The 55,668-nt window shown below is 70.4% G+C and carries 55 protein-coding genes, 1 pseudogene and 1 riboswitch (1 of these 57 only partly in view); of the genes and pseudogenes, 22 read left to right on the top strand and 34 right to left on the bottom strand.

The window, feature by feature from the left end; all coding sequences use genetic code 11:
- Positions 1-85 precede the first annotated feature (85 nt).
- From IE069_RS10775 to IE069_RS10790, 4 genes and pseudogenes are all read right to left on the bottom strand, one after another.
- Entirely contained in the window at positions 86-400 is a 315-nt protein-coding gene (locus tag IE069_RS10775) for a hypothetical protein (RefSeq protein WP_189350390.1), read from the bottom strand.
- The gene (locus IE069_RS10780; protein ID WP_189350392.1) at positions 384-683 is read right to left on the bottom strand and encodes a hypothetical protein; all 300 of its coding nucleotides are present in this window, start codon (positions 681-683) and stop codon (positions 384-386) included. The genes IE069_RS10775 and IE069_RS10780 overlap by 17 nt, the downstream gene beginning before the upstream one ends.
- Positions 684-1,094: a hypothetical protein gene (locus tag IE069_RS10785; protein WP_189350394.1), complete on the bottom strand. Its 411-nt coding sequence runs from the start codon at positions 1,092-1,094 to the stop codon at positions 684-686.
- A gap of 176 nt (positions 1,095-1,270) precedes the next feature.
- Positions 1,271-1,438: pseudogene (locus tag IE069_RS10790) on the bottom strand (integrase core domain-containing protein); the annotation flags it as partial.
- Between IE069_RS10790 and IE069_RS10795 the strand changes: the two are divergent.
- Positions 1,411-2,751, top strand: a complete 1,341-nt coding sequence (locus IE069_RS10795) for an IS30 family transposase (RefSeq protein WP_229791108.1) — start codon at positions 1,411-1,413, stop codon at positions 2,749-2,751. The pseudogene IE069_RS10790 and the gene IE069_RS10795 overlap by 28 nt on opposite strands.
- 142 nt (positions 2,752-2,893) lie before the next feature.
- Here the strand turns inward: IE069_RS10795 and IE069_RS10800 are convergent, their stop codons facing one another.
- The 3 genes from IE069_RS10800 to IE069_RS10810 all read right to left on the bottom strand — a co-directional run bounded on the left by IE069_RS10800 (position 2,894) and on the right by IE069_RS10810 (position 5,647).
- Positions 2,894-3,574 carry a FadR/GntR family transcriptional regulator gene (locus IE069_RS10800; RefSeq protein WP_189350400.1) on the bottom strand — a complete coding sequence of 227 codons (681 nt, stop codon included), beginning with the start codon at positions 3,572-3,574 and terminating at the stop codon, positions 2,894-2,896.
- Positions 3,571-4,905, bottom strand: coding sequence for an MFS transporter (locus IE069_RS10805; RefSeq protein WP_189350402.1), 1,335 nt, complete (start codon positions 4,903-4,905; stop codon positions 3,571-3,573). The genes IE069_RS10800 and IE069_RS10805 overlap by 4 nt, the downstream gene beginning before the upstream one ends.
- A gap of 70 nt (positions 4,906-4,975) precedes the next feature.
- The gene (locus IE069_RS10810; protein ID WP_189350404.1) at positions 4,976-5,647 is read right to left on the bottom strand and encodes a DNA alkylation repair protein; all 672 of its coding nucleotides are present in this window, start codon (positions 5,645-5,647) and stop codon (positions 4,976-4,978) included.
- A gap of 174 nt (positions 5,648-5,821) precedes the next feature.
- On the opposite strand from IE069_RS10810, the gene IE069_RS10815 reads away from it, so the two are divergent.
- Genes IE069_RS10815 through IE069_RS10825 form a run of 3 tightly spaced genes read left to right on the top strand, consistent with a single transcriptional unit; the run spans position 5,822 to position 7,343 of the window.
- Positions 5,822-6,097, top strand: coding sequence for a DUF7218 family protein (locus IE069_RS10815; protein ID WP_189350406.1), 276 nt, complete (start codon positions 5,822-5,824; stop codon positions 6,095-6,097).
- A 39-nt stretch (positions 6,098-6,136) separates the two neighbouring features.
- Entirely contained in the window at positions 6,137-6,454 is a 318-nt protein-coding gene (locus IE069_RS10820) for a hypothetical protein (RefSeq protein ID WP_189350408.1), read from the top strand.
- Complete coding sequence (locus IE069_RS10825; protein WP_189350411.1) at positions 6,444-7,343, top strand: SDR family oxidoreductase; 900 nt, start codon at positions 6,444-6,446, stop codon at positions 7,341-7,343. The genes IE069_RS10820 and IE069_RS10825 overlap by 11 nt, the downstream gene beginning before the upstream one ends.
- Before the next feature lie 9 nt (positions 7,344-7,352).
- Here IE069_RS10825 and IE069_RS10830 read toward each other — a convergent pair whose 3' ends face one another.
- The 4 genes from IE069_RS10830 to IE069_RS10845 form a co-directional block, all read right to left on the bottom strand.
- On the bottom strand, positions 7,353-7,757 hold the full coding sequence (locus IE069_RS10830) for a VOC family protein (protein WP_189350413.1): 405 nt from the start codon (positions 7,755-7,757) through the stop codon (positions 7,353-7,355).
- 10 nt (positions 7,758-7,767) lie between these two features.
- A complete protein-coding gene (locus IE069_RS10835) occupies positions 7,768-8,214 on the bottom strand; it encodes a helix-turn-helix transcriptional regulator (protein WP_189350415.1) in 447 nt (148 codons plus the stop codon).
- Positions 8,215-8,296: 82 nt separating this feature from the next.
- Positions 8,297-8,491 (bottom strand): CsbD family protein, encoded by a 195-nt coding sequence (locus IE069_RS10840; protein WP_189350416.1) that lies wholly within the window; start codon positions 8,489-8,491, stop codon positions 8,297-8,299.
- Between the two features lie 36 nt (positions 8,492-8,527).
- Positions 8,528-9,040, bottom strand: a complete 513-nt coding sequence (locus IE069_RS10845) for a Dps family protein (RefSeq protein WP_189350419.1) — start codon at positions 9,038-9,040, stop codon at positions 8,528-8,530.
- A gap of 139 nt (positions 9,041-9,179) precedes the next feature.
- Between IE069_RS10845 and IE069_RS10850 the strand changes: the two genes are divergently transcribed.
- The 4 genes from IE069_RS10850 to IE069_RS10865 all read left to right on the top strand — a co-directional run bounded on the left by IE069_RS10850 (position 9,180) and on the right by IE069_RS10865 (position 12,444).
- Positions 9,180-9,680: a DUF6328 family protein gene (locus IE069_RS10850; RefSeq protein WP_229791093.1), complete on the top strand. Its 501-nt coding sequence runs from the start codon at positions 9,180-9,182 to the stop codon at positions 9,678-9,680.
- 133 nt (positions 9,681-9,813) lie between these two features.
- On the top strand, positions 9,814-10,659 hold the full coding sequence (locus tag IE069_RS10855; RefSeq protein ID WP_189350421.1) for a CE1759 family FMN reductase: 846 nt from the start codon (positions 9,814-9,816) through the stop codon (positions 10,657-10,659).
- Positions 10,660-10,855: 196 nt separating this feature from the next.
- Positions 10,856-11,641 carry a 2-oxo-hept-4-ene-1,7-dioate hydratase gene (gene hpaH, locus IE069_RS10860; protein WP_189350423.1) on the top strand — a complete coding sequence of 262 codons (786 nt, stop codon included), beginning with the start codon at positions 10,856-10,858 and terminating at the stop codon, positions 11,639-11,641.
- Positions 11,626-12,444: an HpcH/HpaI aldolase family protein gene (locus IE069_RS10865; RefSeq protein WP_189350425.1), complete on the top strand. Its 819-nt coding sequence runs from the start codon at positions 11,626-11,628 to the stop codon at positions 12,442-12,444. The genes hpaH and IE069_RS10865 overlap by 16 nt, the downstream gene beginning before the upstream one ends.
- Positions 12,445-12,503: 59 nt before the next feature.
- Here the strand turns inward: IE069_RS10865 and IE069_RS10870 are convergent, their stop codons facing one another.
- The 6 genes from IE069_RS10870 to IE069_RS10895 all read right to left on the bottom strand — a co-directional run bounded on the left by IE069_RS10870 (position 12,504) and on the right by IE069_RS10895 (position 19,966).
- Positions 12,504-13,991 carry a glycoside hydrolase family 32 protein gene (locus tag IE069_RS10870; protein ID WP_189350427.1) on the bottom strand — a complete coding sequence of 496 codons (1,488 nt, stop codon included), beginning with the start codon at positions 13,989-13,991 and terminating at the stop codon, positions 12,504-12,506.
- Between the two features lie 35 nt (positions 13,992-14,026).
- A complete protein-coding gene (locus IE069_RS10875) occupies positions 14,027-15,643 on the bottom strand; it encodes an ABC transporter substrate-binding protein (RefSeq protein WP_189350429.1) in 1,617 nt (538 codons plus the stop codon).
- A 39-nt stretch (positions 15,644-15,682) separates the two neighbouring features.
- On the bottom strand, positions 15,683-16,651 hold the full coding sequence (locus IE069_RS10880) for a carbohydrate ABC transporter permease (protein WP_189350431.1): 969 nt from the start codon (positions 16,649-16,651) through the stop codon (positions 15,683-15,685).
- Positions 16,652-16,662: 11 nt separating this feature from the next.
- Positions 16,663-17,472 carry an ABC transporter permease gene (locus tag IE069_RS10885; RefSeq protein WP_229791094.1) on the bottom strand — a complete coding sequence of 270 codons (810 nt, stop codon included), beginning with the start codon at positions 17,470-17,472 and terminating at the stop codon, positions 16,663-16,665.
- Positions 17,473-17,627: 155 nt separating this feature from the next.
- Positions 17,628-18,677, bottom strand: a complete 1,050-nt coding sequence (locus IE069_RS10890; RefSeq protein WP_189350435.1) for a LacI family DNA-binding transcriptional regulator — start codon at positions 18,675-18,677, stop codon at positions 17,628-17,630.
- A gap of 140 nt (positions 18,678-18,817) precedes the next feature.
- Positions 18,818-19,966 carry a glycosyltransferase family 4 protein gene (locus IE069_RS10895; RefSeq protein WP_189350437.1) on the bottom strand — a complete coding sequence of 383 codons (1,149 nt, stop codon included), beginning with the start codon at positions 19,964-19,966 and terminating at the stop codon, positions 18,818-18,820.
- 116 nt (positions 19,967-20,082) lie between these two features.
- Here IE069_RS10895 and IE069_RS10900 point away from each other — a divergent pair, with 116 nt between their 5' ends.
- The 3 genes from IE069_RS10900 (at position 20,083) to IE069_RS10910 (ending at position 23,484) form a co-directional block, all read left to right on the top strand.
- Positions 20,083-20,832 carry a sulfite exporter TauE/SafE family protein gene (locus IE069_RS10900; protein ID WP_189350439.1) on the top strand — a complete coding sequence of 250 codons (750 nt, stop codon included), beginning with the start codon at positions 20,083-20,085 and terminating at the stop codon, positions 20,830-20,832.
- Between the two features lie 81 nt (positions 20,833-20,913).
- Positions 20,914-22,233, top strand: coding sequence for a cell division protein PerM (locus tag IE069_RS10905; RefSeq protein WP_189350441.1), 1,320 nt, complete (start codon positions 20,914-20,916; stop codon positions 22,231-22,233).
- Between the two features lie 66 nt (positions 22,234-22,299).
- Entirely contained in the window at positions 22,300-23,484 is a 1,185-nt protein-coding gene (locus tag IE069_RS10910; protein ID WP_189350443.1) for a hypothetical protein, read from the top strand.
- A 3-nt stretch (positions 23,485-23,487) separates the two neighbouring features.
- On the opposite strand, the gene IE069_RS10915 is transcribed toward IE069_RS10910, so the two are convergent.
- Positions 23,488-24,057 carry a DinB family protein gene (locus tag IE069_RS10915; protein ID WP_229791095.1) on the bottom strand — a complete coding sequence of 190 codons (570 nt, stop codon included), beginning with the start codon at positions 24,055-24,057 and terminating at the stop codon, positions 23,488-23,490.
- 31 nt (positions 24,058-24,088) lie between these two features.
- Between IE069_RS10915 and purN the strand changes: the two genes are divergently transcribed.
- Positions 24,089-24,658, top strand: a complete 570-nt coding sequence (gene purN, locus IE069_RS10920) for a phosphoribosylglycinamide formyltransferase (RefSeq protein ID WP_189350447.1) — start codon at positions 24,089-24,091, stop codon at positions 24,656-24,658.
- A 62-nt stretch (positions 24,659-24,720) separates the two neighbouring features.
- Here purN and IE069_RS10925 read toward each other — a convergent pair whose 3' ends face one another.
- Complete coding sequence (locus tag IE069_RS10925; protein ID WP_189350449.1) at positions 24,721-25,275, bottom strand: GNAT family N-acetyltransferase; 555 nt, start codon at positions 25,273-25,275, stop codon at positions 24,721-24,723.
- Between the two features lie 128 nt (positions 25,276-25,403).
- Here IE069_RS10925 and IE069_RS10930 point away from each other — a divergent pair, with 128 nt between their 5' ends.
- On the top strand, positions 25,404-25,850 hold the full coding sequence (locus tag IE069_RS10930) for a DUF1801 domain-containing protein (protein ID WP_189350688.1): 447 nt from the start codon (positions 25,404-25,406) through the stop codon (positions 25,848-25,850).
- A 5-nt stretch (positions 25,851-25,855) separates the two neighbouring features.
- Here the strand turns inward: IE069_RS10930 and IE069_RS10935 are convergent, their stop codons facing one another.
- The 6 genes from IE069_RS10935 to IE069_RS10960 all read right to left on the bottom strand — a co-directional run bounded on the left by IE069_RS10935 (position 25,856) and on the right by IE069_RS10960 (position 32,222).
- Positions 25,856-26,668, bottom strand: a complete 813-nt coding sequence (locus IE069_RS10935; protein ID WP_189350451.1) for an SDR family NAD(P)-dependent oxidoreductase — start codon at positions 26,666-26,668, stop codon at positions 25,856-25,858.
- Positions 26,669-26,718: 50 nt separating this feature from the next.
- Positions 26,719-26,994: a ketohydroxyglutarate aldolase gene (locus tag IE069_RS10940; protein WP_189350453.1), complete on the bottom strand. Its 276-nt coding sequence runs from the start codon at positions 26,992-26,994 to the stop codon at positions 26,719-26,721.
- Between the two features lie 48 nt (positions 26,995-27,042).
- Positions 27,043-28,077, bottom strand: a complete 1,035-nt coding sequence (locus IE069_RS10945; protein ID WP_189350455.1) for a CNNM domain-containing protein — start codon at positions 28,075-28,077, stop codon at positions 27,043-27,045.
- Positions 28,074-29,501 carry a hemolysin family protein gene (locus IE069_RS10950; protein ID WP_189350457.1) on the bottom strand — a complete coding sequence of 476 codons (1,428 nt, stop codon included), beginning with the start codon at positions 29,499-29,501 and terminating at the stop codon, positions 28,074-28,076. Before IE069_RS10950 ends, IE069_RS10945 begins: the two co-directional genes overlap by 4 nt.
- 165 nt (positions 29,502-29,666) lie before the next feature.
- Positions 29,667-30,830 (bottom strand): S8 family serine peptidase, encoded by a 1,164-nt coding sequence (locus tag IE069_RS10955; RefSeq protein ID WP_189350459.1) that lies wholly within the window; start codon positions 30,828-30,830, stop codon positions 29,667-29,669.
- Positions 30,831-30,869: 39 nt separating this feature from the next.
- Positions 30,870-32,222, bottom strand: coding sequence for an MFS transporter (locus tag IE069_RS10960; protein WP_229791096.1), 1,353 nt, complete (start codon positions 32,220-32,222; stop codon positions 30,870-30,872).
- Between the two features lie 246 nt (positions 32,223-32,468).
- Between IE069_RS10960 and IE069_RS10965 the strand changes: the two genes are divergently transcribed.
- The 4 genes from IE069_RS10965 (at position 32,469) to purH (ending at position 37,373) form a co-directional block, all read left to right on the top strand.
- Complete coding sequence (locus IE069_RS10965; protein ID WP_229791097.1) at positions 32,469-33,794, top strand: Nramp family divalent metal transporter; 1,326 nt, start codon at positions 32,469-32,471, stop codon at positions 33,792-33,794.
- 253 nt (positions 33,795-34,047) lie between these two features.
- Positions 34,048-34,929 carry a hypothetical protein gene (locus IE069_RS10970; protein WP_189350463.1) on the top strand — a complete coding sequence of 294 codons (882 nt, stop codon included), beginning with the start codon at positions 34,048-34,050 and terminating at the stop codon, positions 34,927-34,929.
- 116 nt (positions 34,930-35,045) lie between these two features.
- Entirely contained in the window at positions 35,046-35,591 is a 546-nt protein-coding gene (locus IE069_RS10975; RefSeq protein ID WP_189350465.1) for a COG4315 family predicted lipoprotein, read from the top strand.
- Positions 35,592-35,699: 108 nt separating this feature from the next.
- Complete coding sequence (gene purH, locus IE069_RS10980) at positions 35,700-37,373, top strand: bifunctional phosphoribosylaminoimidazolecarboxamide formyltransferase/IMP cyclohydrolase (protein WP_189350466.1); 1,674 nt, start codon at positions 35,700-35,702, stop codon at positions 37,371-37,373.
- A 198-nt stretch (positions 37,374-37,571) separates the two neighbouring features.
- On the opposite strand, the gene IE069_RS10985 is transcribed toward purH, so the two are convergent.
- The gene (locus IE069_RS10985) at positions 37,572-38,507 is read right to left on the bottom strand and encodes an N-acetylglucosamine kinase (protein WP_189350468.1); all 936 of its coding nucleotides are present in this window, start codon (positions 38,505-38,507) and stop codon (positions 37,572-37,574) included.
- A 243-nt stretch (positions 38,508-38,750) separates the two neighbouring features.
- Here IE069_RS10985 and IE069_RS10990 point away from each other — a divergent pair, with 243 nt between their 5' ends.
- The gene (locus IE069_RS10990) at positions 38,751-40,985 is read left to right on the top strand and encodes an NADP-dependent isocitrate dehydrogenase (RefSeq protein ID WP_189350470.1); all 2,235 of its coding nucleotides are present in this window, start codon (positions 38,751-38,753) and stop codon (positions 40,983-40,985) included.
- A gap of 140 nt (positions 40,986-41,125) precedes the next feature.
- Here IE069_RS10990 and IE069_RS10995 read toward each other — a convergent pair whose 3' ends face one another.
- From IE069_RS10995 to IE069_RS11010, 4 genes are read right to left on the bottom strand one after another with little or no spacing between them, the layout of a single operon-like run.
- Complete coding sequence (locus tag IE069_RS10995; protein WP_189350472.1) at positions 41,126-42,913, bottom strand: dipeptide ABC transporter ATP-binding protein; 1,788 nt, start codon at positions 42,911-42,913, stop codon at positions 41,126-41,128.
- Positions 42,910-43,812: an ABC transporter permease gene (locus IE069_RS11000; RefSeq protein ID WP_189350474.1), complete on the bottom strand. Its 903-nt coding sequence runs from the start codon at positions 43,810-43,812 to the stop codon at positions 42,910-42,912. The genes IE069_RS10995 and IE069_RS11000 overlap by 4 nt, the downstream gene beginning before the upstream one ends.
- On the bottom strand, positions 43,809-44,807 hold the full coding sequence (locus tag IE069_RS11005; RefSeq protein WP_189350476.1) for an ABC transporter permease: 999 nt from the start codon (positions 44,805-44,807) through the stop codon (positions 43,809-43,811). Before IE069_RS11005 ends, IE069_RS11000 begins: the two co-directional genes overlap by 4 nt.
- A gap of 47 nt (positions 44,808-44,854) precedes the next feature.
- Positions 44,855-46,513 (bottom strand): ABC transporter substrate-binding protein, encoded by a 1,659-nt coding sequence (locus tag IE069_RS11010; protein ID WP_189350478.1) that lies wholly within the window; start codon positions 46,511-46,513, stop codon positions 44,855-44,857.
- A 164-nt stretch (positions 46,514-46,677) separates the two neighbouring features.
- Here IE069_RS11010 and IE069_RS11015 point away from each other — a divergent pair, with 164 nt between their 5' ends.
- Positions 46,678-47,640, top strand: coding sequence for a bile acid:sodium symporter family protein (locus IE069_RS11015; protein WP_189350480.1), 963 nt, complete (start codon positions 46,678-46,680; stop codon positions 47,638-47,640).
- A 33-nt stretch (positions 47,641-47,673) separates the two neighbouring features.
- On the opposite strand, the gene IE069_RS11020 is transcribed toward IE069_RS11015, so the two are convergent.
- Both IE069_RS11020 and IE069_RS11025 read right to left on the bottom strand, forming a co-directional pair.
- Positions 47,674-48,945, bottom strand: a complete 1,272-nt coding sequence (locus IE069_RS11020) for an MFS transporter (RefSeq protein ID WP_189350481.1) — start codon at positions 48,943-48,945, stop codon at positions 47,674-47,676.
- The gene (locus IE069_RS11025; protein ID WP_189350484.1) at positions 48,942-51,800 is read right to left on the bottom strand and encodes an FAD-binding and (Fe-S)-binding domain-containing protein; all 2,859 of its coding nucleotides are present in this window, start codon (positions 51,798-51,800) and stop codon (positions 48,942-48,944) included. Before IE069_RS11025 ends, IE069_RS11020 begins: the two co-directional genes overlap by 4 nt.
- Before the next feature lie 280 nt (positions 51,801-52,080).
- On the opposite strand from IE069_RS11025, the gene IE069_RS11030 reads away from it, so the two are divergent.
- Complete coding sequence (locus IE069_RS11030) at positions 52,081-52,746, top strand: GntR family transcriptional regulator (RefSeq protein WP_189350486.1); 666 nt, start codon at positions 52,081-52,083, stop codon at positions 52,744-52,746.
- Positions 52,747-52,757: 11 nt separating this feature from the next.
- Here the strand turns inward: IE069_RS11030 and IE069_RS11035 are convergent, their stop codons facing one another.
- Positions 52,758-53,276 carry a gamma carbonic anhydrase family protein gene (locus IE069_RS11035; RefSeq protein WP_189350487.1) on the bottom strand — a complete coding sequence of 173 codons (519 nt, stop codon included), beginning with the start codon at positions 53,274-53,276 and terminating at the stop codon, positions 52,758-52,760.
- A 141-nt stretch (positions 53,277-53,417) separates the two neighbouring features.
- Here IE069_RS11035 and IE069_RS11040 point away from each other — a divergent pair, with 141 nt between their 5' ends.
- Positions 53,418-53,909: a hypothetical protein gene (locus IE069_RS11040; protein ID WP_189350489.1), complete on the top strand. Its 492-nt coding sequence runs from the start codon at positions 53,418-53,420 to the stop codon at positions 53,907-53,909.
- On the opposite strand, the gene purU is transcribed toward IE069_RS11040, so the two are convergent.
- A complete protein-coding gene (gene purU / locus IE069_RS11045; RefSeq protein ID WP_308425386.1) occupies positions 53,910-54,797 on the bottom strand; it encodes a formyltetrahydrofolate deformylase in 888 nt (295 codons plus the stop codon).
- Between the two features lie 171 nt (positions 54,798-54,968).
- Positions 54,969-55,055: riboswitch (ZMP/ZTP riboswitch) on the top strand.
- A 91-nt stretch (positions 55,056-55,146) separates the two neighbouring features.
- Between purU and glyA the strand changes: the two genes are divergently transcribed.
- Positions 55,147-55,668 carry the 5' portion of a serine hydroxymethyltransferase gene (gene glyA, locus IE069_RS11050; RefSeq protein WP_189350491.1) on the top strand. The gene runs 768 nt beyond the window's last position, so 522 of the gene's 1,290 nt are visible here — the first part of the coding sequence; its start codon is at positions 55,147-55,149; its stop codon lies off the right edge, out of view.

Below are 55,668 nucleotides of genomic sequence, written 5' to 3' on the forward strand. Positions count from 1 at the left end.
ACGAAGACCCTTTGAACGCGAGGTTCCAGTCCTACGAAATGGACCGGCCCTACTACATACCGTCTAGATTGTTATAGGGCAGGCTTTACTTTTGGATCGAGACGCCGATATTTTGCACCGAGACCATGTGGCGAGCCAGGCCATTGGCGTCGTTCTCCGTTCTCAGATGGCCGGAGAACACGAAGGTGACACTTGGCGCCTGCGAGTAGATCCTGAGGGTTTCCGTCGCCAGTTGGCCACTTATGTGTAAGTCGTAGGTGCGGCTGCACTCAAAGTCGTCTTGCGGGTGCGTCTCTACTGTCGCTACGACGTTCTTTCCGGTGTCTACCCCTGGCCGGGCGCCCGGTGGGTCAAGCTCCACTAGGTGACGAATGACTCCACCATCATTCAGGTACGCCATGATCCTCCCTCGGAAAATTGGGTAGATCCAGGACATCGACGCCGACCGATTGCGCGTGAACGCGTGGGTGGCCACCGTTGCGGTCGTCGCGAAGCGGGCCAGAGAAAATGATTTTGACGCCGGCGGGATCTTCATGGAGTTTTTTGAGCGCCGCCAAACTGTCGTCTGTAATCAGAATCGAGTAGATGCTTGTTGGCGCCTGGACCACAAGTGCTGGCATTGAGCCCGAGGTTCTTGGGGTGACGGTGAGAACTTCACCTGCCCCATGAATGTACTCGACCACTTAGCAGCTCAACGCGGACGGTTCGTCCTGTGAGCGAAGGAGCTCCTCCTTGGCGGGGGAGGCGAAGTATGCCGCCCTCACCACGACAAGCCAGTAGCGCCTCGGCGGGCACGTGGATGTTACATAGTCCCAGCAATCAGAATTTGATGCAGTGATGTCTGGGTCGTTGGCGATCAGCCACTGACGGCGGTTTTCACACTTGGCAGCGGTCGAAATCTTGGCCCCGTCCCACGGAACCCAGACCGCCATGGACTGAGCCTCGGGCGCCAGCGTTGCTTCGGCCTGGACTGTTGGTGCGGTCGCGAGTTGTCCTGCGGAAGCCGTCGCAGCGGGAGGACCGACAAGCGTGATGGCAAGGAACAAGGCGGCAATCAGAGCAAAGGGCTTCTTGCCCCGGAATACCTCAAACATGTTCTTCCAATCTAGTAGCGGATGCTTAGTTCAAGCTATGTGTGTTTTTTGTCTCAGTCAACGGGGTGGCGTAAGGGGCCACACCTGGTGCTCCCCTCACCGCCGGCAGGCCGGACAGTGCTATCGACCCCATCGAAGGCTCATCGGCGGCCTGAATCGGCTCAGGTTCTCTGCCGCTACTTTGTGGGTGCGGGCTCTCGGGTGAGGGCCTCGTAGTGGAGCGTCTCAAACTCTATCGGGGTGAGCATCCCGAGCGAGCCGTGGAGGCGCCGGTTGTTGTACCAATCGACCCAGCCGGCCGTCGCGAACTCGACGCCTGCGAGGGTCCGGAAGGGCCCGGCGTGAGGACCGGGTACGGTTCTGGCAGGCCATCGCAGTTGGGGCAAAGACGCGGGAAGCCGGTCAGGCGGCCGGGGTCTCTGAACCTGTAGCTCACCGCTGGTTCCGGCATGCTGGCGGAGTGAATCCTCAATTGCCTTCCACTGTATCCGGGCGATATATCTGCTCTGCGGAGCGGGAGAACATCGCCTTATGGCGTGCCCAGAAAGTGGGAGTCCGTGAGATCGCCCGCCGGCTGAACCGCAGTCCGTCGACGATCTCGAGGGAGCTGCGCCGCAACGCCTCGACGAGGACGTATCAGCTGGAGTACAAAGCTTCGACCGCACAATGGCATGCCGAGCGACGTTCGGCCCGGCCGAAGGCTGCGAAACTGGTCACCAGGGAACGGCTTCGTCAGTACGTTCAGGAGAAGCTCAGCGGCGAAATCGTCACCGCCGAGGGCGAGGTCGTCGGCCCCACGGGGCCGGTCTGGGATGGGAAGAATAAGCCACATCGCGGCGATCGTGAGTGGGTGACGGCGTGGAGTCCCCAGCAGATCGCCAAACGGCTGCCGTTGGAATTCCCGGATGATTCGACGATGAGGATCTCCCATGAGGCCATCTACCAGTCGCTCTACGTCGAGTCCCGAGGCGGCCTCGAACGTAGACAGTCATGGCACCTGCGCAGAGGCCGCACGAAACGGATGCCCCGAGCACGCACTCGCCAGCAGACGTGGGCCCACGTTACCGAGGACACCGTGCTCGACAAGCGCCCCAAGGAAGTTGAGGACCGCAAGATCGCCGGCCACTGGGAAGGCGATCTGATCATCGGGCTCAAGCGCTCCGCCATAGCAACCCTCATCGAGCGCACGACCCGCTACGCGATACTGGTGCACCTGCCCAGACAACCCGGCTATGGGGTTCTCGCGCCCAAGAAGAACGGGCCCGCACTGGCTGGCTACGGGGCACTGACGATGAAGGATGCCCTGATCAAGTCGATGAGTTCACTTCCCGCAGCGTTGCGTCGTTCATTGACGTGGGACCGGGGCAAGGAACTCTCAGCTCACGCGCTCTTCACCGAGGAAACCACAGTCCCGGTGTACTTCGCGGACGCCAAGAGCCCCTGGCAGCGCGGCAGCAACGAGCACCTCAACGGATTGATACGCCAGTACTTCCCGAAAGGCACCAATCTCTCACGATGGAGTGCTGTCGAGATCGCGGCGATTGCCACCGCCATCAACAACCGGCCTCGCGGAATCCTCGGATGGAAATCACCAGCAGAGGCCTTCGAAGATCAGCTACGATCAGTCCGACAGCCAACTGTTGCGACGACCAGTTGAATACGGCCTACACGGAGTTCGACGCCGACGTCGCCAGTAAGTACTTACTGAACCTCAACAGCTACATCAAGAACTAGATTTGTGAAGCAAGGGCATCAACCCCTCCTGCGCGTCCTGGCCCCCGGTCGGCACGCGGGAGGGCCTACCGGCCCGGGACCCAGCCCATGCAGTAGTCGAGGTTCGCGATGACCGTGCGGACGGCGGCGTCGCCGTCGCCGGCCTCGATCGCGTCGGCCAGTTCGTCGTGGCCCTCTCTGAGGCAGCCGTCGAACCCGGCCTCGAGCCGCTGGACCATCTTGGTGCCGTGGAAGACGTCCCCGAAGCTGTCGTAGAGCTCGAAGAGCAGCTGGTTGCCGGAGGCCTCCGCGATCTTCAGGTGGAAGGCCCAGTCCGCGGCCGACCACGCCTCGTAGTCCGCGGCGGACCACGCGGCGCGGCGCTGCGCGAGCAGGCCGCGCACGTCGGCGACGACGGCGGCGTCGGCGGCTCGGGCTGCGAGCCGGGCCGTCTGGGTATCGAGCGCGAACCGAGCCTGGAGCACGTCCTCGTCCGCGTGCTCGCGGTAGACCCGCTGGGCCGTGCCGCTGATCTCGCTCGTCGCCCGGACGTAGGTGCCGTCGCCGCGCAGCACCTCGAGGACGCCGGTGTGGGCCAGAGCCTTCACGGCCTCCCGCAGGGTGCCGCGGGAGACGCCGAACTCGGTCACGAGTTCGTGTTCCGGGGGGATCCGGTCGCCGACCCTCCAGCGGCCGGAGGCGACGGCGTCGCGCAGGCGGGTGACGACTTCGCCGGCGAGCGGCGGCCGCAGCGCCGAGGCGCTCATGGCCGCGCCTCCGGGGAGGCGGGCGCGGGGGCATCCGCCGCGGCGGGCCGGGTCCTGCCGAGGCCGCTGATCCGGTAGCTCAGCACGAGCTGTACCAGGGTGCACGCCACGAGAATCATCAGCGGGACGGTCCACGAGCCCAGCGCGCCCTGCAGCATGCCGAGGCCGAAGGGGCCGGCCGCGGCGACGAGGTAGCCGACCGACTGGGCGAGCGTGGAGAGCGCCGTCGTCTCGCTGGCGCTCTCGCCGCTGCGGCTGATCATGAGCATCAGGAGCGGGAAGAGGCCGAGTCCGAGGCCCGTGAGCAGTGCGGGGATCATGGCGAGCTCGGCGGGGAGCAGCAGCAGGGTCGTGTAGCCGGCGATCGAGGCGGTGCAGGTGAGCAGGAAGGCGGGGCGCAGCAGGGCCGGCTTCGACGCCATCCAGAGCATGATCAGCACAGTCGGGATGCTGACCGCCTGGACCAGGCCCAGCATGAAGCCCGCCGTCGCTGCATCGAGCCCGCGCGAGATCAGCATGTGCGGCATCCAGCTCAGCAGCGTGTAGACCAGCAGGGCCTGCACCGAGAAGAGGGACGTGAACAGCAGGCCCTTGCGGGTGGCCAGCATCGGCCAGGGGGAGACGTGGGGCAGGGCCGGTCCGGCGCTGCGGCTGCCTGCGATCGCCAGCGGCAGGAACAGGACCAGGGCCAGGGCGGCCGGAACCGCCCACGCGGCCAGCCCGAGCGTGGGCGAGCCCAGCTGGGACGCGATCGGGACGGCGAAGGCGGCCGCCGTCGTCGCACCCACCGACATGGTCACGCTGTAGGTCGCGGTCATCAGCGCGGTCCGGTCCCGGTGGTGCTCGCGGATGAAGGACGGCATGGTCACGTTGCAGACCGCCAGCCCGGACATGCCCAGCACCGTCCCGGCGAGCAGGACCCACGTGGATTCGAACGCGCGCACCGCGAGCCCCAGCGAGAGCAGCAGGAGCGCGATCGCGAGCGCCCACTCCAGGCCGACCCGCTTGACCAGCCACGCGGTGCCGGCCCCGGCGAAGGCGAAGCACAGCACCGGGATCGTGGGAAGCAGCGAGGCCACGAGCGTGCTGTAGCCGAGCAGTCCCTCCAGATCGTGGAAGAGGGGAGCGGCGGAGGCGATGCCGGCGCGCAGGTTCAAACCCACCAGCACGACGGCGACGACCGCCAGCAGCCCCTTCACCCACCCCGGGCGGCGGCGCGGCCCGGCGGACTTCCGGGCGGGCCCGGACGGCTCGACGGCGATCGTCGCTGTCGCGGACTCTTCCGGAGCCGTGGTCGACCGGGGCGGGTGCTGCGTGGCCTCAGATGTCATGCCTAAACATTAGACGTTGGATGTTTGCCCGAACGAACTTCGTGATGGGAGCCACGCGCTGCGCGGGGGTTCAGCCCTGTTCGCGGCGCCGGACGATCTCGTTGATCCAGATCGGGGCGAAGGGGGAGGTGCAGTTCGGCGGTGTCGGGTAGTCCTCCAGGACCCGCAGGCGTTCGCCGATCGCCAGGGCGCGGGCCCGGTGCCCGGGGTGCTCGATGCCGATGTGGCCCAGGCAGGTGTTCATGGCCCACTGCAGCCGGTCCGGCGCCTCCTTCATCTCCGCCTCGATCGTGTCGAGCAGTGCGGACAGGTCGAGGCCGTCCGGTTTCCTCTCGACGCGCCAGGCGGTCAGCGCCCACCCGGCGCTCGCCACCACGGGGTCCGCATCCTCATGCCAGGCGAGGCGCAGCTCCTCCGCGTGCGGGCTCTTCTTGACGACGTAGTTCACCAGCCAGTCGTGGACCTTCGGCGCACGCGCCTCGCGGAGCATCGAGTCCAGCTCGTCCCGGCCGAACTCCTTCGGGCGGCAGATGAGCAGGGCCAGCAACCGGGCCGCGGTGACATCGGTGGCCCACAGCTCGCGGGCGAGCTCCTGCTGCTTCTTCAGGCGCGCCGCCACGGCGCGCAGCTTCGTCAGGTTCACCCCGTGGTCGTCGCCGCGCTTCTCGTTGGCGGCACGCATCTTCGGGTCCTCGAGGTCGGCCAGCTCGGCCATCACCTCGGCAACGCTCGACTCGCCCATCGTTTCCTCCGTACTGGTCGTCCCTTTCCCTCCACTCTATGACTGAAACCCGGGGAAGTCTCCGGGGAAGCTGGGAGCTTGCACGGAAGGTTCGACGGATGGACTCAGCGCTGTTGACGAGTCCACCAGTGCGCGGCATACGCTGACGGAACCAACCAGATCCGGAGGTGGAACATGCCGAAGGAAGAGCGGGACGACACCCCGCAGATCAAGGACGACGAACTGTACGAGGAACTCCGCGAGGACGGCGCCTCCAAGCAGAAGGCGGCGAGAATCGCCAACGCCGCCGCACGCGACGGCCGCTCGGCCGTCGGCGAGCGCGGTGGCTCCTCGGGCAGCTACGAAGACTGGACGGTCGACGAACTCAAGGACCGTGCACGCGAGATCGGCCTGGACGGCTACTCGGATATGCGCAAGGCCGAGCTCATCGACGCGTTGCGGAACTCGTAGCGCACCCGTACCCACTTCCAACCGAAAGCGGGAGGAACCATGCGAAGCGAAGATCCCTACACCGACCCAGACAACGGCCTGCCGGGCATGACGCCCGAGGACGGCCGTGACACCCAGCCGGGAACCGGTGGATCCCAGGACGAGCCATCGACCCTCGACGAGGAGGATCCCCTCCACGACGCGACCGACCCCAGGGGCGGGGAAATCTTCCCGCCCCCGCCTCTGCCCGACGAACCCGAGGCCGAATCGGGCCAATCGCGACCCGATCCCGCGAACCTTCCCGACGGGACGGGCGAGGAGACGACTGAAGGAGCCGAGGGGCCCAACGACGAAGAGGAGCGATTCGATGCCGGATAAGGGTCAGGCGCGTCTCGACAACCCGGTCACGAAGTACCCGCAGGTCTCGCCCCCGAAACAGGACCAGCCCGAGCCCGGGCTCGACGCGAAGCTCGAACCGCGGGCGGACCACGGCGAGGAGACGTACCGGGGTTCCGGCCGGCTCGCCGGCCGCAAGGCGCTCATTACCGGCGGCGACTCCGGCATCGGGGCGGCAGTCGCCATCGCGTACGCGCGCGAGGGCGCGGACGTCGCGATCGCCTACCTGCCCGCCGAGGAAGAGGACGCCCGGCGCGTCCTCTCCCAGATCGAGGCCGCCGGCCGCACTGCGGTGGGCCTGCCCGGAGACCTGCTCGATCTCGAGTACCGCGGCCGGCTCGTCGACGACGCCGCGGAGGCGCTGTGCGGGCTGGACATCCTGGTCAACAACGCCGGCAAGCAGGTCTTCGCGGAGCGGTTGGAGGACCTCGACGACGAACAGGTCGAGACGACGTTCCAGGTCAACATCCTGGCCATGTTCACCCTCTCCCGGGCGGCACTCAGGCACCTCCCGGAAGGCGCGTCGATCATCAACACGACGTCGATCCAGGCCTACCAGCCGTCGGCGCACCTGCTCGACTATGCGACGACCAAGGCCGCGATCAACGCGTTCACCAAAGGCCTCGCCGAGCAGCTCGGGCCCCGCGGTATCCGGGTAAACGCCGTGGCGCCGGGGCCGGTCTGGACGCCGTTGCAGGTATCCGACGGGCAGCCGAAGGACCGCCTGCCGACCTTCGGGCAGAACGTTCCGCTGGGGCGCGCCGGACAGCCGGCGGAGCTTGCCGCGCCGTACGTCTTCCTGGCCACCGACGAGGCCGGCTACGTGCTGGGCGAGACCCTGAACGTCAACGGCGGCAAGCCCTCGCCGTAGGGGCCCGTCTCAGCCCTGCTCGATGCGGACCAGATTGCCGGCGGGGTCACGGACGGCGCCGTCGCGCACACCCCAGGGCTGATCCGCCGGCTCCTGCACGATCTCGGCGCCCGGCGTCTCGGCGATCTTCGTGAAGGTCGCCTCCAGGTCGTCGGACCGCAGGTGGATGCTGCCGAGCTCGCCCTTGGCCAGGAGGGCGGCGATCGCGTCGCCGTCCTCCGGCGAGCGGCCGGCGCGCGGATGGAAGAGGACCAGTTTCACGTCCGGCTGGGCCTCGGGGACCAGGGTGATGTACCGGAAGCCCTCGTTCTCCACCTCGAACCCGATGCTCAGGCCGAGCGCGTCGCGGTAGAAGGCCAGGGCGGCGTCGGCGTCGTCTGCGTACACATGGACTTGGCTCAGTGAGATGCTCATGACCTGAACGCTACGGGTCCGGCTGCGCCGGCGCTTCTCCAGAACTGCTCGGTTTGCGCGGGCGGGTCACCGACATGACCTGGCAGACGCGCAGGTCCTGCATCTGCGAGTGGTCGCGGGCCCGGTAGGCGCTCGGCGTCTCGCCGACCAGCTGGGTGAATTTCGAGGAAAACGATCCGAGGCTCATCGCGCCGACGGCGAAGCAGACGTCGGTGACCGACATGTCCCCGCGGCGCAGCAGGGCCTTGGCCCGCTCGATGCGCCGCGTCATCAGGTACGAGTAGGGGGTTTCGCCGTAGGCTTCGCGGAACCGGCGGCTGAAGTGCGCCGAAGACATGAACGCCGTCTTGGCCAGAGCCGGGACGTCGAGCGGCTGGGCGAATTCGCGGTCCATCCGGTCCCGGGCGCGCCGCAGCCGTCGGAGCTCGTCCAGGTAGTCCTCGGAGATCGGTGTCATGGGTTCATTGTCCTCCGGACGCGCGCCGGCCCGCGTCCCGAAGTTCGGGACGCGGGCCGGCGATTCAGAGAGGGGGGGCGGCCTACTTCTTGAAGCGGTCGGCGGCGGACTTCGCCGCGTCGGCCACCTTCTCGCCGGCCTGCTTCAGGCCGGCCTCGGCCTGGTCCTTGCGGCCCTCGGCCTCGAGATCCTGGTTGTCGGTGGCCTCGCCGGCGGCTTCCTTGGCCTTGCCGGAGACTTCCTGGGCCTTGTTCGAGAACTTGTCGGACAGCGACATGCTTCCTCCTGCGGTGGTTGGTTTCGTCGGGTTGAATCAGTCGGCGAGTTCGCCGAAATCGTTCTCCAGGTGGCTGCGCACGAACCACTGGAAGAGCTCGAGCTTCGCGGTCTGCCCGATGAGCATGTCCTCGGTGACCGGGTCGACGTCCGCGACGACGCCGATGACGTCCCGGTGGGACGAGATGACGCCGTTGTAGACGTGGTCGAGCGCGGCGAGGTGCTCCTGGGTGCTTCCGCGGCCGACGTCGTAGTCGTCCCATTCGCGGCTCGCGACGAGAGCGCCGGGCAGACCGTTCGGCGGCACGCCCAGGGTCGCCATGCGCTCGGCGACCTCGTCGACGAAACTGCGGACGAGGTCGATCTGCGGATCGAGCATCTCGTGCACCGAGATGAATCCGGGCCCGACCACGTTCCAGTGCGCGTGCTTGAGCGTGAGCTGCAGGTCGTTGAGGGTGTGCAGCCGCTCCTGCAGGGACGAAGCGACGCGGTGACCGTCCTCGAGCGAGAGCCCGGGAACGGTGAAACGGGAATCGTTGGTTTGTGCCATCTAGACCCTCCTGTACATGACGTGCGCTGACATCAGCCACGCTAGCCCCGGCCCACCGGGCTGGCTAGGGGAGTCAGGGTATTCCCAGATACTCGCCAGCGTCTGTTCACTCACCCGGTCCGGGGTTATCCTGCCAAGCATGGAGCGACCGAAGAAGCGGCGCGGTGCGGAGCCGGACGTCCACTACGAGCGCGACGAAAGCGCGGCCGAGCGGCTCGACCGGAACTGGCTCGAGCTGCTCCAGGAGCTGCGCGTGATGCAGACCGGATCGCAGATCATGACCGCGTTCCTGTTGACGCTTCCGTTCCACTCCTCGTTCAAAGACCTCGGCGACTTCCAGGTGGGGGTCTACGTGGTGCTGCTCGTTTCAGCTGCGCTGGTGACCGGCTTGCTGATGGTCCCGGTGGCGATCCACCGCCGCTTCTTCCAGCGCCGGGTCAAGCAGCGGACCGTCCGCTACGGGCACCGCGTGGTCAGGATCGCGACTCTGGCCGTGGGGTTCGTGATCAGCCTGGCCGTCTTCTTCGTGGTCGACGTGGCCCTCGACATCGAGGCCGCCTGGTGGATCGGCGGCGGCGTGTTCGCCGTGGTGCTGTTCATGCTCCTCATCCTGCCGACGATGCTGCGCCCGAGACCCTGAGCGCCGGGAGACCGGCTGGGAATACCCCGGGACCCCTTGCGGTTTTATATGCAAACGCATAGAAGCGAACGGGGTTCGGGAGCACCGGACGCCGCAGACCACGGCCTGTCGGCCGTGAGGAGAGGAGCCGGCCATGGGTGTCGACAACGTCACTGCAGCAACCAGGAACATCGTGGTGGTCTCGGGCGGACTGGGAGTCCCCTCGACCAGCCGCATGCTCGGCGACCAGATCGCCGAAGCCGCCAAGGACTCCATCGAATCCCTGGGCGGAAGGGCCCGGGTCGAGGTCATCGAGCTGCGCGAGTACGCCGGCGAGATCGCCAGCAACATGGTCTCCCGCTACGCCAGCCCGCGTCTGCAGGAGGTCATCGACCAGGTGGCCGACGCCGACGCGCTGGTCGCCGTGAGCCCCGTCTTCACGGCCTCCGTCTCCGGCCTGTTCAAGTCCTTCCTCGACGTCCTCGACCCGAAGGGCTTCGAGGGCGTGCCGGTCATCGTCGCGGCCACGGGCGGCTCGGCCCGGCACTCGATGGTGATCGACTACGTCATGCGCCCCATCTTCAGCTACCTCAAGTCGGACATCATGCCCACCGGCGTCTTCGCCGGCCCCGACGACTGGGGCGTCGCGGAAGGATCCGGGAACGACGGCGGCGCGCTCACCGCTCGCGCCCAGCGCGCCGGGCGCGAGCTGGCCCTCGCCCTCGCCGCCGGCGCCTCCCTGCCGGCACCCGCGTCGGCGGACGGCGGCGGACCCGGAGCGCCCGGCACCGCTGCACCCGGGGGAGCGGGCGTCGTCGTACCGCGGACCTCCGGGGCCGAGTTCGGCATCGTCGGCGACGACGAGGACCTCTCGGCGGACCTCACCTCGCGCAGCATCGCACCCAGCCGCAAGGACCTGCGGGCCGAGCGCGAGGCCGCGGATATGACGTCGATGCCTTTCGAGGACCTGCTCGCCAGCATCAACGGCAACCGCACGTGAGCCCTCGTTGAAGCCCGGCGACGAGCCGTTGACGCTGCGCGCACCGCGGATGTCGGCGGGAGTCAAGAACAGGCCGCGGGCGGTACCTCCGCGTTAGCATGGTCACGAACGGGCGGCCGGCGGACTCACGCCGGCCGTTCCCTGTGACAGGCCGCCGGAGACCCGGCGGATTCGCAAAGAGGCGGAAGGCGCACGCATGCTCAGTGACGAGACCATCACGCAGATAGCGGACGAACTGGTCGCGGCAGGACAGAACCGCACCCCGGTGGCGCGGCTCACGGCCCGCTACCCGGAGATGACCATCGAGGACTCCTACCGGGTCCAGAACCTGTGGCGCAAGCGCAGCGAGGAGAACGGGCGCCGGCTCGCCGGCCGCAAGATCGGCCTGACCTCCCGCGCCATGCAGATGGCCACGGGCATCACCGAACCGGACTACGGCATCATCTTCGACGACATGATCCACGAGACCGGCGTCGAGATCACGTGGGCCGACTACACCCACCCGCGCGTCGAGGTGGAGCTCGCCTTCAAGCTCGGCAAGGACATCAGCGGGCCCGGCGCGACCATCTTCGACGTCCTGGACGCCACCGACTACGTGGTGCCGGCCCTCGAGATCCTCGACTCGCGCATCGAGATGGAGGGGCGCACCATCGTCGACACCATCTCCGACAACGCGGCGATGGGCTCCATGGTCATCGGCGGCAACCCGGTGCGGCCGAACGACATCGACTTGCGCTGGGTCTCCGCGATCCTGTTCAAGAACCAGATCGTCGAGGAGACGGGCGTCGGCGCCGGCGTCCTGAACCACCCGGCCTCCGGCGTGCACTGGCTCGCCAACAAGATCGCCCCGCACGGCGACGGGCTCAAGGCCGGCGAGATCATCCTGGCCGGCTCCTTCACCCGCCCGATGTGGGTGCACGAGGGCGACACCGTCCTCGCCGACTACGGCCAGCTGGGGACGGTGACATGCCGTTTCGTCTAGACCCGCCGAAGTCCTTCAAGGACCTGTTCGCCGGCGAGCGGCCCGCCGGCCGCACCGTCGCCGGGATGTTCGTCTGCTCCGGCGACGCCGGGGCCGCCGAGATCTGCGCCGGGGCCGGGCTCGACTACGTGCTCATCGACGCCGAGCACGGCCCGGTCAACCTCGAGTCCGTGCTGGCCCAGTTGCGCGCGGTCGCCGGGTACGACTGCGTCTCCGTGGTCCGCGTCCCGTTCAACGACGCCGTGCTGATCAAGCAGTTCCTCGACCTGGGCGCCCAGTCGCTGATCGTGCCCATGGTCAACACGGCCGACGACGCCGCGGCCGCCGTCTCCGCCGTGCGCTACGCCCCGGCCGGCGTGCGCGGGGTCGGCTCCGCGCTGGCCCGCTCGGCCCGCTGGAACCGCGTGCCCGACTACCTCGCGCGCGCCGACGAGTTCATCACGCTGCTCGTGCAGGTCGAGTCGGCCGAGGCCGTCGAGAACGCGGCGGGGATCGCCGAGGTCGACGGGATCGACGGCGTCTTCATCGGCCCGTCCGACCTCGCCGCCACGATGGGCCTGCTCGGGCAGCAGGACCACCCGGACGTCGTCGCGGCGGTCAAGCGGACCATCGCCGAGGTCAAGGCCGCGGGCAAGATCGTGGGCGTCAACGCGTTCGTCGAGTCGCAGGCGCGCGAGTACATCGCCGCGGGCGCCGACTTCGTGAACGTCGGGGCCGACGTCGCGATCCTGGCCCGCGGCTCCGAAGCCCTCGCCGCGAAGTACATCGCGGAGGACTCCGGCGCGGGGCCGGCCAGCTACTAGCACCGGACGCGCCGCGGGCCCCGTCCGGTTCGGACGGGGCCCGCGGCGCGTGCGCCTCGTCAGCCTCGGGTCAGTCGGCGGTACGGCCGGGCCGGGAAGACGAGTTCGGTCAGCGCGACGAGGCCGTCGCCCGTGTACACCTCCACGACGCTCGCGTCGACGACGATGCGCAGCTCCACGTCGGCGTCGTCATCGGAGGGCGGCAGGGGAGCCCAGTCGACCGAGGCATAGGCCGGGTGGAAGCCTGTGTCGCCGGCCCCGGTCCGGTCGCAGGAGATGGTCCCGGCGTTGCCGTCGACGGTGATGCGCAGCCCCTCGCCGTCTGCCGGTTCGCCGTCGGCGCCGCCGTCCAGGACGAAGGTCGCCGAGTCGCCGGCGTCGACGCGCATGGAGAAGACGAGCACGCCGGCCGCGCCGCCGTCGTCGGCCGCGCCGCCGTCGTCGGTCGCGCTGTCGCCGCCGGACGCGACGGCGGTCGCACCCGGCGGCAGGTCCAGCCGGGACGCGTCGTTCGGCAGAACCGGACGCTGTCGGATCCGGTGGCGCCCGTCCGGGGAGCGGACCAGGTCCACCTCGCGGACCAGCGACATCGACGAGCGCCATGGGGACGTCGGCGTCTCGCCTGCGTACTCCCAGTTGCTGGCCCAGCCCACCATGAACCGGCGCCCATCTGGGACGTCGGAGAAGGACACCGCGGCGTAGTAGTCGCGGCCGTAGTCCAGCCAGTCGTAGTCGACGAGCTGGTCCGAGGCCGTCAGGTGCTCGGGCGTGAAGTTCACCCCGTCGAAGTCCCCGACGAAGTACTGGGTGCCGGACCCGCCGGCGAAGGAGCCCGGGTTGAGGCTGACGATCATCACCCAGCGCGTCTCCTGAGTCCCGGCCACGCGCAGCGGGAAGAGGTCCGGGCACTCCCAGACGCCTCCCGTTGCGTGGGCCGGCCCGAAGGCCGAGACCCGTTGCCAGGTTTTGAGGTCCGGCGAGGTGTAGACGACGACGCGGTGCTCGGTCGCCTCGACCACCACCATGACCCAGTGGCCGTCGTCGCCGCCGTACCAGAACACCTTCGGGTCCCGGAACTCGGCGGAGCCGATGTCCAGGACGGGGTTCCCGGCGTACCGGGACCACGTCGCGCCGTCGTCGACGCTGTAGGCCAGCGACTGGGCCTGGCGCCCGGTGCCGTCCGCCGCCGTCGTCGCGCTGGTGTAGACCGCCACCAGGGCGGTCTCCGTGTCGGCGGCGAAGCCGGCCGTGTTGCGGTGGTCGACGACCGCGCTGCCGGAGAAGACCATCTCCTCGTCGGTGCAGGGGATCGCGACCGGAAGCTCCGTCCAGTTGACGAGATCCGTGGACGTCGCGTGGCCCCAGGAGATGTTCCCCCACGACGACCCGTGCGGGTTGTTCTGGAAGAACAGGTGGTAGGTGCCCCGGTGGTAGACGAGACCGTTGGGGTCGTTCAGCCAGGTAGCCCGGGCGGTGAAGTGGGCCGCCGGGCGCCAGGCGGTGGTTTCGGCGATGGTGCCGCTCGTGGCGGGTCGTGATTCAGTCAAGGGTTCTCCTGAGTTGGTGCTGCGGGGGTGCGGGGTCAGGACTCGCCACCGGAGGTGAAACGGTCGTAGGCCTCCTGGTAGACGCCGGTGACGTCGTCGACGCCCAGCTGGTCGAGCTGCTGAACGTAGCTGTCCCACTCCTCGTCGACGTTGTCGTTGACGATCCAGCTGGCGAACTTCTCCAGTACGAGCGTGTTGATGTCCGCGTTGGGGAAGGAGATCTGGTCCAGCTCCTCGTTGGAGAGCATGACGGGCGGATAGGCGTCGTTGGCGCGGTGCGGCGTGTAGAACTCCTCGACCAGCTCCTGGCGCTCCTTGGCGCGCGGCTCCGGTGCGACGACGGTCTCGAAGTCCTCCGCCGTCGTGATCTTCGGACCGCCCGGGGCGACGCGCTGACGGCGTTCGCCCTCCGATTCGCCCTCTTCCGCGGGGATCTGCACGAGCAGGCCGTCCTCGTCCTCCTCCAGCGTCACGCCGATCGGGCCCCAGTTCGACTGGGCGGACATGACCGGATCGAAGAGACGGTCGGCCCAGCGCATGGTCGCGGCCGGGTATTTGTTGGCGCGGGTGATGGCCATCGCGCCACGGCTGATCTCCTGGTTGTTCGCCACGCTGGCGAGCCGTTCGCCGTCGACGCCCTCGAGGATGCCGACCAGTTCGTAGTCGTCCATCCGCTCCTCGCCGACCATCTCCTTGCCCTCCCACCAGAAGAAGGAGCCGAGAATCGGGGTCTCGGACTTGCCCTTGGACAGGTAGGCGACGTCGTCCTGCGAGAACGACTCGGGGTCGATGAGACCCTCGGCGTACCAATCGCCGAGCTCGTCGACGGCACGTCGGTAGCCGTCAGTGTTCGCCGTGAACTCGACCGTGCCGTCGCGGACGATCCGGTGGTCATTGTTCTCCGGCTGGCCGCCGAGCGCCGCGATGAGGTCGTGGGGGTTGGCGGCGAACGAATCCGTGCGGAAGGACAGTGGGATCTCGTCCGCCTGGCCGTTGCCGTTGGGGTCCTCCTCCGCGAACGCCTTCAGCGCGGCGTGGTACTCGTCGATGGTCTCCGGCATGGGCAGCCCGACCGCGTCCAGCCAGGTCTTGTTGATGAACAGGAAGTTCGGGTGGGCCAGGATGCCGAGCTCTTCGACCGACGGGAGCGTGTAGATGTGGCCGTCGGAGGCCGTGATCGCGGCGCGGATGTCAGGCCGCTCCTCGAGGATCGCGGACAGCGTCGGGGCGTGTTCGGCGATGAGGTCCTCGAGCGGCAACAGGGTGCCGTTGGTTCCGTTAGTGACGACCTCCGCATCGGAGAGGCCGGTGTTGAAGAGGACGTCCGGCAGATTGTCGCTGGCCAGCATGAGGTTCTTCTTCTCGGCAAACACCTGGTCGGGCAGGTTCTCCCACTCGATCGCGATGTTGGTGTCCTCCTCCCATTGCTGGACGAGCTCCATCTCGGAGTACTCGGGGGCCAGCGCGGACTTGGTGCCGCCGAAGGTCAGCGAGAGCGTCTCGTCGACGATCGGCAGGCCCTCGGTGTTGAAGCCGAACTCCTCGGACTGGTCCTCCGTCACGGGCGAGGCGCTGCTCGATCCGCAGGCGGTGAGGGCGAGGCCGGCCGCGAGAACCAGCGAAGTGGACGTCAGAAGGCGGTGTGAGCGCATGATGTGATTCCTCTTTGTTCGGGATTGCGGGTGGACGGGTTAGCTCTTGACGGCGCCGAGCAGGGCGCCCTTGGTGAAGTGCTTCTGCATGAAGGGCAGGACGATGAGCAGGGGGATCGTGGAGACGACGATCATGCCGTACTTGATCAGCTCGCCCAGGCGCTGGGCCGCCGCGTACGAGTCCAGCGACCCGGTGCCTCCGGCGGACGAGACCTCCGACTGGATGAGCACGTTGCGCAGGACCAACTGGAGGGGGTACTTCTCCTCGGAATCGAGGAAGATGAGGGCGTCGAAGAAGGCGTTCCACGTGGCCACGAGGTGGATCATGATCATGAGGAAGATCAGCGGTTTGGACAGCGGCAGGACCACGCTGAAGAAGAAGCGTAAGTCGTTGGCGCCGTCCATCTGCGCGGCGTCGCGCAGCTCGCCGGGAACGTTGTTCTCGAAGAACGCGCGGGCGATGATCAAGTTCCAGACGCCGACGGCGCCGGGCAGGACCACGGCCCACAGGCTGTCGAGCATGCCCAGGTCGCGCACCACGAGGTAGCGCGCGATCAGGCCCCCGTCGATGAACATCGTCAGGATGAAGATGAACATCAGCGGGGTGCGGCCGTAGAGGTCCTTGCGCGAGAGGGCGTACGCCCCGCAGAGGATCGTCGCGACGCTGATGGCGGTGCCGATCACGGTGTAGAGCACCGAATTGGCGAAGCCGCGCATGATCGTCGGGTCGGAGAAGACACGGGCGTAACCGTCCAGAGTGAAGCCGCTCGGCAGGAGCCAGACGTTGCCGTTGAGGATCTCTGAGGGCTCGCTGACCGACGCGATCACGATGAAGTACATCGGGTAGATGATGGCGACGATTGCGGTCAGGAGCAGCCCGATGGCGAAGACGTTGAACGTGGGGTCCGCCCACCGGTCGGCCCGCGTTCGGAAGCTGGCCGGGCGGAGCTGGGGTGAGGGAGTCGGTGCCGGGGGCAGTGCCTTCGGGGCGATGGTTTTCTGAGTCATGATTTCCTCTCTCACCACAGGCTCGACTGGCCGGCCTTGCGGGCGATCCAGTTGAAGGTCAGCAGCAGGACCAGGTTGATGAGGGAATTGAAGAGGCCGATGGCCGCCGAGTAGCTGAACTGGGCCTGCTGCAGGCCCGTCTTGTAGACGTAGGTCTGGATGACCTCCGATGTTTGGAGGTTCAGGTCGGTCTGCATCAGCAGGACCTTCTCGAAGCCCAGGTTGAAGAGGTTGCCGATGGCCAGGATGAACAGGATAGTGACGACCGGCATGATGCCGGGGATGTCGATGTGCCAGATCCGCTGCCACTTGTTGGCGCCGTCGACGCGGGCGGCCTCGTGCAGGGCCGGATCGATGGCCGTGAGGGCCGCGAGGTAGACGATCATCGAGAACCCGGCGTTCTGCCAGATGTCGGAGCCGATGTAAAGGGGCCGGAACCACTCGGGCAGCCCCATGAAGAACACCGGCTCGCCGCCGAAGAGCTCGATCGCGTTGTTGACGACGCCCGATCGCGGGGAGAAGAGCAGGTGGATCATGCCGACGATGACGACGACGGAGATGAAGGACGGCGAGTACAGCACCGTCTGGGTGAATTTCTTGAAGCGCTCGCTCTGGAGCTGGTTGACGATGAGCGCCAGAACGATCGGGATCGGGAAGGCGATCAGAAGGCCGAGCGAGTTCACCGTGAGGGTGTTGGCGATCAGCCGCTCGAACTGGAACGACGTCACGAACCGGACGAAGTGGTCCAACCCCACCCATTGGCTGCCGGCGAAGCCGTCGACCGGGTTGTAGTTGCGGAAGGCGATCTGGGCGCCGTACATGGGCCAGTACTTAAACAGGGCCACATACAGGAGAGCAGGCAGTAGTAATACGTATAACTGCCACGAGCGAATCGCCCTTTTCAGGCGCGACGACGCGTGCGGTCGGAGCCGGCGCTCCGGAGGCGTCGTCGGCGCGTCGGTGGTCTGCGAAGTGTTCATGCTGGGACCTCTGAGGTGCGGTGGTGGGGTGCTGTGACTGACGAGCGGGTGATCAGGCGCCCCTGGACGGGGACGTTCTGGGGCGCTTCGGTTGGGCGGAGGAGCAGATCGATCGCTTGGCGGGCCATCTGCTCGAAGGGGAGCTCGATCGTGCTGAGCCCCGGGTCGAGGTGCGGGGCCGTGGTCTCCTGATTGTCGAAGCCCACGATCGAGCAGTCCGTCGGGACGTCGAGGCCGAGGGCCTGGAGTGCGCGGTACGCGCCCCAGGCCGTGCGGTCGTTGCCGCAGAAGATGGCCGTCGGCGGGTTGTCCAAGGATGCGAGGCGGGTTGCCTGCAGCAGGCCGTCCTCGACGGTGCCCGTCCCGTAGCGGATCAGATCCTCGTCGAAATCCACGCCCGCGGCCCCGAGGGCCTGACGGTACCCGCGCAGTCGCCCCTTGCCGGCGGGCAGCGGGCTCTCCGGGGATTGGATGTTGATCATGGCGATGCGCTTATGGCCTGCGCTCGTGAGCGCTTCGGTGGCGTCGCGGCCCCCGCGCTCCTCGTCGGGGAAGACGCTGCTGTGCTCGCCCGTCTCATCGCGGGCGTTCAGCACGACCGTGGGGACGCCCGCGAGCGAATCCGGGACGCGGACGTCCTGGTGGTACATCGTCGCGTAGATGACGCCGCGCACACGGTAGGACTGCATCATGTCGATCGCGGCCTTCTCCAGCGTCCGTTCGCCGAAGGTGTCCACGCTCAGGATGACGTTTCCGGACTCCCAGGCTCGCAGCTGGGCCCCCTTGAGAAGCTTGCCGGCGAACGGGGCGCTGGCGACCTCGTCGGAGATGAAGCCGATCATGCCCGACTCGCCGCTCCGGAGGGACTTGGCGAACGCGTTGGTGCGGTAGCCGAGCTCCTCTACGGCCCTGCGCACTCGCTCCCGGGTCGCCTGCGCAACCCGCCCGCCGTCGACGTCGTTGAGGACCAGTGAGACGGTCGCCTGCGAGACGCCGGCGCGCTCCGCGACCTCCCACATCGTCGGCGACTGCTTCTTGCGGCTCATACTGGGCGGGGTCCCTTCGGGTGGGGGTGGTTCGACGGTTGGTTATTCGTATAACGTCCTCTAGATTAGGAGGCCGCCCGATGTGTGTCAAGTGTCACAGGCCGGGCGGCCGTGGAGTTCGGGTGCCGGCGGTCGGGCGGTCAGACCCGGGCGTCGGCGGCCGCGATCGCTGAGCGGTAGTGCCCGAGCAGCTCGTCGCACAGCGCAGGCCACGTCCGCCCCTGGACCGAGGCCCAGGCCGCCGACGCGAACGCCTGGCGCTTGGCGTCGTCGTACGCGAGGTCCGTGACGTGGCCGCGCAGGTCGCCCAGCAGGCCCGGCGCGTACAGCCAGCCGGTGCGGGAGTTGTCGACGAGGTCGAGCGGGCCGCCGCGGCCGACCGCGACGACCGGCACCGCGCACGCCATGGCCTCCTGAATGGTCTGGCAAAAGGTCTCCGACTCGCCCGGGTGGACGAAGATGTCCAGGCTCGCGACCATCTCGCCGAGCTCGTCGCCGCCGAGGAATCCGGCGAAGTGCGCGTCCGGCAGCAGCTCCTGCAGCTGCGCCTTCAGCGGCCCCGAGCCGACGATCACCAGGCGCGTGTCCGGCAGGTCCGCCAGCACCGCGAGGTCCTCGACCTGCTTCTCCGCGGCGAGGCGCCCGACGAACCCGATGAGGCGCTCCCCGTTCGGAGCGAGGCGGCGGCGCAGCTCGCCCGAGCGCCGCGCCGGCGTGAACCGCTCCGTGTCGACGCCGCGCCGCCACATCTTCAGCCGCGGGACGCCGGCCTCGACGAGCTGGTTCATCGAGTAGCTGCTCGGGGTCAGATTGACGGTGGACGCCGAATGCATGGTCCGCACGTGGTTCCAGAGCAGCTGCTCCAGCCACGGCGCGCCGTACCGCTGGGCGTAGGCGGGGATCTCCGTCTGGTAGACGGACACGGTCGGCAGGCCCAGCTGGTTGGCGGCCTGGATGGCCCGCCAGCCCAGCACGAACGGGCTGGCGACGTGGACGACGTCGGGGGAGATGCGCTCGAGCAGGCGGCGCACCCGGCTGACCGTGCCCGCGGCGACGCGGACGTTCGCGTAGCCGGAGAGGGGCAGGGCCGGCAGGGCGTGCACCTCGAAGCCCTCGACCGACGCCGGGGCCCGCTCGGCGGCCCATGCGGGGCCGGCCCAGCTCGTGGCGGGGGCGACGATGACGGCCTGGTGCCCCTCGCGGCGCAGATGCTTCAGCAACTGCAGCACGGAGTTGGTCACGCCGTTCATGTGGGGGAGGAACGATTCTGCAATCACAGCAACCTTCACGCTCCCCAGCGTGGCGGGCCGGACTTGCGGGACGGTGAACGAGGCCCGCAGCGCCGGTGAACACTTCGTGTCGGACCGAAGCAGCCCGGCGGCCCGGGCGCGGCTAGGCTGAGCGGGTGGAAGCGTCGATATTCTTGCTCGTGCTGGGCCTCATCGTGATCGGTGCGGTCGCCCAGCGCGTCGCCGGCCTCGGGTTCGCGATGCTGGTCTCCCCGTTCCTGGTGCTGCTGCTCGGCCCGCACCTCGGCGTCTTCCTCATCAACGTCTTCGGCACGGCCTCGTCGCTGCTGATCATCCCGCGCGTCTGGCGGGACATCGACTGGTCGATGTACCGCTGGCTGGTGGTCTCCGCCCTCATCGGCGTCGTCCCGGGCGCCCTCATCGCCGCCATCATGCCGAGCGGGGTCCTCTCCACCGTGATCGGCGCCCTGGTGCTCCTGGCGCTGCTCGCGTCGCTGCTGCTCTCGCGCGCCGACGTCGTCGTGACGGGCAAGCCGGCCCGCGCCGTGGCCGGCTGGCTCTCCGGGGCGACGACGGCGATGGCCGGCGTGGGCGGCCCCGCCGTCAGCGCCTACGCCGTGCTCGCGCGGTGGCCGCAGCGCTCGTTCGCCGCCACCCTGCAGCCGTTCTTCGCGTCGGTCGCCAGCGCCACCGTGGTGGCCAAGCTGATCGTCGATCCGGCCCGGACACCGGTGCTCGACTGGTGGATGTGGATCCTGATGGTGCTCGCGATCGTCATCGGCATCTTCGGCGGGGAATGGCTCGGCCGCTACATCTCCGACCGGAACGCGCGCCTCTTCGTGCTCCTGCTGGCCTTCGCCGGTGCCATCATGACTCTCGTGAAGGGGATCACCGAGCTCGTCTGAGCCAGAGAGTTCCACCACCCGCGGCGCTTCGCCCGAGTCGTTCGGGTCCGCCGCGCACCGCAGGTGGCACGATTGGAAACGATGAACAAGCAGAGCCTGTCAGAACGCGCGCGCACCGCACTGCACGAGGGCATCCCGATGCCGTTGTGGCTCCAGGGCGCCTTCGAGCTGCTCCAGAGCGCCATCATCTCGGCCCTGCTCGTCGTGATCCCGCTGGTCGCCGTCTGGTTCGCCGGCGGGTTCGAGGACCTGGCCCTCGACAACCTCTTCCGCCTCTGCGGCCAGGCCTGGCTGCTCATGCACGGTGTCCCGCTGCAGATGAGCATCCCGGACGACGGCGGCGCCGCCCTCACCGGCACGCTCTCGCTCACGCCGCTCGGCCTGGCACTCGTGCCGTTCCTGCTCTCGTGGCGGGCCGGCCGCCGCATCGCCCGGGCCTCCTACACCGACCAGCTCTGGCAGGGGCTGGCCGGGGCGCTCGGCGCGTACGCGCTCTTCGGCCTCTTCACCGGCTTCGCCGTCCCGACCGACGAGGTCGCGGTCCCCCTGACCGCCGCGGGCCTGATCCCGCTCGTCGTGGCCGGCGCCGGCGTCGTCATCGGCTGCCGCCGGGAGGCCGGGTCGTGGGCGCGCCTCGTGGGCGTGGACCTCGTCGACTGGATCGCCACCACGAGCCAGCACGCGCGCTGGGCCGGCTCCTACGCGTGGGCGGTCATCCGGGCGAGCGTCCTCGGCTACTTCGCGGCCCTCGCGCTGGCCTCCCTCGTCCTGGCGATCAGCCTCGGCGCGCACTGGGCGGAGATGTCGAACGTCTACCAGCAGCTGGGCACCGGGGTCATCGGGGGCATCCTCCTCACGGTCGGCCAGCTCGGCCTCATCCCCAACTTCGCGTTCTACGCCCTCGCGTGGATCTCCGGCGGCGGCTTCAGCCTCGGCGTCGGTTCCACGCTGAGCACGCTGGAGACCACGGTCGGCCCGCTGCCGGCCGTCCCGCTGCTCGCGGCGCTGCCGACCGGCGACGTGCTCGCCTCGGCGTGGATGCTCATGGCCCTGCCGGTCGTCGGCGGCTTCCTGGCCGGCTGGTGGTTCGTCCGCGAGGGGGAGGACCACCTCGACGACTGGTGCGCGCTCAAGGTCCCGTACCGCTGGCTCTCGCTGGCACTCTCCACCCTGCTGCTCGGGGCGTTCGTCGGCGCCGGGGCCGGGGTCGTCTCCATGGTCGGCAGCTGGATCTCGATGGGCTCGATCGGTCTGGGGCGGCTCACGGAGATCGGCCCGGACCTCTGGATGACCGCCGCGTTCGTGGGCGCCGAGGTCGCCGTCGGCACCATGCTCGGCTCGCTCTCCGGCCCGCTCCTCGTCCCCGACCCGGTGCTGGACGACGACTCGCGGCGACGCTGACGGACAGGTCCGGTCCGTGCCACGATAGGCATCTGGAGAGGCCACGCCGAGGGGAGGGAGCGGAGCATGCCGATCATTGATCCCCGCAGGAGCGGAGGAACCGGCGGGGAGCACGGGCGGACGCCGGCGCCGGCCCTCGTCGAGTCCCGGGCGCTCCTGGCCGGCGGCGTCGCGGCGCTGGTCGCGCTCGTCGTCGGGCTCATCGGTTTCGAGGGCTACCGGCCGCCGCTGGCCGGCGACCGCTCCGTCGCCGTGTTCGCGGCCGTGACCTCCGGGACCGCCGCGGGTGCGGGCTTCGTGGCCGGCTACCTGCAGACCATCCGGGGCACCCACTCCTGGCTGTCCGCCCGGCCGCTGGCCCGGCAGATCCTGGACGGGGCGGCGCTGGTGGTGGTCCACGCGTCGATCGCCGTCATGTCGTCCCTGGTGGTGTTCCGGATCTTCCAGGACGCGTTCTTCGGCCTCACGGTGGATTCCTACGCCGGCGGCGTCATGCTCGCGATCGCCGCCGGCATCGCCGCGTACGCCGCCTACGACTCGGGCTCGCGCATCAACGCGTCCGCCCTGGCCCTCCTGCTGGCGGTCTTCATGGCCTCCGGCATGCTGGTCAGCATGCTCGCCGCCGAGAACCCCCTGTGGTGGCACATCATGTTCAGCGAGCTGGGCACCGGGACGGCCGGTCTGACGTCGTTCTGGACGTTCAACACCACCATCACCACCTCCGGCATCATCCTCACGACGCTCGCCGCGTTCGTCACCCGGGACCTCACCCGGTGGGCCGCCGCCCGCGACCGCCAGGACGAGGCGGCCGGCCGTGCGCGGCGCCGCTTCCTGCGCCCGCGCGCCCGGGTGGTCCGCTGGTGCCTGATCGGGATCGGCATGTGCATGGTGGGCATCGGGCTCGTCTCGCTGCACGTCTCCGAACCCGTGCACACCTTCTTCGTCCGGCTCCTCGCCGCGATCCTCCTGGTGCTCCTGCTCGGCATCCCGCTGTGGGCGCCCGGGTACCCGCGGGCCTTCTACGTGTTCACCTACGTCTCCACCGTGCTGCTCGGCGGGGCCGCGTACCTCTGGTTCCCGCTGCGCTACTACAACCTCACGGCATTGGAGCTCGCCGCGGCCGGCATCGTCTTCAGCTGGCTCGTCGTGTTCATCCGCAACACGACGGCGGTGACGGGCACCGCGGCCGCGCCCGGGCGCGAGGACGCCCGGCCCGTGGACGGGTCCGCCCCGCCGGAGGCCCGTCCGTAGCGGCTACCGCGCCCCGACGTCGTGCAGGTGGTGGGCGATGTCGTGCCAGGCGTAGCGGCCGAGCGTCTCGACCGTGAACTCGGATCCGTTGCTGCGCAGCCCGCGGCGGCCCAGATCCCGCGTCAGGACCGCGTCGAAGGCGTCGGCCAGGCCGCGGCCGGCGGAAGCCAGCTGGATCGCGACCGTGCGCGGGTCCTGCTCGCGGTAGCGGTCCTCGTCGGCGGTCGCGTCCTGGTCCCAGTCCGGGAAGGTCGGCGTCTCCTCGCGGAGCATCAGGTCCAGGCGGTAGTGCATGATCCGGAAGACGTCGCGCACGTGGGCCGCGTACTCCAGCGGCGACCAGACGTTCTCCGCGGGGCGCACGCGCAGGGCGGCGTCGTCGTCGGCGGTGTCGATCAGCAGGGCGCGCCAGTCCGGCAGGCTCTCGCGCAGGGCCGCGGCCACGTCGTGGACCGTCATCGTCGAGACGTCCGCGCCGCAGTCGGGGCAGGCGTCGGTGATGACCCAGGTCCAGTCCTTCGAGTCCGGCACCCAGCCGGGGTTCTCAGCAGAGTTGTCTTCACGCGTGCTCATAGTGGAAGCGTAGCCCGATAAGCTGGTGCGCATGCGAATCGTGGCTCTCATCTCCGGAACCGGCTCCAACCTCCAGGCCGTCATCGACGCCGTCGCCGCGGGCGACCTCGACGTCGAGATCGCCGCCGTCGGCGCCGACCGGCCAGGCACGCAGGGCCTGGCCCGCTCGGCGGCCGCCGGGATCGAGACGTTCGAGGTGAACTTCAAGGACTATGCGGACCGCGGCGAGTGGAACCACGCGCTGACCGCCAAGTGCCTGTCCTACGCGCCCGACTACGTCGTCTCCAGCGGTTTCATGCGCATCGTCGGCGAGGAGTTCGTCGACGCCTTCGACGGCACGTACCTCAACACGCACCCGGCCCTGCTGCCCTCGTTCCCGGGCGCGCACGGCGTGCGCGACGCCCTCGCCTACGGCGTGAAGGTCACCGGCTGCACCGTCCACATCGCCGATGCCGGCGTGGACACCGGGCCCATCCTCGCGCAGCGAGCCGTCGAGGTGCTCGACGACGACACGGAGGAGTCGCTGCACGAGCGCATCAAGATCGAGGAGCGCCGGCTGCTCATCGAGGTCCTGGCGGATCTGGCCGCGCGGCAGGCTTAGGCGCCGCGGCGGCCGGATGACGCGCCCGCCACCGCCCGTCGCGCCGCCTGGGACGAGGTCGTCTACGGGCGCACGGCGGCGTAGAGCAGCATGTCGCGGCGGACGCCGCCGATCAGCTGATAGCTGCGCAGGAGCCCCTCGGCGTGGTAGCCCGCCCGTTCCGCCGTCCTGATCGAGCCGACGTTCCAGAGCTCGATGTACAGCGAGATGCGGTGCAGCTGCTCGATACTCCAGGCGAAGCGCGTGAGCGCGATGAGCGCCTCGGTGGCCCGCCCTTTGCCGCGCGCCGATGGGACGATCGCATAGCCGGCGCTGGCCCGGCCCGCGGAGAGCTCGCCGAGCCACAGCCCGCAGTGGCCGATGGCCGTGTCGGTCGCCGCCTCCGCGATGGTGAAGGAGAAGCCCACGTTGTCCGCGTACCGCTGCTGCTGCCGCTCGACCCACGCGAGCGCCGCCGCCTCGTCGGCGTTCGGCGGGAGCGTGCCAATCGTGGGAAGGTACGCGTCGGTCGACAGCTCGCGGGCCATGGCGGCGTCGCCGGCACGGACGGACCGCAGCAGGACCGCGCCGTGTGCCGGCGGAACAGCTGGCCAGGGCGGGAACGGGACCGTTGTCATGACCTCATTGTGCGCAGTACTCGGCGCCGCGGCAATGCGGTGCGGTCGACGGCCCGTGCTTCGACGGGCGCGGTTCCAGGGCTACGCTGGAGACGACCGGTGCGCCGAATCGAGGAGACCCCGTGAAGATGCTTCCCACCGACGCGGATCCGCAGGCGTTCGTCGCTGCCGTCGAGCACCCCGTCCGCCGCGCCGACGCCGAGCGCCTGCTGTCGCTCTTCACCGAGGCGACGGGCCGGGAGCCGGTCATGTGGGGCCCGAGCATCATCGGCTTCGGCGCCTACCACTACCGCTACGCCTCCGGCCGCGAGGGCGACGCCCCCGCCGTGGGCTTCTCCCCGCGGAAGGCGAACCTGGTGCTCTACGTCCTGGGGTCCCACGACGGCGCCGAGCCGCTGCTCTCCCGCTTGGGCAAGCACAAGCGGAGCGTCGCGTGCGTGTACGTGAACAAACTGGCCGACGTCGACCTCGACGTGCTGCGGGAGTTGATCGCCGAGAGCTACCGGCACACGATGACCGTGATGCACCAGGAACCCGGCAGCGGGGGAGTGACGGGCAAGCAGCGGCCACGGTGACAGATCTACCCCATGCGGATGACGTTTCCGGTCACCCGGCGGCCGGCCTCCGAGACCAGGAACGCTGCCAGATCGCCCACCTCCGCCGGGTCGGCGACGGAGAAGAAGTTGATGTCCGCCGCGACCGCCTCCCGAACCGTGTCGTTGACCCAGCCCGTGTCAGTGACCGGCGGGTGGATGGCGTTTGCCGTGACGCCGAACGAACTCAGTTCCAGACTCGCCGCCAGCGTGTAGTTCACCAGTGCCGCCTTCGCAGCGCCGTAGGAGACCTCGCCCGGGAAGCCCTTCTCGCCGCCCGAGGTCAGCGAGATAATCCTGCCCCAGTCGCCGCCGCGGGCCTGGAGACGGGCGGCGAACTCAGCGATCATCAGCGCCCCGGCGCGGGCGTCGACCCCGAACTGCCGGTCGTAGGTCTCCGGTGTGACCCGATGCAGCCGGCGTCCCGCCCAGTCGGTATCGGCGTTGACGAAGGTGTCCTGGAGCGAGGAGGTCGCGTTGTTGACGATGATGTCGACTCCGCCCCAGCGTTCCTCGGCGGCGTCGAATAAGCGCGGGACGGAGGCGCCGTCGGCCAGGTCGGCCTCCACGGCGAAGGCGAGGCCTCCTCGATGTTCGATGCCGGCCACGACCGCGTTCGCATCGCGGGCGTGGCTGTTCCGCAGTGCCTCAGGCTCGTGTTCGGGTGCCTGCAGGCGCAGATACGTGATGAGGACTGCGCACCCTTCGGCTGCCAAGCGTTCGGCGATGGCGGCTCCGATACCGTGATTTGCGCCGGTGACGATGGCGACGCGTTCGGGCGCGGACGTGCTGTGGTGCACCGTGACTCCTTGGTTGACGGCCCGCGCCGTCTGATGTTGGTTGATTGCGGCTACTGCAGGTCGGAGTCCGGGGGAGCGATCCGGACCCGTCGCTGGGCGTCGACCGACGCGACGCCCTCCACGCGAGCGAACACCACGCGGCAGTCGCCGTCGGCACTGCCGCAGACGATCCCGAGCGTTTTCAGGACGCGCTCCACCCGCAGACCGGCTGACTCGAGGGCGGCGGTCACATCTCCGATCTGCTCGCGGTAGGTCTCCTCGACGGTGACGATCCACTCGACGCCGCCGTCGGCGGGCCCTGCGTCTGCTGCCGGTTCATCACTCACGGGGCCAGCGTACCGCCGGGCCCGCCGGACGACCAGAGGTCCCGGCCGTCAGCTCCCGCCCGTCCCGCGCAACACGGAATCCTTCGGCAGGACGCGCTTGACGATGTCCGTCAGGCTGACGACGCCGATCAGGCGGTCGTCGCGGAGCACCGCCACCAGTTGCTCGCTCTCCCTGCGGACCGCGGCCAGAGCCTCGTAGACCGGGGTCTCCGCGTCCAGCGCGAACGCGGGGCGGACCAGCTCGCGGATGGGGCGGTCCGACGGTTCGAGCAGCGTGTCGCGGACGTGGACCAGGCTCGGCGCCCCGGACGCCTCGGACTCGATGAGGATCCGCATGTGCCCGGAGGCCGCGGCGGCGTCCCGAACATCGGACACGACGGCGGAGGCGGGCACCGACGTCGGGTGCGCCCCCGGCCCGATGAGCTCCGCGATGGTCAGATCCTTGAGGTTGATGACCTCGGTGAGGTGGCTGCCGAACTCCTGATCGAGGGCGCCGGCGGATGCGGACTGCTCGACCAGCTGCCGGATCGTGTCGATGTCCTGGCCGCCGACGGCCGCGCGGTCCACGGGGGCGACCCCGCTGGCGCTGACCAGCCGGTTGGCGATGTGGTTCACCCACACCAGGATCGGGCGCACCAGCCAGATGAAACCGCGGGCGGGGATGCTCACGAGCTTGGCCGACGTCTCCGGATGCGCGATGGCCCAGGACTTCGGCGCCATCTCGCCGATGACCAGGTGCAGGAAGGTCACCAGCAGCAGGGACAGGCCGAAAGCCGTGCCGTCGGCCAGCTGGCCGGGCAGACCCCAGGAGAGCAGGATCGGACCCAGCCACGCGTCGACGGCCGGCTTGGTGACGGCGCCGAGCGCGAACGTGCACGCGGTGATGCCCAGCTGGGCGCCAGCGAGCATCATGGTCAGCTCGTTGACGCCGCGCAGGGCGGCCCGCGCGGAACGGCTCGTCGCCGCCTCCTCTTCCAGCCGGTGGTGCCGGGCGCTCAGGAGGGCGAATTCGACGACGACGAAGAAGGCGCTGAGGACGATCAGCCCGAGGGTCACCAGGGTGACGATGAGAGGGTCGTTCATTTCTGCACCTCCCCGCCGCGAGCCGTGGTTTCGTTAGCGCCATCGTCGAGGTTGTTCTCGTCGGGCTCGGTCTCGTCCGTCTCCAACACCCGTGCTGACAATTCGTTCGGCACGTGACGGGCCACGGAGAGCACCTGGACCTCCAGCGTCCGCCGCACCGGTTTCTCGGAGACCAGGTCGTTCGCCTCCTGCGGCAGATCCACGGTCACGGTGGTGCCCGGCTCCGGAAGACCGCCCTGCTCGGCGATCAGCAATCCGGCGACGGTCTCGTAGTCGCCCTCGGGAAGGTCGTGCCCGATGGCGCGCTGGAATTCGTCGAGGTGGACGTCGCCCGTCAGTTGCCAGGAGCGACGGTGCTCGATCGTTTCGATGCTGGCCGACGGCAGGGCGTCGTGCTCGTCGGTGATCTCGCCGACGAGTTCCTCCGCCAGGTCCTCGATGGAGAGCACGCCGACGAAGCCGCCGTGCTCATCGATGACGCAGGCCAGCTCGTTCTGGGAGCCCACCAGCTCACCCAGCGCGTCCGGCAGGGACATCAGCGTCGGCAGGACCAGTGCCGGCCGCATGAGCTCTTTCGCGGTGGTGGTCTCCTCGACCGGGGTCTTGAGCAGGTCGTCCATGTGGACGACACCCACGGGCTCGTCGCCGGAGAGGACCGGGTACCTCGAGTGGGCCTCCGCCATCAACGCCCGGATCTCCGCCGCAGTGGTCTCCGGAGCCACCAGGCCGGTGTGTGTCCGGGGGATCATGGCGTGTTCGACGTCGCGATCCGGGAAATCGAGGATGCGGTCCAACAGCATCGAGAGCTCTTCGGGGAGGTCCCCGCTCTCGCGCGAGTCGGCGACGATCTGCTCCAGATCCTTGGCCGTGGCGGTCGTATCGAGGTCGTGCACCGGCTCGATCCGGAACAGGCGCAGGAAGGCGTTCGCCGCGTGGTCGAAGACCGTGATGAGCCAGCCGAAGACCGTGAGATAGATCAGCGTCGACCCTGCGAGCCGGCGGGCCAGAGGCTCCGGGGCCGCGATGGCGAGGTTCTTCGGATAGAGCTCGCCGAAGATCATCTGCACGATCGTCGCGACGGCGAGGGCCAGCACGGTGCCGATGGAGATGCTGACGGCCGCCGGGACGCCGACGTCGCCGAGCATCTCGCCGAGTGAACGGCCGATCAGCGGCTCGGCGACGTATCCGACCATCAGGCCGGTCACGGTGATGCCGAGTTGAGCGCCGGAAAGCATGAAGGAGGTGCGCCGGGTGACCTTGAGAGCGCGCCCGGCGATCTTGTCCCCGGCCCGTTCCTGGGCGGCCAGCCGGGTGCGGTCCACCGACATGTAGGCGAACTCCTGGGCGACGAAGTAGCCGTTGGCGGCAATGATCACCGACATGACGACGACGCCGAGCAGGAGGATCAGGAGAGGCTCCAACACGGTGTATTCACCCCCGCAGATGATATCGAATCAGTCGAACGGGGAAGGGCAGAGGATCTGTCCACTGTCTTGTTGTTCACGCTCCGTGAGGTAGTTGTGCCGGAGACCAGCATTCCACACGTCCCGACGGGCCCCCGCCGTTTCCGTGCAACTCACAGGCAACAGTCAGGCGAGATGCGGGGGAGGGCCGACCGCCAGCCCCGAGCCGACGTCGACGGACGGCAGCTGCAGGCGCTCGGCCTCCTGGACGATCTCCGCCCACAGCTCCCGGCTGCGGAATCCGGTGGCCTCCGCGAGTAGGGCGGCCACGCCGGCGACATGCGGCGTCGCCATCGAGGTGCCGCTGATGGTGTTGTAGCGCCGCTCGCCCGGCCACGACGAGTAGACGTCCACGCCGGGGCCGGCGACGTCGACCTGGCCGCCGCGGCCCGGCAGCGTGCGCGCCGAGAAGTCGGCGACGGCGAGCTGGCTGTCGAGGGCGCCGACGGCCATCACGTAGGGGCTGTTCGCCGGGGTGCCGACGAAGCCGTCGTTGCCCGAGCTGCGGCGGGCGTTGTTGCCCGCGGCCGCGATGATCAGCGAGCCCTGTGCGAGCGCCTGGCGCCCGGCGGCCACGTACGGCGGGTGGACCTCTCGGACGTTCGCGCCGAGCGACATCGAGATGATCGCGCACTCGTTCTCCAGCGCCCAGTCGATGCCGGAGAGGATCGACGTGTCCGAGCCGGAGCCCGAATTGCCCAGCACCTTGCCCGAGTAGATCTCCGCGCCCGGGGCGACGCCGTAGCCGCGGCCGCCGTCGAGGTCGCGGGGGCCGCACGACGAACCGATGCAGTGCGTCCCGTGGCCGTGGCCGTCGCGGGCGTCCTCGCCGGCGACGAACGACTCCGCCGTCACGGTGCGCGAGGCGAAGTCCGGGTGGTCGACGTCGAACCCGGTGTCGAGCACGGCGACCCGGATGCCCGCGCCCGTGTAGCCGGACTCGACGGCGCGGACGGCCTGGACGCCCCACGTCAGCTGGTCGGTGTCGGCGAACGAGGCCGCAACCGGTCCGGAGCTCTCCGGCGCGAGGGCGTGGTAGGTCAGCTCCGGGACGACGTGCATGCCGCGGCGGGCCTCGACGTTGCGGGCCTGGAAGGCGCCCACCTTCGCCGCCTCGCCGTCGACCACCGCGATGCCGAGACGGGGGAAGTAGGTATCGGTGCCGAAGCCCTCGGCGCTGAGCAGGCCCGGCGCCTCCTGGGCGAGAGCGGTCGCGTCGTCGGTGTCGAAGACCACGACGAAGCGGCTCTCCGACGCGGTGACGGTGTAGGACTGGTTCGGGTCGTACATGGCATCCTCCTAGCTGAGGGCGGCGGCCCTCTGGCGGTTCTAGTCCAGAACCCTGCCCCTAGTCTCCGGCGCGAACCGGCTCATCCACAAGACCGAAGCGACAACCAATACCGCTGCGACTAGGAACGAGTTCGCCAGACCGATGACGGGCCAGGCGGCCGCGAAGACCAGCGGGCCCACACCTGCGCCGACCCGGCTGAACGTCGAGGCCCACCCGAAACCGGAACCGCGGAGATCCGTGGGGTAGAGCTCTGAGACGTAAGCGTAGAGAACGGGTATGGCAATTTGGATCACGAAGCCGAAGACCAGCAGCCACACGACCGCGACGGAAGGGTCGCCGAGCGTGAACGACGTGATGATCAGGATGAGGGCGGCGAGCGGACCCGAGACGCCGAGCAGCCACTTGCGTCCGACGCGCTCGACCAGCAGCGCCGAGACGACGACGCCGAGCAGCCCGACGGCGGCCATGCCGGCGGTGCTGAAGAAGGAGCGGACCTGGCTCATGCCGGCGTCGGCCAGGATCGTCGGCATCCAGGTCAGGGCCAGGTAGTAGACCAGCAGGATGGAGAAGAAGAGCGACCACGCCGCCGTGGTGATCTTCCAGTCGTACCGCCAGACCTTGGCCAGCTGCTCGCCGACCGACCCGGCCGACAAGCGCGGGGCGTCCTGCGGATCCGGCAGCGTGTACGGGGTGTCGGGGCCGCCGGTGCGCGCGACGAGGTCGTCGATGACCTTCGCAGCCCGCGCGCTCTGGCCCTGGCGGATCAGGTACATGGGCGACTCCGGGACCCCGCGCCGCACCCAGAACACCAGCAGCGCCGGCAGCACCATCACCACGAGGACGAGCCGCCAGTTCTCCGTCGTCGACTGGATGACGGCCGTCACGAAGAAGGCCAGCGCGGCGCCGATCGGCCACCAGCCGTCCATCGCGGTCAGCACCCTGCCGCGGGCCTTCGCGGGCGTGAACTCGCCGACGAGCGCGTAGTCGACCGGGATGCAGCCGCCGAGGCCGACGCCGGCGAGGAACCGGAACAGCACGAAGAGCTCGAACGACGGGGCGAGCGCGCCCGCGACCGTGAAGAGCGAGAAGAGCAGCAGCGTCCAGGTGAAGGCCTTCTTCCGGCCCACCCGGTCGGCGATCGTGCCCCAGGCGAAGGCCCCGACGGCCATGCCGATCAGGTTCGCCGTGCTCAGCAGGGCGGCGGTGCTGCGCTCCAGACCCCACTCCTCGCTCACGAGGGGGATGAGGGCGCCGTTGAGTGTGACGTCCCAGGCATCGAACATGAAGCCCAGGCCGCCGATCAGGAAGATCTTCCCCTGGACGTTCCAGCGCCACGGCAGGTTCTGCACCACGGAGGCCCCGGTGGGGAGCTTGCGGTATTCGTTCGTCAACGGCGTTCCCTTGGATTTCCGGTGCGGGCGCGCCGCTTTTGCGGCACCCCTCCAGCGTATCGGCCGCAGGGGTTTCCGGTATGACCGGCGACACTGGCTATGCTGTCCTCGGTCACGTTCGGCGCGCTGGAGCCCAGCGCGACGACGGGGCCCGACACCTCCGCGCCGACAGCGCGGGGCATCACCACGGCGCGCAACGGGGGCGGAGCGCGCGCCGGCCACCCACCGAGGAGGAATCCAGCACTCGTGAGCAACGAAGCGAACTCCGGTACCGGGCCGAACAACCCGGCCCCACCAGGCGGCTTCGCACCCGCCTCCGATCTCGAGCCGCCGAAGAAGTGGAAGGTCGTCGGCCCCGGCCTGGTCGTCGCCGCCACCGGCGTCGGCGCCGCGGACATGGTCGCCACCCTGGCCGCCGGCTCGCGCTACGGCTACGGCCTCCTGTGGGCCGTCGTCGTCGGCGTCATCCTCAAGGTCGTCCTCGTCGAGGGCACCGCACGCTACTCGATCACCACCGGCAACACGATCCTCGAGGGCTGGCGCAAGCTCGGCCGCTGGCCGCTCTGGTACTTCGGCCCCTACATCGTCATCTGGGGCTTCGTGTACGGCGCCTCGGCGATGTCGTCGACGGCGCTGCCGCTCGCCGCGCTGTTCCCGGCGGTCCCGCTCTGGGTGTTCGCGATCGGGACGGCGCTGCTCGGCTTCGCCCTGGTCTGGATGAACCGCTACGCCGTCTTCGAGAAGATCACCGCGATCCTCGTCGGCATCATGTTCTTCACCATCGTCGGCCTCGCGATCATCGCGGTGCCGAACATCCCGGAGATGTTCACCGGCTTCGTCCCGCTCCTGCCTGAGGGCGGCCTGCTCTACACGCTGGCACTCGCCGGCGGCGTCGGCGGCACGATCACCCTGGCCGCCTACGGCTACTGGCTGCGCGAGAAGGGCTGGTACAAGCCCAAGTTCATGCGCGTGATGCGCCTGGACAACACCATGGCCTACGTCATGACCGGCATCTTCGTGATCGCGATGATGATCGTCGGCGCCGAGGTCGTCCGGACCGCCGGCGTCGCCGTCTCCTCGGGCGACCAGGGGCTGCTGGACCTGACCGGGGTGCTGGAGGTCGAGTACGGCGTCGTGATCGCCAAGGTCTTCCTGATCGGCTTCTTCGCCGCCGCGTTCTCCTCGATGATCGGCGTGTGGAACGGCGTCTCGCTGATGTTCGCCGACTTCTGGGCGAACTTCCGCGGCAAGGGCTCGGACCACAAGGACGCGAAGGCCCACGGCAAGTACTTCCGCTTCTACCTGATCTGGCTGACGTTCCCGCCGATGCTGCTGCTCCTGCTGGGCAAGCCGATCGGCCTGGTGCTCGCCTACGGCGTCATGGGCTCGCTGTTCATGCCGTTCCTCGCCATCACCCTCCTGCCGCTGCTCAACGGCACCAGGTGGGGGATCCCGGCCGAGTGGCGGAACCGCTGGTACACCAACACGGCGCTGGTCATCACCGCCGCCCTGTTCATCTGGCTGGGCCTCTACCAGCTGATCACCAAGGTCTCGGAGGCCTTCGCAGGCTGACCGCCCTCCGCGCGCCGTGCAGTACGACGGCGCCGCGGACCCCGCACGGCGTGTCGACGAGGCGGCCCGGTTCCCCAACCGGGCCGCCTCGACTGTTGCCCGGGGTACCGCGTGTCCTCCTCGGTCCCCGTGGCCCGGATCCACGCTGGCGAGCGCCGCGGGCGGCGGATCGCCGACCGCCCGACGGGCACGATCGAATTAATCTGACCCGGAAGGAGTGCCAAGTCACACCATCTGGCGGTAGTGTCTGGTTATGGAACTCGATTGGAATCTCCTAGAACGCGAGATCCGTTCCGCGGCGGTACGCATTGCGCGGGAAGTGGTCTCGGATCACCCCGGACAGACCTTCTACGGCCTGGCGCTGGAGGTCACTGCCACCGCGCCCGACGCCGCAGACGTCGCCGCCGACGAGCCGCTGCGGCTCCCCGTCCTCGGTTTGAATTCCGAGCAGGCGCTGGACCGCGACCTGAGCGACGAGGAGCGCCAGCTCAAGGCCTACGACCAGGAGCTGGCCGCCGACGCCGAGGACGGTGCTCTGCCCGGGCTCCCCGAGGACGAAGGCGGGGACGGCGAAGACGACGACGACTCGGACGGTGCCGACAACGCGGACGACGTCGTCGACACCGCCATCGACGACATGGGCGACGAGGACTCGGACACGAGCGGCGAACTGGTCGACGAGGCCGCCGACCTCAGGTCGGACGGCACCCGCCCGGCCGGTTCCGAGGCGTCCGGCGAGACGGGCATCCTGGCGGGCGACGAGGTCGTACTGGAGGCGCTGGACGCACCGGTGGAGGAGGGCGGCGGCTTCTACTCGCGGCGCTGGGACGCGAGCTCGTGGCACTGGTGCTCGATGGACCTCTTCGACGAGGACCACGTGGAGGCCTGGAACGAGCGCCTGAACGAGGCGGCCGCCGAGCACGGCTGGGAGGACACGGTGAAGCAGTACTACCGGACGCTGATCGCCGCGGTGATCGGGGTGCGGCAGGAGCTCGACCGCAAACGGCTTCACCTGGTGGCGTTCGTCTCCGACGAGGACCACGCGGAGAAGCTCCTCCAGAAGTGCCTCACCGAGGAGCAGCTGCAGGAGCACTTCCCGGATCTGGTCGAATTCGACGCCGAGGCCGTCGGATAAGCTCCGTCGCGGGGTTCCGGCCCCGCGCCGCCCGGCCTATTGTTGAAGAGAGGGCCGGGGGACCCGCGCACCTGCCGGGTCCGCGACCGACCCCTCGCAGCGGGAGGTTTCGCATCATGAGGACCACCAGGATCAACACGACGACGCGCGCGGCCCTCCGCTGGACCGCGCTGCTCGCGGCGGGCGGGCTGCTGCTCAGCGGCTGCGCCGACGGCGGCGGCGGTGCGGGCGGCGGCTACGGCGGCGGGGGCGGCGACACCGAGACCACGCAGGCGCCGGATGAGGGGATGACGGAGGCCGTCGACCTGGGCGCCGCCGAGACCGACCTCGGCACGATCGTCACCGACGGCGAGGGTATGACGCTCTACTACTTCACCAACGACACCGCGGGTGCGGACGAGAGCGCCTGCACGGGCGACTGCCTCGAGGCGTGGCCGATCGCCGTGGCCGCGGGCGAGGAACCCGCCGTCGACGACTCGATCACGGGCGAGGTCGGCACCATCGAATCGCCCGACGGCCAGCTGCAGCTCACGCTCGAGGGCATGCCGCTCTACTACTTCGCCCAGGACATGGCGCCGGGCGATGTGAACGGGCAGGGCGTCAACGAGGTCTGGTACGTCGTGGCGCCGGACGGGGAGATGATCACCGAAGCCGCCGAGTAGGACGCGGGAGGCGCCGGACCGCCGCCGGGGCAACACTTCTCTGCGGCGGCCGCCGCGCCGTTAGACTGGGTGGACCGACCCGAAGACCACTCAACGCAGGAGACATCTGTGAGCGAAACCGCCCTGGACCGCGTCACCATCCGCCGGGCCCTGATTTCCGTCTACGACAAGACCGGGCTGGAGGAACTGGCGCAGGGCCTGCACGCTGCAGGCGTCTCCATCGTCTCCACGGGCTCGACCGCCTCCCGCATCGCGGCCGCCGGCGTGCCCGTCACCGAAGTCTCCGAGATCACCGGCTTCCCCGAGTGCCTCGACGGCCGCGTCAAGACCCTGCACCCGCGCGTGCACGCCGGCATCCTCGCGGACCGCCGGCTCGACGACCACGTCAAGCAGCTCGAGGACCTCGAGGTCGAGCCCTTCGACCTCGTCGTCGTGAACCTGTACCCGTTCGTCGACACCGTGAAGTCCGGCGCCGAGCCGGATGCCGTCGTCGAGCAGATCGACATCGGCGGCCCCTCCATGGTGCGCGCCGCCGCGAAGAACCACCCGTCCGTGGGCATCGTCGTCGACCCGGCCAAGTACGGCCGCGTCGTCGAGGCCGCCGCCGCGGGCGGCTTCACGCTGGCCGAGCGCAAGCGTCTGGCCGCCGCCGCCTTCGCGCACACCGCCGCGTACGACGCCGCCGTCGCCTCCTGGACCGCCGCCCAGTTCGGCGACGACGAGGGCGAGGACGCCGAGGGCTGGCCGGCGTACTCCGGGCTGAGCCTCGAGCGCCAGCAGGTCCTGCGCTACGGCGAGAACCCGCACCAGCCGGCCGCGCTCTACCGCGACCTGAGCTCGGGACCGGGCATCGCCCAGTCGACCCAGCTGCACGGCAAGGCCATGAGCTACAACAACTACGTCGACGCCGACGCCGCCGTGCGCGCCGCCTACGACTTCGCGGATCCGGCCGTCGCCGTCATCAAGCACGCGAACCCGTGCGGCATCGCCGTCGCGACGCCTGGCGCCGCCGACCCGATCGCCGACGCCCACGCCAAGGCGCACGGCACGGACCCGGTCTCCGCGTTCGGCGGCGTGATCGCGGCGAACCGCCCGGTCACGAAGGCCATGGCGGAGACTGTGAAGGGCATCTTCACCGAGGTCGTGGTGGCACCGGGCTTCGAGCCGGAGGCCGTGGAGATCCTCTCCGCCAAGAAGAACATCCGCCTGCTGCAGCTGCCGGAGGGCTACGAGCGCTGCCCGGCCGAGACCCGGCAGATCTCCGGCGGAGCACTGCTGCAGCAGCGCGACGCGATCGACGCCGAGGGCGACGCACCCGGCAACTGGACCCTGGCCGCGGGCGAGGCCGCCGACGAGGCGACCCTGGCCGACCTGGCCTTCGCGTGGCGCGCGGTGCGTGCGGCGAAGTCCAACGCGATCCTCGTGGCCGCGGACGGCGCCGCCGTCGGCATCGGCATGGGCCAGGTCAACCGCCTGGACTCCTGCCGTCTGGCCGTGACCCGCGCCAACACGCTCGGCGTGGCCGTGGAGTCCGGCGCCGACGCCGCAGGCGGTGCGGAGAACGTCGAGGGCGCCTCCGCCCCGGAGCGGGCCCGCGGCTCCGTCGCGGCCTCGGACGCGTTCTTCCCGTTCGCGGACGGCCTGCAGATCCTGATCGACGCCGGCGTGAAGGCCGTCGTCCAGCCGGGCGGCTCGGTCCGCGACGAGGAGGTGGTCGCCGCCGCGAACGCCGCCGGGATCACGATGTACTTCACCTCGGGCACCCGCCACTTCTTCCACTAGAAGCGGCCGGCGGGCGCGGCCGGAGGCGGGAGACTACTGTCCGGCCCGCCCCCGCCGTCGGCTATCTGGCGGCCCTGCGCCGTCGCGTACTCGAGGGCCTTGGGCCGTCGTCGAAAAAGCCTGAGCTGTTGACCTGAGCCTGAGATATTGGCACCTCCTGGGTCAGCAGCTCAGGCTTTTTTGTGCGTTTCGGGGATCTCAGGCGTCGACCGTGGCCGTCAGCTCGCGCAGGGGGCTGTCACCGGCGATGAACGGGAGTCGGGCCGCGCCTTCGAGCGCGTTCGCCGACGGTTCCCGGACATCGACTCCCGGCCACTGCGCGCGCAGCAGCTCCGTGAGCCGGCTGCGGATCCGGTCGCCGCGCAGGACCCCGCCCAGGAAGCAGACCGCCGGGTCCTCGACGTCCGCGAGGCCGACCCTGCGCAGCCCCGCCTCGATCGAGGCGGCCAGCTCGTCGGCGGCCGCGTGGCAGATGGACGCGGCCACGCCGTCCTTCTCGGCGAGCCGCGCCACGTGGGCCGCGAAGCCCGCGGTCCGGCTCACCCAGAACGGGTCGTTCTGCAGCACGACGTAGGCGTGCTCGAGGTCCCCGAGGTCCGCTTCGACCACCTCGGACAGGCTCGTCGCCCGGCCCCGTCCGTCGTAGGCGCGCATGACGGCGTTCAGTGCCTGCTGCCCGATCCAGAAGCCGCTCCCGGCGTCGCCCATGCTGTACCCCCACCCGTCGATCCGCGCGATCTGATGCGGGCCGACGGCGAGCGTCACGACGCCGGTGCCCGCCGCGACGACGACCCCGGGCTTGTCTCCGAGGGCGCCCACGTAGGACGTGACGGAGTCGTGGGCGACGTTGATCTGGGCGACGCCGAGGTCGCGGGTGGCCCTGAAGAGGTCGTCGGCGAGGCGGCGGCCGTCGGTGAGCCCGCTCAGCCCCGCGGAGACGACGCCGACCGTAGCGCCGGTCTCGGAGACGGCCTGCCGGACGACGTCGGCCACCTGATCGGCGAGAGGCCGGCTGGTGAGCAGTCCCGGGAACTCCAGTGCGCCGCTGCCGGGCGGCGGCGGGCCGTCGAGCGTGCGCAGCTGGGCCCGGATGCCCGTCTGGCCTCCGTCGATGGCGAGTGCTGCATGATTCATGGTGTCGCTTCCTGGTTCGTCTGCCGACCCCGGCGGCCGGGGTGTTTCATCTCACACAGACTATCGCCGCGGGCCGGGGCAGACGAGGCCGGGCGGCCGCGCGCCGACGTCGTACTGGGCGGGGCGCGAAACCTGAAGATGGGATCGGGGGCGCACTCGGGTAAATTGGGGGTGTTTGATGCAGCGCCCACCAGCGGCCTGCAGACCATGACACCCACAGACCCTGAGGGAGATGCCGCGCCAATGGCAAAGATTATCTACACCCACACCGATGAAGCGCCGATGCTGGCGACCTATTCGTTCCTGCCGATCGTTGAAGCATTCACCTCGACCGCAGGTGTGGAGGTGGAGACCCGGGACATCTCGCTGTCGGGCCGCATCATCGCCAACTTCTCCGACTTCCTCGCCGAGGACCAGCGCGAGGCCGACGCGCTGGCCGAGCTGGGCGACCTGGCGAAGACGCCGGAAGCCAACATCATCAAGCTGCCGAACATCTCCGCCTCGGTGCCGCAGCTGAAGGCCGCGGTCGCCGAGCTGCAGGCCGCCGGCTACGCCATCCCGGACTACCCGGAATCCCCGGCCTCCGACGAGGAGACCGACATTCGCGCCCGCTTCGACAAGATCAAGGGCTCCGCCGTGAACCCGGTCCTGCGCGAGGGCAACTCCGACCGCCGCGCGCCGCTGTCCGTGAAGAACTACGTGCGCAACAACCCGCACCGCATGGGCGAGTGGACGGCCGACTCGAAGACCAACGTCGCCACCATGGGCCAGGACGACTTCGCCTCCAACGAGAAGTCCGTCGTCATCGAGGCCGAGGACGTGCTGTCGATCCAGCAGGTGCTGGCCGACGGCTCCGTCAAGGTTCTCAAGAAGGAGCTGCCGGTGCTCGCCGGCGAGGTCGTGGACGGCACGGTCATGCGCGCCGCCGCCCTGGACGAGTTCCTGGCCGCGCAGGTCAAGCGCGCCAAGGAGGAGGGCATCCTCTTCTCCGCGCACCTGAAGGCCACCATGATGAAGGTCTCCGACCCCATCCTGTTCGGGCACATCGTCAAGGCGTTCTTCCCGAGCCTGTTCGAGAAGTACGGCGAGGACCTGGCCGCTGCCGGCCTCTCCGCCAACAACGGCCTGGCCGCGATCCTGAACGGCCTCGAGGACGTTTCCGAGGACGTGCGCGAGGGCATCAAGGCGGAGATCGCCCGTGGCATCGAGGAGGGCCCGGAGCTGGCGATGGTCGACTCCGACAAGGGCATCACGAACCTGCACGTTCCGTCCGACGTGATCGTCGACGCCTCGATGCCGGCCATGATCCGCACCTCCGGCCACATGTGGGGCCCGGACGGCGGCGAGCACGACACCCTGGCCGTCCTGCCGGACTCCTCCTACGCCGGCGTCTACCAGGCCGTGATCGAGGACTGCCGCGCCAATGGCGCCTTCGACCCGACCACGATGGGCACCGTCCCGAACGTCGGCCTCATGGCCCAGAAGGCCGAGGAGTACGGCTCGCACGACAAGACGTACGAGGTCGCCGAGGCCGGCACCATCCAGATCCTCGACTCGAAGGGCAACGTCCTGATCGAGCACGAGGTCGCGGAGGGCGACATCTGGCGCGCCTGCCAGGCCAAGGACGCCCCGATCCGCGACTGGGTCCAGCTGGCCGTCCGCCGCTCCCGCGAGTCCGGCATGCCGGCCGTGTTCTGGCTCGACGAGAACCGCGCCCACGACGCCAATCTCATCGCCAAGGCCGAGGCCATCCTGGCCGAGGAGGACACCGAGGGCCTGGACATCCGCATCCTGAACCCGGTCGAGGCCACGAAGTTCACGATCGAGCGCCTGCGCCGCGGCGAGGACACCATCTCCGTCACCGGCAACGTGCTGCGCGACTACCTGACGGACCTGTTCCCGATCCTCGAGCTCGGCACGTCCGCCAAGATGCTCTCGATCGTGCCGCTGATGGCCGGCGGCGGCCTCTTCGAGACGGGCGCCGGCGGCTCCGCCCCGAAGCACGTCCAGCAGCTCGTCGAGCAGGACTACCTGCGCTGGGACTCCCTCGGCGAGTTCTTCGCCCTGGTCCCGTCGCTGGAGAAGTACGCCGAGCAGGGCGACGCCCCGTCGGCCAAGGTGCTGGCCACCGCGCTCGACGCCGCAACCGCCACGTTCCTGCTGGAGAACCGCTCGCCGGGCCGCAAGCTGGGCAGCATCGACAACCGCGGTTCGCACTTCTACCTGGCGATGTACTGGGCGCAGGAGCTGGCGAACCAGACCGAGGACGCCAAGCTGGCCGAGGTCTTCACGCCGATCGCCGAGCAGCTGACGACGAACGAGGAGGCCATCGTGGCCGAGCTCGCCGCAGTCCAGGGCAACCCGGTGGACCTCGGCGGCTACTACCGCCCGGACGACGCCAAGGCCACGGCCGCCATGCGCCCGTCCGCCACGCTGAACTCCGTGCTGGAGGCCCTGGCCAAGGAGCCCGTCAAGTAGCCGGAGCTCCACCAGCACGACGACGGCGCCCCGCCCACCGCTTCTCGCGGTCGGCGGGGCGCCGTTCGTCTTGGCGAGGCGCCGGCTGGGCGGCGACTGGTCCGGCGCCCGGCGGTGGTTGCGCGCAGCGGCCCTGCGGTTCAGTCCCCGGGCGCGGCGGCGCGGAGGGCCGGGGAGGCGGCCAGCAGGTCGCGGGTGTACTGCTCCTGCGGATCGGAGAAGACCTGCTCTGTCTCGCCCGATTCGACGACGCGTCCGCCGCGCATGACCAGGAGCTGGTCGCTGACGTGGCGGACGACGGCCAGGTCGTGGGAGATGAACAGGTAGCTCAGCCCGAGATCCCGCTGCAGGTCGTCGAGCAGGTCCAGGATCTGCGCCTGCACCGACACGTCCAGGGCGGAGACCGGCTCGTCGCAGATCAGCACGCGCGGCCCCGGAGCCAGGGCCCGGGCGATCGCGACGCGCTGGCGCTGGCCGCCGGAGAGGGAGCGCGGGTGCCGGGCCGACGCGCCGGCGTCCAGCCCGACCATGTCCAGCAGCTCGCCGATCCGGCGCCGGTGCGCGCCCGCCCGGCGGGTCCGGCCCCCGGAGACGGCGTCGGCGAGCAGCGCCCCGACCGACATGCGCGGATCGAACGAGGACAGCGGGTCCTGGTAGACCGCCCCGAGCTGCGGGCGGCGGGGCCGGCGGGCGGCCTCGGCCACGGGGTGCCCGTCGCCGCGGTCCCCGGCGAAGGGCGCGCCGAAGAGGTCGACCCTCCCGGCGTCCGGGTCGGTGAGGCCCAGTGCCATGCGGGCGGTAGTGGTCTTGCCGGACCCGGATTCGCCGACGATGCCCAGGGTCGTGCCGGCCGCGAGGGAGAACGAGACGTCGTCCACCGCCCGGAAGGCCACGGCCCGGCCCGCCTCGTCCCGGCGCGTGAACATCTTGACCAGGCCGGCGGCTTCGAGGGCGGGATCCGCCGCGGCTCCGGCCGCGGTGGCCGGCGTCGGGGCCGGAGCCGGAGGAGTCGCGCGGGCGGCCGGCGGCGGCGGCGCCGTCGTGCCGGTCGCCCCCGGCAGGCACAGCCGCGTCCCGCGGGGTTTGCCGGCGGGAACGGCAGCCAGGAGCATGCGCGTGTACTCGTGCTGCGGGTCGGCGAGGACCTCGGCGGTCGGCCCGGACTCGACGACCTCGCCGGCGCGCATGACGAGCACCTTCTCGGCGACGCGGGAGACGACGGCCAGGTCGTGGCTGATCAGCAGCTGACCCATGCCGGCGGCCGGGGAGCCGTCGGCGGGGGCGCGCAGGTCCGCGAGCAGGTCCAGGATGCGGGCGGCGACGGTCGCGTCGAGGGCGGTGGTCGGCTCGTCCGCGATGAGCAGCTTCGGCGCGCCGGAGAGGCCGGCGGCGATGAGCGCGCGCTGGCGCATGCCGCCGGAGAGCGCCCCCGGCCGCAGCGCTCCGGTGTCCGTCCCGTCGCCGGACAGCCCGACGGCGGCGAGCAGCTCGCGCACGCGCGCCGCCCGGCCGGTGGGGGAGAGGCGGGTGTGGAGGCGGAGGGCGTCGTCGATCTCGCGGCCGACGGGGCGCAGCGGGTCGAGGGAGGTCAGCGCGTCCTGCAGGACCAGCGCGACGTCGCCGCCCCGGATCCTGCGCCACAGGCCCGCCGGTGCGGCGACCCGGCCGTCGCGCCCGCGCAGGTCGTGGCCGGCGATACGGAAGGCGTCCGCGGTGACGCGCGCCCGCCCGCCGCCGCGGCCGCCGTCGGCCAGGCCCAGGAGGGCGCGGGCGGTGACGGATTTGCCGGACCCGGACTCGCCGACGAGCGCGACGGACTCGCCGGGCGCGACGGACAGGTCCAGCCCGGAGACCACGGGGGCCCCGCCGCCGAAGGACACGGTGAGTCCGCGGACGTCGACCAGGGGCGCGGGCGTTGGTGCCGTCATGCCGAGACTCCCTCCGCCCGGCGCTGCATCCAGCGGCCGAGCACGGTCGCGGACGCGGCGACGGCCACGATCGCCAGCCCGGGGAACACTGTCATCCACCAGGCGACCGACAGGTAGGTGCGGCCGGCGGAGAGCATCGCGCCCCATTCCGGCGCGGGCGGCGGCGCCCCCAGGCCGAGGAAGCTCAGCGCCGACGCCCAGACGACCGCCTGCCCGACGCCGAGGGTCGCCAGCACGGCCACGGGCCCCAGCGCGTTCGGCAGCAGGTGCCCCAGCAGGATGCGCGTGCGCGACCGCCCCAGCACGCGGGCCGCCTGCACCATCTCCGCGTCGCGCAGGCGCAGCACCTGCGTGCGGATGATCCGCGCGTAGCCGGGCGCGGTCGAGAGCCCGACGGCCACGACGGTGGTCGTCACGCCCGGCCCGGCGAACGCGATGAACACGAGCGCCAGCAGCAGGCCGGGCAGCGCGAAGAGGACCTCGAGCACGCGGGAGATCGACGCGTCGACCCAGCGCGGGTGCACGCGTCGGCCCCGCCGGCCGGCGGTGAGCCCGGCGGGCACCCCCAGCAGGAGCGCGAGCCCGAGCCCGACGCCCGTCGCCGCGACCCCGATCGTCAGCGAGGACCGGGCGCCGTGCACGATCCGCGTGTAGATGTCCCGGCCGGACTCGTCCGTGCCGAGCAGGTGCCCGGGCCCGGGAGCGCTGAACGCCGCGGCGGGCTCGATGCCGAGCGGGTCGGCGGGCGCGAGCCACCCGGGCGCCGCCACGGCGGCGGCCAGGAAGAGGACGACGGCGGCCGCCGCCACCGCCGGCAGGTTGGACGCCGCGGAGGACGCGGCGGCGCGCGTCCGGCCTCCGGCGCGGGAACCCGTAGACGAGGTCCGGGGCGCGCTCACGGGCGACCACCCCCGGCGGCGAGGTCGGGCTGGGCGGCGCGCGTCGCCGTCGTAGTGCCCAGGCGCGGGTCGACGAGGCGTTCGACGACGTCGGCGGCCGCCATGACGACCACGTAGGTCAGCGCCGAGACGAGGACGACGCCGGTGACGAGCGGGATGTCGCGGAGCGTGACGGCGGAGAGCAGCGTGCGGCCGAGGCCGCCGCGCGCGAAGAGCGCCTCGACCACGACCGCCCCGGAGATCAGCGAGCCGAGCGCCCAGCCGGAGAGGGAGATCCCCGGCAGCGCCGCGTGGCGCAGGCCGTGGCGGAGCACGACGCCGGTCTCGGACTCGCCGCGGGCGCGGGCTGCCAGAGCGAACGGGCTGGCCAGAGCCGTGGCGAGCGACTCGCGCATGACCTGGCCGAGGAAGCCTGCCAGTGGCAGCGCGAGCGTCGCGACCGGGAGCACCAGCCCCGCCGGGGAGTCCGTGGCGACCGGCGGGAGCCAGCCGAGGGACGTGGCGAAGACCAGGACCAGCACGCTGCCCAGCCAGAAGTGCGGGACGGCGGCGGCGAAGATCTCGAGCCCCGAACCCGCCGCGTCGGCCACGCGTGAGAGGCGGGGACCCGTCGCGAGGGCCGTGAAGAGGGCGACCGAGAGGGCCAGCAGCCAGGCGAGACCCCACGCGAGCAGCGCCAGGGCGAGGGTGCCCGGCAGCTGCTCGGACACGGCCTCGGCGACCGGCACCTTGAGCGAATAGCTGGTGCCCAGGTCGCCGCGGACGAGGTTGGCGAGCATGAGCCCGTACTGGACGATCAGCGGCTCGTCGAGGCCGTACTCGGCGCGGGCGAGCGCGAACGCCTCCGGGCCGGCCTGCGAGCCCGGGCCGCCGACGATCGCCTCCACGGGGTCGCCCGGCACCAGGCGGATGCCGATGAAGACGAGCGTGGCGACCGCCCAGAGGACGAACAGTCCTCCGGCGAGACGGGTGAGCAGCCAGCGCAGGATCTTCATGGGATCGACGGCGGCGGGCCGGCGGCGTGCCGGGCCCGCCGGCGGGGTCAGTCGGCCAGCCAGGCGTTGTGGAAGGTCGGCGTGGCCACGGCCGTGGTCTCGCCGATGCCGCGCAGGGACGTGCTGTGCAGGAAGTGGTTCTGCTGGTCGTATAGCGGCAGGAGGTAGTAGCCCTCGAGCACCTCGGCCTGGACGTCCGCGTAGAGCGAGGCGCGCTCGGCCTCGTCGTCGGCGCTGGAAGCGTCCTCGAGGGCGGCGTCGATCCCCTCGTCGCGGACCATGGCGTGGTTCGCGAAGTAGCCGGACGGGGCGGGCTCCGTCGAGTCGGAGTGGAAGAGGATGCGCAGCACGTCCGGGCCGACCTTCGTATACGGCGCGGAGACCAGGTCGTACTCGTGCTCGCCGAGGGCGCCGTACCAGCTGCCCAGGTCCAGCAGCTCGGTGGTGACCTCGATGCCGGACTCCTTGGCGGTGGCCTGCAGCTGCTCGAACAGGGACTGCTCGGCGGGCACCGACTGGTTCGTCGAGATCGGCAGGTGCACGCTCAGGCGCTCGCCGTCCTTGACGCGGTAGCCGGCGGCGTCGCGCTCGGTCCAGCCGGCCTCGTCGAGCAGGCGGGCGGCCTCGTCGGGGTCGTAGCCGAACAGCGACTCGTCGGAGTAACCCATCGGCTCCACCGAGGACAGCGGGGAGTAGGAGCGCTCGGCCGTGCCGAAGAAGAGGGAGTCGACGGCGGCGTCCACGTCCACGGAGCGGACGAAGGCCTCGCGCACGCGGGCGTCGTCGAAGGGCGCCTTGGAGGAGTTCAGCTCGATCCGGTTGGAGGCGCCGGGGCGCGGGGCGTCGAGGTGCTCGATGGCGTCGGACTGCTCGGCGGAGGCGATCGAGTCGGGCTGGGCGTTGTCGATCATGTCGACCGTGCCGGACTGCAGCGCGGAGTAGCGGGTGGCGGACTCGGGGATGAACCGCCACTCGATGCCCTCGAGGTAGGCGGGGCCGGTGTGCGAGGGGTCCGCGGTGGCCTCCGGGTTGGGAACCGTGTAGTCGTCGTTGCGGGTCAGGGACACCGATTCCTGGCGGGCCCAGTCCTCGACGACGAACGGCCCGGTGCCGATCGGGGCGGCGCAGTTCTCCTCCTGGCTGCGCTCGAGCCCGGCCGGCGACATCATCGCGTTCCAGGTCTGGGTGAAGGATTCGAAGAGCGCGGCGTCCGGTGCCGACAGGCCCAGTTCCAGCGTCGCCGGGTCGATCACCTCCATGGACTCGACCTTCTGCATGGCCAGGTAGCCGGTCGAGGAGCCGGTCTCCGGGTCGAGCACGTGCTCGATGTTGGCCTTCACCGCGGCCGCGTCGAAGGCGGTGCCGTCGCTGAAGCTGATGCCCTCGCGCAGGTGCAGCGTGACGGTGGTGCCGTCGTCGGACACGTCGGCGCCCGAGGCGAGCCAGGGCACGATCTGCCCGTCCTGGTCCTTGGTGTAGAGCGTCTCGAGGAACTGCGAGGCCACCAGGGCCTGCGGGTAGTTGCCGCCCACGTGCGGATCGAGGCAGGTCGGCTCGGCGTCCCCGGACGCGTAGACGAGCGTGCCGCCGGAGACGGGCTCCTCGGGGACGGTGTCCGTGGTCCCGCCGGAGCAGGAGGAGAGGGCGAGCGCCGAGGCGAGGACGACGGCGGCGGGTGCTGCCGCGCGCCAGCGGGAGTTCTGCATGAGACCAGGCTTCCTTCACGAGTGGGCGAGCGAGGGCCCGAAGGCCCCTCCAAGGGTAGTCCAACGCCCGATCGCCCCGATTCATGCCCGCCGCCGTCATGGAGGCCGTCACAATCGCCGTGTCGTGTTCTTCCGGGCGCCCGGCCGGTGCCAAGGTTGGGTCCATGCCTGATGAACAGCTTCGCCTGCCCGACGTGCAGGAGACCACCGCCCGCCAGGACCGCGGCGCCCGCATCGCCGTGACCCTCTTCCCGCTGCTCATCCTCGCCGGAGGGGCGCTGGCCCTGGCGGCGCCGGCGCCGTTCGTGGACCTGGCGTTCCTGATCAACCCGCTGCTCATGGTCATCATGTTCGGGATGGGGCTGACGCTGTCCTTCCCGGATTTCGCCGTCGTCTTCCGGCACCCGCTGCCCGTCACGCTGGGCGTGCTCGCCCAGTACGGGCTGATGCCGCTGGTCGGCTGGGCGATCGCGATGGCCCTGAACCTGGATCCGGCGCTGGCCGCCGGCGTGATCCTGGTCGGCTGCGCCCCGGGCGGCACGGCGTCGAACGTTGTCGCCTACCTGGCCCGCGGCAACGTGGCGCTCTCCGTGGCGATGACGAGCGTCTCCACGCTGCTGGCCCCGCTGCTGACGCCCGTGCTGACGCTCTGGCTGGCCGGGCAGTACCTGCCGGTCGAGGCCGGGGCGATGTCCTGGTCGATCGTGCAGATCGTGCTGGTGCCGGTGCTCGGCGGACTGCTGCTGCGGACGCTCTTCCCGCGCCTGGTCGAGCGGGCCCTCCCGGCGCTGCCGTGGGTCTCCGTCGCGGCCATCACGTTCGTCGTGATCGTGGTGGTGGCCCGCAGCGCGGAGTCGATCTTCGCCGCCGGCCTGCTCATCCTGCTCGCCGTGGTCCTGCACAACGCCGCCGGGCTGGGCCTCGGCTACGCCGTCGGCCGGCTCTTCGGCCTGCCGGTCGCGTCCCGGCGGACCATGGCGGTCGAGGTCGGCATGCAGAACTCGGGCCTCGCCGCCGGCCTGGCCGGGCAGTACTTCTCGCCGGAGGCCGCGCTGCCCGGTGCGGTGTTCTCCGTGTGGCACAACCTCTCGGGTGCCGTCATCGCCGCCTTCTGGCGGCGCCGCTGACCGTCACCCGGCGACCGTGCGCCGCGGCCGCCGCTACCCGTCCGCGTCGAGGGTGCGGCGGCGGAGCAGGGCCGGGACCAGCCCGGCGACCGCGAAGAGCGCGCCGACGGCGATGATGTAGCGGAAGTCGACGACGTCGATCACCGCCGCCGCGCATCCGGCGGCGAGGGTCTGCGTGCCGTTGGCGAAGACGTTCGCCGCCGCCGCGCCGCGCCCCTGCAGGTGGTCGGGAAGCTGGAGCTGGCGGATCGTGGCCGCGGCGATGGCGACCAGGGTGATGCCGAAGGCGAAGGGGAGGATGCCCAGCACGGTCAGCCAGAGGATGCCCGTCGTCTGGGTGGCGTAGCCGAGGCCGAACACGAGCGCGCCGACCCCGAGCGTCCGGGCGAACCCGAACCGGTTGAGGATCTTCGACGCGTTCAGCCCGGCGACGATCGAGAACACGCCCTGCAGAGCGACGGCGACGCTCAGGGCCTCCGGCGGCAGGCCCAGGCCGCGGTCGACGACGGCGAACGTCGTCGAATTGGTCATGCCCCCGCCGACGCAGGCCAGACCCATGATGATGGTCGCGACGCGGACGCCGGGGCGGGAGGCGATCGCCCCGAATCCGGCCAGCGTCCGGCGGGCCAGTGATTCGCCCTCGTGCTCGCGCGCCACCGGCCGCGGGGCGACGCGCAGCAGCAGGAGCGCGCCCAGCAGGAAGAAGAACGCGGTCGCCCAGACCACCGGGGCCATGCCCCACAGCCCGAACACCGCTGCACCGGCGAGCGGGGCGACGATCCGCAGGCCGTGGTCGACACTCGCGAACATCCCGTTGGCCGGTGCCAGCAGGTGCGCCGGCATCAGGGACTTGAGCAGGCCCGATTGCGCGCTGGCGTTCACGAACCCGCACGTCGCGTAGAGCGCCATGACGACGTACACGATCCACAGCCATCCGCTGGGCTCGACGAGCAGCAGCACGAGCACCACCGCCGCGGTCAGCAGGTTGTTCGCGATCATCAGCCCCCGCCGGGGCACGCGGTCGGCGAGCAGCCCGATCCACGGCGAGAGGACCGCCGGCACCCCCATGACCAGGAAGACGGACGCGGCCAGCGCGTCCGATCCGGTCATGACCTTCATCCAGATCCCGGCGGTGATGTAGAGGGCGGAGTCGCCGATGTTGCTGACCGTCCAGGCAGCGAGCAGCCGGCGGTATCCGGGGTGGGCGAGCAGCTCGCGGTTGCCGCCGTGGGCGGACACCGACGACGGCGGCGCGTCCGCCGTCGCGCCCTCCTTCACCGCCGCCGCGTCCTCGGGCCCGGTCACAGGGTGTCCGCCCGGGGTCCGGGCGGGGCGGTGCCGGCCCCCTCCCGGGTGGCCTCCTCCAGCAGCTCCAGCACGTGCCGGTACGGCTCGCCGGTGGCCCGGGTCATTCCCAGTTCGCAGGCCCGGTTGCACGAGGCGTGCGCGCCGGCCCCCATCGCGGCCACCTGCGCGGCCTGACGTTCGGTGGCGGACGCCGTCAGCTCGGGGTGCAGCATGCCGCGGTCGCCCGCGAAGGCGCAGCAGCCCCAGCTCTCCGGGACCTCGACGCGCTTGGCCACGGCGCCGGCCACGGTGCCGAGGGCGTCGTCGAGCCCGAGCCGGGTCGAGGAGCACGTGGGGTGCAGGGCCAGCGACTCCAGCCTCCCGTGCTCGGGAAGCTCCGGCAGGATCCGTTCGGCGGCGAACTCCACGGCGTCGACGATCCGCAGCCGGCGCCGGCCCTGCGCGGGCTGCTCCGACTCCACGGCGTGGATCAGACCCTCCGTGCAGGACGAGGCGTCGCAGACGATCGGCAGTTCGCCGTCGCGGGTCGCCTCGCGCAGCGCGGCGACCGTGCGGTCCTGCATCGTCTCCTGCCCCGTGTTCATGCCCTTGGAAGACCACGGCGTGCCGCAGCACAGGCCGTCGATCCCGTCCGGCACGAGGAGCGTGAGCCCGGCGCGGCCGGCGAGCTGCTCGAAGCTGTACTGCACGCCCCCGGCGTCCGCGCCCGCCGGGCCGAACATCGAGCCGACGCAGGCGGGGAAGTAGACGGCGTCGGGCGCGGCAGCGGGAGCCGGGCGCCGCCGCGCCGCGCCGCCCGCGGGCAGCTCGTCGGAGTAGAGCGGCACGGTGTCCTCGCCCAGGACGGCGCGGGTGGCCCGGTTGGGAGGGGCGACGAGCGCCGACGGGACCTTGTCGACGACGGTCAGGGCCAGGGACGCGCCGCGGGTGACGGCGCCCCAGTGCCGGGCCGCCGCGTCCCAGGCGCCGTCGGCCACACGGCCGGCGCCCTCGGCGCGCAGGTTCTTGACGAAGGAGCCGGTGTTGATGTCCACGGGGCAGGCCGTCTGGCACATCCCGTCCGCGGCGCACGTGTCGACGGACTCGTAGGCGTAGTCCCGTTCCAGTTCGGCGACCAGCGCCGTGTCCCCGGCCTGCCGGGCCGTCTCGATGGCGCGCATGGTCACGATCCGCTGCCGCGGGGTCAGCGTGAGGTCCTTGCTGGGGCACACCGGCTCGCAGTATCCGCAGGAGACGCAGCGGTCCACCTCCTCCGCCACTGCGGGCGTCGTCTTGATGTGCCGCAGGTGCGCCTCGGGGTCGTCGTCCATCAGCACGCCGGGGTTGAGCAGCCCGGCGGGGTCGAAGAGCGCCTTGATCCCGCGCATGACGTCGTAGAGCTCGTCGCCGTACTGCCGCCGGACGTAGGGGGACATGACGCGGCCCGTCCCGTGCTCGGCCTTCAGGGAGCCGCCCTCGGCGAGGACGAGGTCCACCATGTCCTCGGTGAAGGCGCTGTAGCGGTCGAGCTCCGCGGCGGTCGCGAAGCCGTCGGTGAGCATGAAGTGGACGTTCCCGTCCTTCGCGTGGCCGAAGATCACGCTGTTCTCGTAGCCGTACTCGTCGAAGAGCCCGCTCAGCTCGCGGCACGTGCGGCCGAGCGCCGGAACCGGCACCACGATGTCCTCGAGCAGCGCCGTCGTGCCCTGCGGCCTCGCCCCGGCGACCGAGGCGTAGAGGCCCTTGCGCAGGTTCCACAGCCGCCCGCGCTCGCCGGCGTCGCCGGTGAAGGCGGCGGGCGCGGAGAGCCCGAGCCCGGGCAGGAGCGCCTCGCCGCCCTCGCGCAGCGCGGCCAGGGCGTCGGAGTGGTCGGCGGAGTACTCGACGAGCAGGGCGGCGTGGTCCTCGACCGCGATGTCCTGCACGACGGCGGGCGCCCCCTTGAGCGTCCGGCCCACCTTGAGGGAGAGCGCGTCCATCAGCTCGATGGTCGCCGCGCCCGAGTCGACGAGGGCGGGCAGTGACGCGTTGGCGGCCTCGAGGCTCGGGAAGACGAGCAGGCCGGACGCGGCGTGCGGCAGGCGCGGGACCGTGCGGAACACCGCTTCCGCGACGAAGCCGAGCGTGCCCTCGCTGCCGACGATCAGGTGCGCCAGGATGTCCACCGGGTCCCGGAAGTCCAGAAGGGAGTTCAGGCCATAGCCCATGGTGTTCTTCATGGAGAACTGCTGCCGGATCCGTTCTGCGGAGCCGGCGTCGGAGCGGACCCGCTCCGCCAGCCGGCCCAGGCCCTCGTGGAGTCCGGGTTCGAGGGCGCGGAGCCGTTGGTCGGCGTCCGGTGCGCCGGTGTCCACGACCGTGCCGGAGGGCAGGACCACGGTGACCGACTCCAGGGTGCGGTACGCGTTGTCGACGGTGCCGCAGTTCATGCCGGAGGAGTTGTTGGCGACGACGCCGCCGATCGTGCAGGCGGCCTCGCTGGCGGGGTCCGGCCCGAATTTCCGGCCGTAGCGGGCCAGCCGCGCGTTGAGGGCGCGGACGGTGACGCCGGGCTGGACGCGCACCCGGGCGCCGTCGTCGAGCACCTCGATGTCGCGGAAGTTCCGGCGCACGTCGACGAGTACGCCGTCGCCCACCGCCTGCCCGCTCAGGCTGGTCCCGCCCGAGCGGAGCGTCAGGGGCACGCCCTGCGCCGCGCTGGCCCGCAGGAGGCCGCCGACGTCGGCGGCGTCCGCGGCCGTGACGACGGCCTGGGGGATGAGCAGGAAGTGCGAGGCGTCGTGCGCGTTCGCGTGCAGGTCGATCGCCCGCGTGGTGACCTGCGCCGGATCTTTGACGGCGAGGCGGAGGAGTTCTGGATCGAGGCGGGGCATCAGGAGACCATCCAATCGAGTACCGGCGTGGACCGCAAGGGGTTCGGAACGGCGAGGGGGCCGACTATCTGCTGGAACATGCATCTCCGTACTGTGCCGCGGGTCACGCCGTTGTGACGCAAGAAATATTGTCTAGCAAGTACACATGTTGGTCAACCCGGTTCCTCTGGGCCGGAACGCGGGGAAGCAGCCGGGCCGGGGCGCGATCGGGGCCCGGTGCCACCGGTCTGGCAGACTTGGGAGGAGCGCCGGGAGGGTCCCGGCACCATCGGGAGGTCCAGTGGCCGGGCGCATTGCAGCGGTGTCCATCGTCGACGCCATCGCCGCGGATCTGCGGACCCGGATCTTCGAGGGCGATCTCGCGCCGGGCCGCACGCTCACGGAGGCGGACGTCGCCTCCGCGTACGAGGTGGCGCGTCCGACGGCCAAGGCGGCCATCGAGAAGATCGTCGTCGAGGGCCTGCTGGAGCGGGGAGCGCACAAGACCGCCCGCGTGGTCGAACTCGGTCCGGACGCCGTCCGGGACGTCTACCTGGCGCGGGCCTACCTGGAGAGCGAGGTGCTGCGCCGTCTGGCGGGCAGCCGGACCGTTCCGCAGGAGGCCGCGGAGGCGAACGGCGAGATCGCGGACCTCGAACGCGGGATGCCGCTCGACATCGTCGAACCCGACATGCGGTTCCACCTCAGCCTGATCGACGCGGTCGGCAACGAGCGCATCAGCCGGATGTACCGCTCGCTCGTCGGCGAGGTGCGGCTGTGCATGGTGCGCGTGCAGTCCCTGGAGCTGCTCGACACGTCGCTGATCCACGACGAGCACCAGCGGATCCTCGAACATCTCGAGGCGGGCCGGGCCGACGAGGCGGCCGCCCTCCTCGACGAGCACCTGGGCCGCGCCCGGGACCGTCTCGTTGCCGCGATGGGGGAGTCGGCGCCCGCGCGCGACTGAGCGGGGCGGGACTAGGAGGTCGCGGCCCGGTGCTGGGCGGCCAGGCCCAGGTAGGTCTCGGCGTTGACGCGCAGGCCGGCCACCTCCTCGTCGGTCAGCTTGCGCCGCACCTTCGCCGGCACGCCGGCGACGAGCGAACGCGGCGGCACCTGCGTCCCCTCCAGCACCAGCGCCCCCGCGGCGACCAGCGACTCCGCGCCGATCACGGCCCCGTTCATGACGGTCGCGCTCATGCCGATCAGGCAGTCGTCGCCGATCGTGCAGCCGTGGATCACGGCGGCGTGCCCCACGGAGACGCCGGCGCCGACGGTGCACGGGACCCCGCGGTCCGCGTGCACCACCACGTTGTCCTGCAGGTTGGAGCCCGCGCCGATGCGGATCGCGTCGCTGTCGCCGCGCACGGAGACCCCGTAGAACGCGCTGGCCTGGTCCGCGAGCACCACGTCCCCGCTGAGCACCGCGGTCGGCGCCACGAAGGCCCCCGGGTGCACGTCGGGCTTCTTGCCGTTGATTTCGATCAGGTGAGCCATGGCACCCAGCCTACTGCCGGCGTCGTACCCGTGCGGTATCGGGAGGAGAGCGGGTGCAGGCAAGGCGACGACGACGTCCAGGCCGCTAGGGTGGTCGTGAATCCGCCACGACGCGGCCGAGTCGAGAAGCGAGGAGCCGACATGGAACCGCAACCGAGGGACGGGTCGCGCCGGGCCGTCCGGGCCGGGCTGGCCGGCTTCGGGGCCGTTGCCGCGTACGCGCTGGTCGGCACGCTGCAGCTGCTCGTGTGGGAACCGCAAGCGGCCGTCCCCGGGGCCTCTCTCGAGCAGATCCGGGCCGGCGTCGAGCGGGCGGGCGAATCGCTGGGAGTGCCGATCGTCATCGGCTGGGCCGTCGTCGGAACGGTGCTGGCCGCCGCGGTGCTCGCCGGGACGCTCGCGGGCCGGGTCAGGGCGTACCCGGCGGCCATGCTGCACCTGCTGCTGGTCGTGCTCGCGGCGCCGTCGTACTTCTACGTGTCCTTCGCGCCCGGGATGGCGGTCGCCGACACCTACGGCACGACGGGTGCGGACCACGCCCCGTGGGGGATGGTCCTCTACGGGACCAGCGTGGCCGCGCTGGCGGTGCTGCTGATCGTCGCCGTGTCCACCGCGCGGCGCCGTGGTGCCTGACTAGTTGAAGACCACGGTCCGGGTGCCGTCGAGCAGCACGCGGTGCTGCGCGTGCCACCGCACCGCGGTCGCCAGGGTCCGGCCCTCGACGTCCCGGCCGAGCGAGACGAACTGCTGCGGGGTCTGCGCGTGGTTCACGCGGATGACCTCCTGCTCGATGATCGGGCCCTCGTCCAGATCCGCCGTCACGTAGTGGGCGGTCGCGCCGATCAGCTTCACTCCGCGGGCGTGCGCCTGGTGGTACGGCCTGGCGCCCTTGAACGACGGCAGGAACGAGTGGTGGATGTTGATCGCCCGCCCGTTCAGCTCGCGGCACAGGTCGTCGGAGAGGATCTGCATGTAGCGGGCCAGCACCACCACGTCGATCTTGTGCTCCGCCACGAGCTCCAGCAGGCGCGCCTCGGCGTCGGACTTGTTGTCCCGGGTGACGGGCAGGTGCACGAAAGGCACCCCGTAGAACTCGGCCATCGGGCGCAGGTCCTCGTGGTTGGACACGATCAGCGGCACCTCGATCGAGAGCATGCCGGCGCGCTGCTGGAACAGCAGGTCGTTGAGCGCGTGGCCCTCCCGCGAGCACATGATCAGCGTCCGGGCCGGGCGCCCGGCGTCGAACACGTCCAGCTGCATCCCGAACGCCTGGGACACCGGCTCCAGTGAACCCCACACCTCGGCCTGGGGCGCGTCCGTCGCGACGGCGACGCGCATGAAGAAGGTGCCGGTCTCCGGCGATTCGAACTGCTGGGACTCGGTGATGTTGCACCCCGTCTGCAGCAGGGCGCCCGAGACGGCGTGCACGATCCCGGGCTGGTCGGCGCAGGAGAGCGTCACGATGTAGTTCCGTGCCGCGGTTGCAGGGGTGGTGTCGCCGGTTGAAGATTCGATGCTCACCCGCACAAGGGTAGTCGCCCCCGAGCCCCCGTGCGCGCACGGGAGAAAGGACGACGACGCCGCGCCGGCTCCGCGCGCTCCGGCGCCGCGTCACGTTGTATGACCGGGCTGTGACGCGAACGTGACGGACTGCTATTCGAGGCCGGATCCTCGCCGGCATCTCCGATAGAGTAGAACCGTCGCGACTGGCGTGAGGTGGACAACCACCGGGGAGCGGCACCAATTGACCTATCCGGACCGCGCGCCTGGGCCCAGGGTCGAGCAGGCACCTGCCCACCGACGACGGCGGACGCGGCACCTGCTGCCCGTCCACGCCGCACAAGAACTGCTTTCTCGACAAGGAGCACAGATGAGCACTGACTCGAACGTGACCAACCGTTCCCTCGCGGAGCTCGACCCGGAGATCGCCGCGGTCCTCGACGCCGAACTGGGACGCCAGCGCAACACCCTGGAGATGATCGCCTCCGAGAACTTCGCCCCGCGCGCCGTTCTCGAGGCACAGGGCTCCGTGCTGACCAACAAGTACGCGGAGGGCTACCCGGGCCGCCGCTACTACGGCGGTTGCGAGCACGTGGACGTGGCCGAGAACCTGGCCCGCGACCGCGCCAAAGAACTCTTCGGCGCCAAGTACGCCAACGTCCAGCCGCACTCCGGCGCCTCCGCGAACGCAGCCGTCCTGGCCGCGCTCATCGAGCCGGGCGACAAGATCCTCGGCCTGTCGCTGGCCCACGGCGGCCACCTGACCCACGGCATGAAGCTGAACTTCTCCGGCAAGCTCTACGAGGTCGCCGCCTACGAGGTCGACCCCGAGACCTTCACCGTCGACATGGACAAGCTGCGCGAGCAGGCCATCGCCGAGAAGCCGGACGTC

The organism is Zhihengliuella salsuginis (assembly GCF_014651715.1).
Lineage (GTDB): Bacteria > Actinomycetota > Actinomycetes > Actinomycetales > Micrococcaceae > Zhihengliuella > Zhihengliuella salsuginis.

Bases quoted from the DNA above. Each gene is read 5' to 3' on its own strand.
- IE069_RS11040 (WP_189350489.1), top strand. From the start codon at position 53,418: ATGGAACCGCAACCGAGGGACGGGTCGCGCCGGGCCGTCCGGGCCGGG.
- IE069_RS10880 (WP_189350431.1), bottom strand. From the start codon at position 16,651: ATGACTCAGAAAACCATCGCCCCGAAGGCACTGCCCCCGGCACCGACT.
- hpaH (WP_189350423.1), top strand. From the start codon at position 10,856: ATGCTCAGTGACGAGACCATCACGCAGATAGCGGACGAACTGGTCGCG.
- IE069_RS10855 (WP_189350421.1), top strand. From the start codon at position 9,814: ATGGGTGTCGACAACGTCACTGCAGCAACCAGGAACATCGTGGTGGTC.
- IE069_RS10995 (WP_189350472.1), bottom strand. From the start codon at position 42,913: ATGACGGCACCAACGCCCGCGCCCCTGGTCGACGTCCGCGGACTCACC.
- IE069_RS10890 (WP_189350435.1), bottom strand. From the start codon at position 18,677: ATGAGCCGCAAGAAGCAGTCGCCGACGATGTGGGAGGTCGCGGAGCGC.
- purN (WP_189350447.1), top strand. From the start codon at position 24,089: ATGCGAATCGTGGCTCTCATCTCCGGAACCGGCTCCAACCTCCAGGCC.
- IE069_RS10845 (WP_189350419.1), bottom strand. From the start codon at position 9,040: ATGGCACAAACCAACGATTCCCGTTTCACCGTTCCCGGGCTCTCGCTC.
- IE069_RS10820 (WP_189350408.1), top strand. From the start codon at position 6,137: ATGCGAAGCGAAGATCCCTACACCGACCCAGACAACGGCCTGCCGGGC.
- IE069_RS11010 (WP_189350478.1), bottom strand. From the start codon at position 46,513: ATGCAGAACTCCCGCTGGCGCGCGGCAGCACCCGCCGCCGTCGTCCTC.
- IE069_RS10810 (WP_189350404.1), bottom strand. From the start codon at position 5,647: ATGGGCGAGTCGAGCGTTGCCGAGGTGATGGCCGAGCTGGCCGACCTC.
- IE069_RS10815 (WP_189350406.1), top strand. From the start codon at position 5,822: ATGCCGAAGGAAGAGCGGGACGACACCCCGCAGATCAAGGACGACGAA.
- IE069_RS10865 (WP_189350425.1), top strand. From the start codon at position 11,626: ATGCCGTTTCGTCTAGACCCGCCGAAGTCCTTCAAGGACCTGTTCGCC.
- IE069_RS10800 (WP_189350400.1), bottom strand. From the start codon at position 3,574: ATGAGCGCCTCGGCGCTGCGGCCGCCGCTCGCCGGCGAAGTCGTCACC.
- IE069_RS10775 (WP_189350390.1), bottom strand. From the start codon at position 400: ATGGCGTACCTGAATGATGGTGGAGTCATTCGTCACCTAGTGGAGCTT.
- IE069_RS10825 (WP_189350411.1), top strand. From the start codon at position 6,444: ATGCCGGATAAGGGTCAGGCGCGTCTCGACAACCCGGTCACGAAGTAC.
- IE069_RS10915 (WP_229791095.1), bottom strand. From the start codon at position 24,057: ATGAGCACGCGTGAAGACAACTCTGCTGAGAACCCCGGCTGGGTGCCG.
- IE069_RS11025 (WP_189350484.1), bottom strand. From the start codon at position 51,800: ATGCCCCGCCTCGATCCAGAACTCCTCCGCCTCGCCGTCAAAGATCCG.
- IE069_RS11035 (WP_189350487.1), bottom strand. From the start codon at position 53,276: ATGGCTCACCTGATCGAAATCAACGGCAAGAAGCCCGACGTGCACCCG.
- IE069_RS10830 (WP_189350413.1), bottom strand. From the start codon at position 7,757: ATGAGCATCTCACTGAGCCAAGTCCATGTGTACGCAGACGACGCCGAC.
- IE069_RS10970 (WP_189350463.1), top strand. From the start codon at position 34,048: ATGGAACTCGATTGGAATCTCCTAGAACGCGAGATCCGTTCCGCGGCG.
- IE069_RS10850 (WP_229791093.1), top strand. From the start codon at position 9,180: ATGGAGCGACCGAAGAAGCGGCGCGGTGCGGAGCCGGACGTCCACTAC.
- IE069_RS10955 (WP_189350459.1), bottom strand. From the start codon at position 30,830: ATGTACGACCCGAACCAGTCCTACACCGTCACCGCGTCGGAGAGCCGC.
- IE069_RS10885 (WP_229791094.1), bottom strand. From the start codon at position 17,472: ATGTACGGCGCCCAGATCGCCTTCCGCAACTACAACCCGGTCGACGGC.
- IE069_RS10930 (WP_189350688.1), top strand. From the start codon at position 25,404: ATGCTTCCCACCGACGCGGATCCGCAGGCGTTCGTCGCTGCCGTCGAG.
- IE069_RS10945 (WP_189350455.1), bottom strand. From the start codon at position 28,077: ATGAACGACCCTCTCATCGTCACCCTGGTGACCCTCGGGCTGATCGTC.
- IE069_RS11015 (WP_189350480.1), top strand. From the start codon at position 46,678: ATGCCTGATGAACAGCTTCGCCTGCCCGACGTGCAGGAGACCACCGCC.
- IE069_RS10925 (WP_189350449.1), bottom strand. From the start codon at position 25,275: ATGACAACGGTCCCGTTCCCGCCCTGGCCAGCTGTTCCGCCGGCACAC.
- IE069_RS10975 (WP_189350465.1), top strand. From the start codon at position 35,046: ATGAGGACCACCAGGATCAACACGACGACGCGCGCGGCCCTCCGCTGG.
- IE069_RS10910 (WP_189350443.1), top strand. From the start codon at position 22,300: ATGCCGATCATTGATCCCCGCAGGAGCGGAGGAACCGGCGGGGAGCAC.
- IE069_RS10985 (WP_189350468.1), bottom strand. From the start codon at position 38,507: ATGAATCATGCAGCACTCGCCATCGACGGAGGCCAGACGGGCATCCGG.
- IE069_RS10840 (WP_189350416.1), bottom strand. From the start codon at position 8,491: ATGTCGCTGTCCGACAAGTTCTCGAACAAGGCCCAGGAAGTCTCCGGC.
- IE069_RS10875 (WP_189350429.1), bottom strand. From the start codon at position 15,643: ATGCGCTCACACCGCCTTCTGACGTCCACTTCGCTGGTTCTCGCGGCC.
- IE069_RS10905 (WP_189350441.1), top strand. From the start codon at position 20,914: ATGAACAAGCAGAGCCTGTCAGAACGCGCGCGCACCGCACTGCACGAG.
- IE069_RS11005 (WP_189350476.1), bottom strand. From the start codon at position 44,807: ATGAAGATCCTGCGCTGGCTGCTCACCCGTCTCGCCGGAGGACTGTTC.
- IE069_RS10785 (WP_189350394.1), bottom strand. From the start codon at position 1,094: ATGTTTGAGGTATTCCGGGGCAAGAAGCCCTTTGCTCTGATTGCCGCC.
- IE069_RS10805 (WP_189350402.1), bottom strand. From the start codon at position 4,905: ATGACATCTGAGGCCACGCAGCACCCGCCCCGGTCGACCACGGCTCCG.
- IE069_RS10990 (WP_189350470.1), top strand. From the start codon at position 38,751: ATGGCAAAGATTATCTACACCCACACCGATGAAGCGCCGATGCTGGCG.
- IE069_RS10835 (WP_189350415.1), bottom strand. From the start codon at position 8,214: ATGACACCGATCTCCGAGGACTACCTGGACGAGCTCCGACGGCTGCGG.